Source organism: Rhodococcus sp. LB1 (assembly GCF_001583455.1).
Taxonomy (GTDB): domain Bacteria; phylum Actinomycetota; class Actinomycetes; order Mycobacteriales; family Mycobacteriaceae; genus Rhodococcus_F; species Rhodococcus_F opacus.
In genome coordinates, this window is sequence record NZ_LTCZ01000440.1 from 1 (window position 1) to 57671 (window position 57671).

At 64.6% G+C, this 57671-nt stretch carries 55 protein-coding genes and 1 pseudogene (1 of these 56 running past the window's edge); 33 read left to right on the top strand and 23 right to left on the bottom strand.

Features of this window, described 5'->3' with window-relative positions; genetic code table 11:
- The first annotated feature begins 120 nt into the window (after positions 1 to 120).
- The 5 genes from leuC to AZG88_RS52370 all read left to right on the top strand — a co-directional run bounded on the left by leuC (position 121) and on the right by AZG88_RS52370 (position 5052).
- Positions 121 to 1593: a 3-isopropylmalate dehydratase large subunit gene (gene leuC, locus AZG88_RS47180; protein ID WP_005250327.1), complete on the top strand. Its 1473-nt coding sequence runs from the start codon at positions 121 to 123 to the stop codon at positions 1591 to 1593.
- Positions 1594 to 1607: 14 nt separating this feature from the next.
- Positions 1608 to 2198, top strand: a complete 591-nt coding sequence (gene leuD, locus AZG88_RS47185; RefSeq protein WP_005250326.1) for a 3-isopropylmalate dehydratase small subunit — start codon at positions 1608 to 1610, stop codon at positions 2196 to 2198.
- Positions 2199 to 2314: 116 nt separating this feature from the next.
- On the top strand, positions 2315 to 3934 hold the full coding sequence (locus AZG88_RS47190; protein WP_061045003.1) for an AMP-binding protein: 1620 nt from the start codon (positions 2315 to 2317) through the stop codon (positions 3932 to 3934).
- Positions 3935 to 4350: 416 nt separating this feature from the next.
- Positions 4351 to 4845, top strand: coding sequence for a MarR family winged helix-turn-helix transcriptional regulator (locus AZG88_RS47195; RefSeq protein WP_226955590.1), 495 nt, complete (start codon positions 4351 to 4353; stop codon positions 4843 to 4845).
- 30 nt (positions 4846 to 4875) lie between these two features.
- Positions 4876 to 5052 (top strand): hypothetical protein, encoded by a 177-nt coding sequence (locus AZG88_RS52370; protein ID WP_156517781.1) that lies wholly within the window; start codon positions 4876 to 4878, stop codon positions 5050 to 5052.
- Here the strand turns inward: AZG88_RS52370 and AZG88_RS47200 are convergent.
- The 8 genes from AZG88_RS47200 to AZG88_RS47235 all read right to left on the bottom strand — a co-directional run bounded on the left by AZG88_RS47200 (position 5049) and on the right by AZG88_RS47235 (position 14146).
- Complete coding sequence (locus AZG88_RS47200) at positions 5049 to 6068, bottom strand: zinc-dependent alcohol dehydrogenase family protein (protein ID WP_061045002.1); 1020 nt, start codon at positions 6066 to 6068, stop codon at positions 5049 to 5051. The two genes, AZG88_RS52370 and AZG88_RS47200, sit on opposite strands and share 4 nt — an antisense overlap.
- A gap of 555 nt (positions 6069 to 6623) precedes the next feature.
- Entirely contained in the window at positions 6624 to 7553 is a 930-nt protein-coding gene (locus AZG88_RS47205) for an isocitrate lyase/PEP mutase family protein (protein ID WP_061045001.1), read from the bottom strand.
- Between the two features lie 236 nt (positions 7554 to 7789).
- Positions 7790 to 8440: an isochorismatase family protein gene (locus tag AZG88_RS47210; RefSeq protein ID WP_061045000.1), complete on the bottom strand. Its 651-nt coding sequence runs from the start codon at positions 8438 to 8440 to the stop codon at positions 7790 to 7792.
- Entirely contained in the window at positions 8437 to 10779 is a 2343-nt protein-coding gene (locus AZG88_RS47215; RefSeq protein WP_063819674.1) for a xanthine dehydrogenase family protein molybdopterin-binding subunit, read from the bottom strand. The genes AZG88_RS47210 and AZG88_RS47215 overlap by 4 nt, the downstream gene beginning before the upstream one ends.
- Positions 10776 to 11318: a (2Fe-2S)-binding protein gene (locus AZG88_RS47220; protein ID WP_061045009.1), complete on the bottom strand. Its 543-nt coding sequence runs from the start codon at positions 11316 to 11318 to the stop codon at positions 10776 to 10778. The genes AZG88_RS47215 and AZG88_RS47220 overlap by 4 nt, the downstream gene beginning before the upstream one ends.
- Entirely contained in the window at positions 11293 to 12135 is an 843-nt protein-coding gene (locus tag AZG88_RS55940) for an FAD binding domain-containing protein (protein WP_005250310.1), read from the bottom strand. The genes AZG88_RS47220 and AZG88_RS55940 overlap by 26 nt, the downstream gene beginning before the upstream one ends.
- Positions 12136 to 12188: 53 nt before the next feature.
- The gene (locus tag AZG88_RS47230; protein WP_143548678.1) at positions 12189 to 12830 is read right to left on the bottom strand and encodes a hypothetical protein; all 642 of its coding nucleotides are present in this window, start codon (positions 12828 to 12830) and stop codon (positions 12189 to 12191) included.
- Positions 12831 to 12850: 20 nt separating this feature from the next.
- A complete protein-coding gene (locus AZG88_RS47235) occupies positions 12851 to 14146 on the bottom strand; it encodes an FAD-dependent monooxygenase (RefSeq protein WP_025433441.1) in 1296 nt (431 codons plus the stop codon).
- Positions 14147 to 14515: 369 nt separating this feature from the next.
- On the opposite strand from AZG88_RS47235, the gene AZG88_RS47240 reads away from it, so the two are divergent.
- From AZG88_RS47240 to AZG88_RS47250, 3 genes are all read left to right on the top strand, one after another.
- The gene (locus AZG88_RS47240; RefSeq protein WP_231914462.1) at positions 14516 to 15508 is read left to right on the top strand and encodes a leucyl aminopeptidase; all 993 of its coding nucleotides are present in this window, start codon (positions 14516 to 14518) and stop codon (positions 15506 to 15508) included.
- A gap of 24 nt (positions 15509 to 15532) precedes the next feature.
- Positions 15533 to 16144, top strand: a complete 612-nt coding sequence (locus AZG88_RS47245; RefSeq protein ID WP_061044997.1) for an SRPBCC family protein — start codon at positions 15533 to 15535, stop codon at positions 16142 to 16144.
- A 257-nt stretch (positions 16145 to 16401) separates the two neighbouring features.
- Entirely contained in the window at positions 16402 to 16905 is a 504-nt protein-coding gene (locus AZG88_RS47250; protein ID WP_226955592.1) for a MarR family winged helix-turn-helix transcriptional regulator, read from the top strand.
- A 226-nt stretch (positions 16906 to 17131) separates the two neighbouring features.
- On the opposite strand, the gene AZG88_RS47255 is transcribed toward AZG88_RS47250, so the two are convergent.
- The 3 genes from AZG88_RS47255 to AZG88_RS47265 form a co-directional block, all read right to left on the bottom strand.
- Entirely contained in the window at positions 17132 to 18466 is a 1335-nt protein-coding gene (locus AZG88_RS47255; protein WP_005250298.1) for an MFS transporter, read from the bottom strand.
- 504 nt (positions 18467 to 18970) lie between these two features.
- On the bottom strand, positions 18971 to 19597 hold the full coding sequence (locus AZG88_RS47260) for a hypothetical protein (RefSeq protein ID WP_156517782.1): 627 nt from the start codon (positions 19595 to 19597) through the stop codon (positions 18971 to 18973).
- A 407-nt stretch (positions 19598 to 20004) separates the two neighbouring features.
- Positions 20005 to 21345, bottom strand: a complete 1341-nt coding sequence (locus tag AZG88_RS47265; protein WP_231914463.1) for an MFS transporter — start codon at positions 21343 to 21345, stop codon at positions 20005 to 20007.
- Between the two features lie 537 nt (positions 21346 to 21882).
- Between AZG88_RS47265 and AZG88_RS47270 the strand changes: the two genes are divergently transcribed.
- The 4 genes from AZG88_RS47270 to AZG88_RS47285 are packed head-to-tail and all read left to right on the top strand — an operon-like array spanning position 21883 to position 25569.
- Complete coding sequence (locus tag AZG88_RS47270; RefSeq protein ID WP_061045008.1) at positions 21883 to 22749, top strand: alpha/beta fold hydrolase; 867 nt, start codon at positions 21883 to 21885, stop codon at positions 22747 to 22749.
- Positions 22750 to 22772: 23 nt separating this feature from the next.
- Positions 22773 to 23558 carry an SDR family NAD(P)-dependent oxidoreductase gene (locus AZG88_RS47275; protein ID WP_061044994.1) on the top strand — a complete coding sequence of 262 codons (786 nt, stop codon included), beginning with the start codon at positions 22773 to 22775 and terminating at the stop codon, positions 23556 to 23558.
- Between the two features lie 23 nt (positions 23559 to 23581).
- Positions 23582 to 24691 carry a zinc-binding dehydrogenase gene (locus tag AZG88_RS47280; protein WP_061044993.1) on the top strand — a complete coding sequence of 370 codons (1110 nt, stop codon included), beginning with the start codon at positions 23582 to 23584 and terminating at the stop codon, positions 24689 to 24691.
- Entirely contained in the window at positions 24691 to 25569 is an 879-nt protein-coding gene (locus tag AZG88_RS47285; RefSeq protein WP_231914464.1) for an isocitrate lyase/PEP mutase family protein, read from the top strand. The genes AZG88_RS47280 and AZG88_RS47285 overlap by 1 nt, the downstream gene beginning before the upstream one ends.
- 271 nt (positions 25570 to 25840) lie before the next feature.
- Here AZG88_RS47285 and AZG88_RS47290 read toward each other — a convergent pair whose 3' ends face one another.
- On the bottom strand, positions 25841 to 26737 hold the full coding sequence (locus tag AZG88_RS47290; protein WP_061701450.1) for a helix-turn-helix domain-containing protein: 897 nt from the start codon (positions 26735 to 26737) through the stop codon (positions 25841 to 25843).
- A gap of 239 nt (positions 26738 to 26976) precedes the next feature.
- Here AZG88_RS47290 and AZG88_RS47295 point away from each other — a divergent pair, with 239 nt between their 5' ends.
- The 5 genes from AZG88_RS47295 to AZG88_RS47315 all read left to right on the top strand — a co-directional run bounded on the left by AZG88_RS47295 (position 26977) and on the right by AZG88_RS47315 (position 30964).
- On the top strand, positions 26977 to 27753 hold the full coding sequence (locus AZG88_RS47295; protein ID WP_061044990.1) for a carboxymuconolactone decarboxylase family protein: 777 nt from the start codon (positions 26977 to 26979) through the stop codon (positions 27751 to 27753).
- Positions 27750 to 28595, top strand: coding sequence for an SDR family oxidoreductase (locus tag AZG88_RS47300; protein ID WP_061044989.1), 846 nt, complete (start codon positions 27750 to 27752; stop codon positions 28593 to 28595). The genes AZG88_RS47295 and AZG88_RS47300 overlap by 4 nt, the downstream gene beginning before the upstream one ends.
- A 63-nt stretch (positions 28596 to 28658) precedes the next feature.
- Entirely contained in the window at positions 28659 to 29498 is an 840-nt protein-coding gene (locus AZG88_RS47305) for an SDR family oxidoreductase (RefSeq protein WP_061044988.1), read from the top strand.
- 21 nt (positions 29499 to 29519) lie between these two features.
- Positions 29520 to 29933 (top strand): (R)-mandelonitrile lyase, encoded by a 414-nt coding sequence (locus tag AZG88_RS47310; protein WP_061044987.1) that lies wholly within the window; start codon positions 29520 to 29522, stop codon positions 29931 to 29933.
- Positions 29934 to 29971: 38 nt separating this feature from the next.
- Positions 29972 to 30964 (top strand): quinone oxidoreductase family protein, encoded by a 993-nt coding sequence (locus AZG88_RS47315; RefSeq protein WP_061044986.1) that lies wholly within the window; start codon positions 29972 to 29974, stop codon positions 30962 to 30964.
- 185 nt (positions 30965 to 31149) lie between these two features.
- Here the strand turns inward: AZG88_RS47315 and AZG88_RS47320 are convergent, their stop codons facing one another.
- Together AZG88_RS47320 and AZG88_RS47325 are read right to left on the bottom strand one after the other, a co-directional pair.
- Entirely contained in the window at positions 31150 to 32655 is a 1506-nt protein-coding gene (locus AZG88_RS47320; protein WP_063819673.1) for a sensor histidine kinase, read from the bottom strand.
- 50 nt (positions 32656 to 32705) lie between these two features.
- Complete coding sequence (locus tag AZG88_RS47325) at positions 32706 to 33494, bottom strand: response regulator transcription factor (protein ID WP_061044984.1); 789 nt, start codon at positions 33492 to 33494, stop codon at positions 32706 to 32708.
- 218 nt (positions 33495 to 33712) lie between these two features.
- On the opposite strand from AZG88_RS47325, the gene AZG88_RS55215 reads away from it, so the two are divergent.
- Positions 33713 to 33847, top strand: a complete 135-nt coding sequence (locus AZG88_RS55215) for a hypothetical protein (RefSeq protein WP_255221426.1) — start codon at positions 33713 to 33715, stop codon at positions 33845 to 33847.
- 10 nt (positions 33848 to 33857) lie between these two features.
- Here the strand turns inward: AZG88_RS55215 and AZG88_RS53205 are convergent, their stop codons facing one another.
- On the bottom strand, positions 33858 to 34433 hold the full coding sequence (locus AZG88_RS53205; RefSeq protein ID WP_179443199.1) for a DUF998 domain-containing protein: 576 nt from the start codon (positions 34431 to 34433) through the stop codon (positions 33858 to 33860).
- 272 nt (positions 34434 to 34705) lie between these two features.
- On the opposite strand from AZG88_RS53205, the gene AZG88_RS53210 reads away from it, so the two are divergent.
- Positions 34706 to 35176, top strand: a complete 471-nt coding sequence (locus tag AZG88_RS53210) for an FMN-binding protein (protein ID WP_061044983.1) — start codon at positions 34706 to 34708, stop codon at positions 35174 to 35176.
- An 84-nt stretch (positions 35177 to 35260) separates the two neighbouring features.
- Here AZG88_RS53210 and AZG88_RS47340 read toward each other — a convergent pair whose 3' ends face one another.
- The 4 genes from AZG88_RS47340 to AZG88_RS47355 all read right to left on the bottom strand — a co-directional run bounded on the left by AZG88_RS47340 (position 35261) and on the right by AZG88_RS47355 (position 39013).
- Positions 35261 to 36058 carry an SDR family oxidoreductase gene (locus AZG88_RS47340; protein ID WP_061044982.1) on the bottom strand — a complete coding sequence of 266 codons (798 nt, stop codon included), beginning with the start codon at positions 36056 to 36058 and terminating at the stop codon, positions 35261 to 35263.
- A gap of 140 nt (positions 36059 to 36198) precedes the next feature.
- Positions 36199 to 37110 carry an FAD:protein FMN transferase gene (locus AZG88_RS47345; protein ID WP_061044981.1) on the bottom strand — a complete coding sequence of 304 codons (912 nt, stop codon included), beginning with the start codon at positions 37108 to 37110 and terminating at the stop codon, positions 36199 to 36201.
- 22 nt (positions 37111 to 37132) lie between these two features.
- A complete protein-coding gene (locus AZG88_RS47350; protein ID WP_005250268.1) occupies positions 37133 to 38014 on the bottom strand; it encodes an aldo/keto reductase in 882 nt (293 codons plus the stop codon).
- 117 nt (positions 38015 to 38131) lie between these two features.
- The gene (locus tag AZG88_RS47355; protein ID WP_061044980.1) at positions 38132 to 39013 is read right to left on the bottom strand and encodes a helix-turn-helix transcriptional regulator; all 882 of its coding nucleotides are present in this window, start codon (positions 39011 to 39013) and stop codon (positions 38132 to 38134) included.
- A 191-nt stretch (positions 39014 to 39204) separates the two neighbouring features.
- On the opposite strand from AZG88_RS47355, the gene AZG88_RS47360 reads away from it, so the two are divergent.
- The 12 genes and pseudogenes from AZG88_RS47360 to AZG88_RS47410 all read left to right on the top strand — a co-directional run bounded on the left by AZG88_RS47360 (position 39205) and on the right by AZG88_RS47410 (position 50210).
- The gene (locus AZG88_RS47360) at positions 39205 to 40050 is read left to right on the top strand and encodes an oxidoreductase (protein ID WP_061044979.1); all 846 of its coding nucleotides are present in this window, start codon (positions 39205 to 39207) and stop codon (positions 40048 to 40050) included.
- A complete protein-coding gene (locus AZG88_RS47365) occupies positions 40047 to 40868 on the top strand; it encodes an oxidoreductase (protein WP_061044978.1) in 822 nt (273 codons plus the stop codon). Before AZG88_RS47360 ends, AZG88_RS47365 begins: the two co-directional genes overlap by 4 nt.
- Before the next feature lie 31 nt (positions 40869 to 40899).
- Positions 40900 to 41589: a flavodoxin gene (locus AZG88_RS47370; RefSeq protein ID WP_061701453.1), complete on the top strand. Its 690-nt coding sequence runs from the start codon at positions 40900 to 40902 to the stop codon at positions 41587 to 41589.
- Positions 41590 to 41796: 207 nt separating this feature from the next.
- Entirely contained in the window at positions 41797 to 42531 is a 735-nt protein-coding gene (locus AZG88_RS47375; RefSeq protein ID WP_061044977.1) for an SDR family oxidoreductase, read from the top strand.
- 305 nt (positions 42532 to 42836) lie between these two features.
- Positions 42837 to 43946, top strand: a complete 1110-nt coding sequence (locus AZG88_RS47380; RefSeq protein ID WP_061044976.1) for an alpha/beta hydrolase — start codon at positions 42837 to 42839, stop codon at positions 43944 to 43946.
- 31 nt (positions 43947 to 43977) lie between these two features.
- On the top strand, positions 43978 to 44466 hold the full coding sequence (locus AZG88_RS47385) for a (R)-mandelonitrile lyase (RefSeq protein WP_082764841.1): 489 nt from the start codon (positions 43978 to 43980) through the stop codon (positions 44464 to 44466).
- 125 nt (positions 44467 to 44591) lie between these two features.
- On the top strand, positions 44592 to 45272 hold the full coding sequence (locus tag AZG88_RS47390; RefSeq protein ID WP_061045005.1) for a carboxymuconolactone decarboxylase family protein: 681 nt from the start codon (positions 44592 to 44594) through the stop codon (positions 45270 to 45272).
- Positions 45273 to 45300: 28 nt separating this feature from the next.
- Positions 45301 to 45915 (top strand): (2Fe-2S)-binding protein, encoded by a 615-nt coding sequence (locus AZG88_RS47395; RefSeq protein WP_061044975.1) that lies wholly within the window; start codon positions 45301 to 45303, stop codon positions 45913 to 45915.
- A 4-nt stretch (positions 45916 to 45919) separates the two neighbouring features.
- Positions 45920 to 46897: an FAD binding domain-containing protein gene (locus AZG88_RS47400; protein WP_061701451.1), complete on the top strand. Its 978-nt coding sequence runs from the start codon at positions 45920 to 45922 to the stop codon at positions 46895 to 46897.
- Positions 46894 to 47046, top strand: coding sequence for a hypothetical protein (locus AZG88_RS54875; RefSeq protein ID WP_231914465.1), 153 nt, complete (start codon positions 46894 to 46896; stop codon positions 47044 to 47046). The genes AZG88_RS47400 and AZG88_RS54875 overlap by 4 nt, the downstream gene beginning before the upstream one ends.
- A 29-nt stretch (positions 47047 to 47075) precedes the next feature.
- The gene (locus AZG88_RS47405) at positions 47076 to 49040 is read left to right on the top strand and encodes a xanthine dehydrogenase family protein molybdopterin-binding subunit (RefSeq protein ID WP_231914466.1); all 1965 of its coding nucleotides are present in this window, start codon (positions 47076 to 47078) and stop codon (positions 49038 to 49040) included.
- Positions 49041 to 49064: 24 nt separating this feature from the next.
- Positions 49065 to 50210 (top strand): annotated as a pseudogene (locus tag AZG88_RS47410) (XdhC family protein).
- A gap of 60 nt (positions 50211 to 50270) precedes the next feature.
- Here the strand turns inward: AZG88_RS47410 and AZG88_RS47415 are convergent.
- The 3 genes from AZG88_RS47415 to AZG88_RS47425 form a co-directional block, all read right to left on the bottom strand.
- Positions 50271 to 51470, bottom strand: coding sequence for an acetyl-CoA C-acyltransferase (locus AZG88_RS47415; RefSeq protein ID WP_061044973.1), 1200 nt, complete (start codon positions 51468 to 51470; stop codon positions 50271 to 50273).
- Between the two features lie 73 nt (positions 51471 to 51543).
- Positions 51544 to 52293, bottom strand: coding sequence for an N-acyl homoserine lactonase family protein (locus tag AZG88_RS47420; RefSeq protein ID WP_061044972.1), 750 nt, complete (start codon positions 52291 to 52293; stop codon positions 51544 to 51546).
- Positions 52294 to 52315: 22 nt separating this feature from the next.
- Positions 52316 to 53704 carry an MFS transporter gene (locus AZG88_RS47425; protein ID WP_061701452.1) on the bottom strand — a complete coding sequence of 463 codons (1389 nt, stop codon included), beginning with the start codon at positions 53702 to 53704 and terminating at the stop codon, positions 52316 to 52318.
- 426 nt (positions 53705 to 54130) lie between these two features.
- Between AZG88_RS47425 and AZG88_RS47430 the strand changes: the two genes are divergently transcribed.
- Positions 54131 to 55147, top strand: coding sequence for an MBL fold metallo-hydrolase (locus AZG88_RS47430; protein ID WP_005250248.1), 1017 nt, complete (start codon positions 54131 to 54133; stop codon positions 55145 to 55147).
- 72 nt (positions 55148 to 55219) lie between these two features.
- Here AZG88_RS47430 and AZG88_RS47435 read toward each other — a convergent pair whose 3' ends face one another.
- The gene (locus AZG88_RS47435; protein ID WP_061044970.1) at positions 55220 to 56563 is read right to left on the bottom strand and encodes an MFS transporter; all 1344 of its coding nucleotides are present in this window, start codon (positions 56561 to 56563) and stop codon (positions 55220 to 55222) included.
- A gap of 284 nt (positions 56564 to 56847) precedes the next feature.
- Here AZG88_RS47435 and AZG88_RS47440 point away from each other — a divergent pair, with 284 nt between their 5' ends.
- Positions 56848 to 57671, top strand: the 5' portion of a protein-coding gene (locus AZG88_RS47440; RefSeq protein ID WP_061044969.1) for a CaiB/BaiF CoA transferase family protein. The gene runs 364 nt beyond the window's last position; 824 of the gene's 1188 nt are visible here — the first part of the coding sequence; the start codon lies at positions 56848 to 56850; the stop codon falls past the right edge of the window.

The following is a 57671-nucleotide window of genomic DNA, read 5'->3' on the forward strand; positions in this document are numbered from 1 at the left end:
ACCTCAGCGACGCATGACACCCCGCGCTAACCCGGTAGCGCTCCCCCGCTCGCTTCCGATCGCTCTGTCGACGCGTTCCGGAGAAGGTATTCACTGGCGATCCCTGAAAGGTGACCGAGAATGAAACAGCCCACGTCGACGAGTGGTTCCGGTCGAACACTTGCAGAAAAGGTCTGGTCACGGCACGTGGTTCGCCCGGGGCCCGGTCAAGAACCAGACCTCCTGTACATCGATCTCCATCTCGTGCACGAGGTCACCAGCCCGCAAGCGTTCGAAGGCCTTCGCCTCGCCGGTCGCACGGTTCGACGACCCGACCTCACGATTGCCACTGAGGATCACAACGTTCCCACTGTCGACATCCTTGCTCCGATCGCCGACCCGATCTCCGCGACACAGATTGCCACGCTGCGCCGTAACTGTGAGGAGTTCGGCATCAAACTGTTCTCGATGGGACACGAGGGGCAGGGCATCGTGCACGTCATCGGTCCACAACTCGGACTCACTCATCCGGGAACTACCGTGGTCTGTGGCGACTCACACACCTCCACGCACGGTGCCTTCGGCGCACTCGCCTTCGGCATTGGGACGTCGGAGGTCGAACACGTCCTCGCTACCCAGACCCTGTCGATCCGGCCCTTCAAGACCATGGCCGTCGAGATCGAAGGAGAATTGCCTCCCGGCGTGACCAGCAAAGACGTCATCCTCGCCGTCATCGCTCGGATCGGTACCGGCGGCGGTGCCGGATACGTCCTCGAATACCGGGGTGAGGCGGTGAGGAAGATGTCGATGGAAGCGCGGATGACAATGTGCAACATGACTATCGAGGCGGGCGGTCGAGCGGGGATGGTTGCACCCGATGACACCACTTTCGCATACCTTCGCGGCCGCCGTTACGCGCCGAGCGGCCACGAATGGGATCGGGCAGTCGAGACGTGGCGGGAGCTACACACCGACGACGACGCCGAATTCGACCAAGTCGTCTACATCGACGCGTCCTCGTTGACGCCGTTCGTCACCTGGGGCACCAACCCCGCGCAGGGCCTTCCACTCGAATCTGCCGTACCCGATCCAGCGACCATCACGGACGAGCGTGAAGCAATCTCGGCCCGCAAGGCCCTCGACTACATGGGTCTATCGCCAGGGACCCCGTTGCGCGACATCGGTATCGACGTCGTCTTCATCGGATCCTGCACCAACGCCCGGATCGAGGATCTGCGTGCCGCCGCGTCGGTGCTCTCCGGCCGACGTATCGCCGACTCCGTCAGGATGCTCGTTGTTCCAGGATCAATGTCGGTCAAAGCCCAGGCCGAACGGGAAGGCCTCGATCGGGTGTTCACCGAGGCGGGCGCGGAATGGCGTGCGGCCGGCTGTTCGATGTGTCTCGGCATGAACCCTGACCAGCTTTCACCAGGACAGCGCAGCGCATCCACGTCCAACCGAAATTTCGAGGGGCGCCAGGGCAGGTCTGCCCGCACCCACCTGGTCTCACCGCTCGTGGCCGCCGCAACTGCGGTGCGCGGAACGCTTTCCTCGCCGACGGACCTCGTCCCCGTGAACCACGCCGAAACTCACCGACCGATCCGCGTCGGATAGGTCCAGGAGACAAGATGCACGCCTTCACCACCCACACCGGAGTCGGAACACCACTCCGCGCGTCCGATGTCGACACCGACCAAATTCTCCCCGGTGAATATCTGAAGAGAGTCACCCGAACCGGATTCGAGGACGCGTTATTCGCCACCTGGCGATCGGACCCCGGATTCATCCTCAACGTCGAGCCCTTCTCTCGCGGTAGCGTGCTTGTCGCCGGTCCCGACTTCGGAACCGGATCGTCCCGCGAACATGCGGTGTGGGCACTGATGGACTATGGGTTTCGAGTCGTGATCGCGTCCCGCTTCGGTGAAATCTTCAAGGGAAACGCATCAAAGGTGGGGCTCCTTGCCGCGACTGTCGAACAGGCTGACGTCGAACTGCTGTGGAGCAGGCTCGAGCACAGTCCGGGTATGGAACTGACGGTCGATCTTGGTGCGCGCCTGATCACTACGAATGATCTGACTGTGCCGTTCACCATCGACGACTACACCCGGTGGCGTTTGATCGAGGGCCTCGACGACATAGGATTGACTCTTCGACACGAGTTCGACATCGCCACGTTCGAGGCGAGCCGATCGACCTACACACCCGCAATCCGGCGGTGATCATTCTGCACGGCATCAGGTGCCGAACTCCCCGCAGTAGAGCTGATCCAGCTGCGGACACCGTTTTGATTTAACAGACGGATACTTGCCGGACCCCCCACTTCGAAGGATCAATCATGTCTGGGCTTGATACGCCTCTCACCCCACTTCGTTTCCTCGCTCGGGCCGCGGAGGTACACCCGAACAAGACCGCAGTGATCGACGGCGATCGCACATGGACGTACGCCGAATTCGCGGCCGATGTCACCCAACTCGCGCACGCCCTGCGCGCCTCGGGAATCCGTGTCGGCGACCGGGTGGCCTATCTTGCATCCAACAGCGCCGAAATGCTGTTCGCCCATTTCGCAGTTCCGCTGACCGGCGGCATCCTCGTCGCGATCAACACCCGGCTGTCCGCCGAGGAGATCACCTACATCTGCGATCACTCCGAGGCCAGGATCCTCATCGGTGACGCCGCACTTCTACGGGGGCTCGGCGAACACCCGAATCTCGCCACCGTCGCAGAGATCGTCGAAACCCCCAGCCAGGACGGCACCTACGAGCAGGTGCCCGGCACCACCAGCTATACGGGGCTGTTGACCCGCGGCCACGGCGAAGCCATCGCATGGGAAGTGGACGACGAGACCCGCACCATCGCGATCAACTACACCTCCGGCACCACCGGCCGCCCCAAGGGTGTCATGTATACCCACCGCGGCGCCTACCTCAATGCGCTCGGCGAGCTGCATCACCAGCGATTCGCGCTCGATACCAAGTACCTGTGGACCCTGCCGATGTTCCACTGCAACGGCTGGTGCTCGGCCTGGGCCGTCACGGCAGCGGCGGGCACCCACGTCTGCCTGCGTGCGGTCCGCGGCGACGCGATCTGGACCCTGATCGACACCGAGCACATCAATCACCTGGCAGGCGCACCCACCGTGCTCTCGCTGCTGGCGTCCGCACCACAAGCGCACCCACTCGCGAGCCCGTTGCTGATCGTCACCGCCGGCGCACCGCCGAGCCCCACGACAATCGATGAAATCCGTTCCCTCGGAGCCACGTTAGTGCACGTCTACGGTCTCACCGAGACGTACGGACCGTACTCGGTCTGTGAGGAAAAGCCCGAATGGGCCGACCTCGACCCCGGGAAGCAATCCCGTCTGCTGGCCCGGCAAGGAGTCGGCTTCCTCACGGCGGACCACCTGCGGGTGGTCCGCGAGAAGCTGGCCGATGACGGCAGCCTCACCGATGTGGACTCCGATGGCGTCGAGATGGGCGAAATCGTCATGCGCGGCAACAACGTCATGAAGGGTTACTACCGCGACCCCGCCGGCACCGCTACTGCCTTCAGCGGTGGATGGTTCCACTCCGGTGACCTCGGGGTCATGCACCCCGACGGATACGTGCAGCTACTCGACCGCGCCAAGGACGTCGTGATCTCGGGCGGAGAGAACATCTCCACCATCGAGGTCGAACAAGCGCTGATGAGTCATCCCGCCGTCGCCGACGTAGCTGTCATCGGGGTTCCCGACGAGAAATGGGGAGAACGGCCCAAAGCGTTCGTCGTCCTCAACCCTGGTACCGCCGGCAGCACCGAAGAACTCGTTGCCCACGTCAAAACCAGGATCGCCTCGTACAAGGCTCCCCGTTCGGTCGAATTCCTCGTCGAACTACCCAAAACCTCCACAGGCAAGACCCGTAAGAACGAACTTCGCGACTCCGAATGGAAGGATGCCGAAAGTCATATCCAAGGCTGAAACAAGCAAATCGCCACGATCGAATACCCAAGACAGAGGGCAACCGAGAAGTGCACCGTTGGCGTGATCGACAATGCTCCGCAACTCGTGCCGACGCCCAAGCTCGGGGCAAAGTTCGACACCGACCACTGTCCCGTGTCCAGCGTGGACCGACGACGAAGGGCACGCCCAGCAAGTGACCGAGTGACGACGCCGCCTCCCGTAATGGTCCAGCACACCAGCCAGCCGATCCTTCTATGCGGCCGCAGTTGTCATGTACCGAGAGCACACGCGCACACGACACTCCCGCCCTGCCCCCTTCGTCGAGGTCGCGTGCTGTCGCCGCTGAACCGCACGCCAATCTCACCGACACTCGAACGTGCCGAACCGTCAAGTCGAGCCAACCCGCCGTAGGTCACACATGGTTAGCTGAACCCGTGACAATCGATAGATTTGACAACACATTGAAGACGAACGATCGGAATGCGCTCGACGCTCCTCCGGACATGGTCTCCGCTCCCGGTTATCTCCTGCGGCGGCTTTACCAGGCCTACCAGTCGGCATGGCTGAAACATGTCGATCCGGTCGCTACCGGACCGCAGGCCGCCGTACTGATGGCCGTAAGGAGTAACCCTGGCGTCGAGCAGGGAGCTCTCGGAGCATCAGTCGCCGTCGACCGATCAACTATGGCAAGCATCGTCAAGCGCCTTGTGGAACGGGGCTGGCTCGAGAGGAAAAGGCCCGCCGAAGATGGGCGTAAACGACTGCTATTCCTCACCGACGCGGGCTATGAGTCAATCGACGCGATTGTCCGACGCGCCCAGGAGCTCGACATCCTTCTCATGGAGGGATATGGGCCCCTCGGCCAAGAACTGATTGTCGACCTACTGAGGTCTTTGGCAAGCCGATGGGAGACGATCGCCGAGGACTGACGTCGTCGAGACCCGTGGCGGCTATATCCCATGAATTTCATCGACCACCTCGCCGACGAGGGCATCCGGCCGTCGATCGGTTCGGTTGCCGATACGTATGGCAACGGCCTGATGGAGTGCGTGATCGGGCTCTACAAATCCGCACCTCGGTCTTCCACAGCGAGCTTTACTCGACCATCGGCGACGCTGGGTCGACTTGGTGTCTAGAAAGATATGACCACTTTGCCGAAATGCTGGCCCTTTTCCAGGTATTGCAGGGCTTCCCTCAATTGCGTGAACGGGAACCTTCTGTCGATGACCGGTTTCGCGTTGTGCAGATCAAGCGCCCTCATCAGGTCTTCCGTCATTTCGCGAGAGCCGACTGGAATGGTTGCGACACGAATTCCGCGCTCTGTTGCGACGGCCGATGAGAATTCCCCACTCAAGTTCCCGACACTCCCGACATAGCCCCCATCTTTCGTCGCACGCATCGACTGTCCGATCGTCGCCGCGCCCACCACGTCCAGTACGAGATCGACGCCGCGACCGTTGGTCAGCCTCAGAACCTCTTCTTCCCAATTGGGGTTCTTCTTGTAATTGATACCGTCGCCGGCGCCCATGTCGATCAGTCGCTGAAGCTTCGCGTCGTCGCTGGAGGTTGCGATCACACGCGCGCCGCTCATCAGTGCGATTTGTAAACCCAACACCGAAACGCCGCCACTGCCCATGATCAGGACGGTATCGCCAGTCTTGACTTGGCCGACATAAACTAATGCCTGCCAAGCCGTCGCGCCGGCACAAGGCAGGCATGCAGCTTCCTCATAGGAAAGCGATGCGGGGATCGGGAGTATGTCTTCCTGATCATAAACTGCATACTGGATGGCCGTACCGTCAACATCGGCAGACTTCGCTTTCCAGCCCCGTCTATCCTTCGTTGCGGGACCGCTGTACCAGCCTTCCATGTAAATCGGGAGAACTCTGTCACCGGCCTTGAATCGACTGACCTCGACTCCGGTTTCGATCACCTGTGCAGACCCATCGGACAGAGGCACGATGGGCAAATTAGGCTTCACAGCGTAGACGCCTTTGAGAATTTTGAGATCGCGGAAGTTAAGCGAAGCGGCTTTCATCTCGACCAAGATCTGCGTCGGTCCCACTGACGGCACCTCGCGCTCGATCTCGACAAGTCCGTCATAACCTATTTCATCGAGAACAAATGCTTTCGCAACGCGTTTGTCCGTCATCTGACTTTTCCAACTCCTGTGTGCTTCCGGTTGGGCGTAGCGTTGCTGAAATCGGCATCGGTATCGAGAATGATGCCCATCTCGTCCCAGCCGTTTGTGTTGGCTGGAGATGCGCGGGCCGGTGGCCGCATCCCCGCCGACTGCACCGTTGGCCCTGCAGATATCCGACAAGCCGTTCTCCGTACACAGCGACGCCTGGTGGAGTGCAGTCGATCGCACAGGGCTGTAACAGCAAGCGCAATAGTCGTATTGATGGAAACAATAATCCAGTCATCAACCGGGTGTCGACCGCGGGTGCAGTGCAGTACCCGCCGCGACGACTGCGGATCCGCCGTGGAACGGGCGGTTGGTCATCCGAACCGTGACCACCGCCCGCCGCCTGTGCCACAAACGCCGAGCAAGGTGCTGATGCGGGCCGATTCCCGCGTTCTATGGGAACAATCTCTGTTGGCCGGCCCGGATCTGTCGATGACCGTGCGGATGAGGCGACGGATTCCGAATCTCCAGATGTTTTGTGGGGGAAGTTCTTCGGGCCGAGCTCCACCATTGCCTTTGTTACACAGCGGGAACTGCTTCCTCGGACACGTAGCGGTTCTCGAGAGCCCGCACATCCTGCAAACCAACCACCGAAGTGAAATCCTCGAAGCTTGGAAGTCCAGCCAACGACGCCGCCGTAGGCGTGCCGTGTTCCTTCAGGTCCGCCAGGTAGGAACGTGCACGCGCGGTTGCTGCGAGCAGGGTTCCAATCGGATAAATGACCATTGCAAACTGCAGTTCTCGCATTCGCTCGAAGGTGAGAGGGGGCGTTTTCCCGCCCTCGACCCAATTGAAAACAAGAGGCATCTCGGCCGCGAGTTCTCCGGCCAGGCGCTCGATGTCTGCCTCGCTGGTCGGTGCCTCGACGAACAATGCGTCAGCGCCGGCCGCATGGTATGCCCTAGCTCGCGCAATTGCGGCTTCCACACCGTCGACTGCAATAGCGTCGGTACGTGCGATCAGTACCGTGTCCGGATTGCGCCGTGCGTCCACGGCCGAATGAATCTTGCCGATCATCTCGCCTGCCGACACGAGTGCCTTGCCACTCATGTGCCCGCACTTCTTCGGGTTCACCTGATCCTCGAGTTGAATCGCAGCAGCCCCGGCCTGTTCATAGACACTCACAGTTCGAGCTACGTTGACGACGTTTCCATATCCGGTGTCAGCATCAGCGATGACAGGGATATCGACGGCGGAAACCAAGCGACGTGTTTGATCAGCCATTTCGGTTCCCGTCAGCAGGCCGACATCCGGCATCCCCAGCAGCGACGCCGTCGCACCGAAACCGGTCAAGTAGACAGCGTCGAATCCCGCAAGTTCGATCAACCGCGCCGTGAGTGCGTCGTATGCGCCGGGGGCGATCACAGGTCCGGTTCGCGGTGCTTCCTCGAGCGCCTGTCGCAACCGACGAGGCGCCGGTACCGTCTCCCGACTCAACATGTTGGCCATGCTGTTCCCTTTCGCTAGATGTCTTGCACGCATTGGAATTTGACGTGAAATAGATGGGGCGAGCAACAGCGCCACGCCGTGGATCAGGGCATCGAGATGACACGACACGCTTTGCGGCGGACCGGTCTACCGATGTGTAAGAGCTGACCTCTCTGCCAGTCAACGAGATACGCGGCTGTCAGTCGCGTCGCGTGCCCGTGACACGTCCTCGTTCACGTCTGGCACTGGTTGCAGTACTAGCCTTCAAGGCCGGGCAGAGCGGCAACCCGGGCGATGGCCTCATCCAGATGGCATACGTCCGCATACTTCGCATCGAGGTCGCGGAGGTTCGACTCGTGCAGCTCCGGACTCCGGTCGGCACACGTCTCGCGAACCACCTGGGGCCTGAAACCGTGGTTGAGGGCATCGGTGGCCGTAGCCCGCACGCAACCGGATGTGGATACGCCGCCGACCAGGACGGTGTCCACGCCGGCAGTGTGCAGAGTCGATGCCAAGGAGGTTCCGAAGAAGGAACTCGCATAGTTCTTCGTTATGCGCACGTCTCCGGGTTCGGGCTGCAGCACAAGTTTGCCACCGCGCTCGGGAGCACCCTTTGCGAATGCGGCCAGTCCCGGCACTTTCTTGCCGAACAGGCCCGCGTCCGACATCGTCTCGTCGTACCTGACATCCGTCCAGACGATGGGAAAGCCCGCTCGACGCATGACACCGACGAGCGCTTCCGTCGCTTCGACCACTGCCTCCATCCCGGGCAGCGCAAACATTCCGTCCGCATCGGTGTACGCATGCACGAGATCCACGACGATGAACGCCGGACGGCGCCCCCATCCCACTCGCCCGGAGAAGGGCGCGGTGTGCGAAACAGTTGCGGCATTTTCGGCTCGGGTCACGACGCGGTCTCCACTCTTGACAGCCGGCTCAGCAGCAACTGAGCCTGTTTCTGCACTCCCTCGGGATGCATCGGGAGCTCGTTGAACTCCGATTCCAGGGCATTCGTGACCGCATTCGCCAGGCATGCGCCGGCCGCGATGGTTCCACCCTCGCCGACTCCCTTCGCACCGATGATGCCGTCCGGCGCCGCGACCGGAAGATGCCGGACGGTAACGTTCGTCAGCTCGCTCGCCGTCGGCATCAGGTAGTCCATGAAGGACCCGGCCAGAGGCTGTCCCTCACTGTCGTACTGGAACGACTCGTAGAGAGCCCCGGCGATACCCTGGGCGATGGCCCCCTTGGTCTGCCCGTCGACGACAAGAGGATTGATGACCCGGCCACAATCTTCGGCCACGACCCAGTCGAGAACCTTCACGAAGCCTGTCTCGGGATCCACCTCCACGCGGCAAGCGTGTGTGGCGTACGAGTACAGGACGGTCTCGGCCTCATACGTCCGGCCGAGCGTGTAGCGCCCCTCCGGTGCCTTGGCCGCCAAGCTCCGAACAGATTCGGACACCGTCGGGTCATCGACCACGGAGACCAGACCGGTGCGGATCTGCAGGCGATCAACCGGAACATCGAGCAGTGCCGCCGCGTCCTCCAGCAGGCGACCCTTGAGTTCCTCGCCGGCCGTGACGATCGCCCCGGCGGTAACCGACGCACTCCGCGAGGAGCCGGTACCTGTTCCGTCAACCTCGCCGGAACCCGTGTCACTCTGGATCACGTCGATGTCGTCGTAGTCGATCCCACTGGCGTCGGCCAGGACCTGCGAATAGGTCGTCGCACTGCCCTGTCCGATGGACGGGCTCGACGTCCAGATCTTGGTGCGCCCATCCTGCCCGAGGCTGAGCTGGCAGCTGTCCCATCCCTTCATCGCCGTCATGCCGCGCTGCTTGAAGAGCTTGGAGTTGTTCCCTGTCCACTCCACATAGGTGGCGATGCCCAGGCCCAGAATCTTCCCGTCGTCACGAGCCGCCGCCTGCTCTGCCGCGAAGTCGTCCACACGCAGCATTTCGGCAGCCGCCTCGAGAGCAGCCGGGTAGTTACCGCAGTCGTACTTCTGGTCCGTGACCGTCGTGTAAGGAAGTTCCTCCGGCGTGATCAGGTTTCGCCGGCGGATCTCGACGGCGCTGATCCCGACCTCCTTGGCGAGAATGTCCATGATCCGCTCGTGGATCAACGTGGAGACGGGTAGTCCGACGCCACGGTACGGTCCCGCCGGGCAGGTATTCGTGGTGACGGCCCGCCCGCGGGCACGATAGTTCGACAGACGGTACGGGCCCGGGGTCATGGAAAGGACCCCGGCCGTCTCGAGCACGTGGGTGATCGGGAAGACCGAGTACGCCCCACCATTGCCCAGGGAGTCCAACTCGATCGCGAGCAAGTTGCCGTCGGCGTCCGCCGCAGCACGAACCTTGACCTCGAAGTCGCGTGCGTGCGCCGAGGCGATGAGATTTTCCGCGCGGTCCTCGACCCACTTGACGGATCGATCGAGCTTGACGGCCAGCCAGGCCACCACGAGCTCCTCGGGGGAGACCACACTCTTGAGCCCGAACCCACCTCCGATGTCGGGGCACTTGACTCGCACCCGGAACCCGAAGAGGTCCCTGACGCATTCCATGAGCGCATGCGGGAACTGGGTCGAGGACCAGAGCACGACTTCACCGTCCTCGACGTACGCCGCTGCACCGCGCCCCTCCATCGGCGACGGAACAACCCGCGGGTGCCGGAAGACGCGCTCGACGACATGGGCGGCCTCGTCGAAGGCCCCGTCCGGGTCACCCACTTCGATCAGGCGGTCGAAGAGCACGTTCGAGGTGATCTCCTCGGACTCGTGCAGGATCGGCTTGGACGGATCCAGCGCATCGGCGATGTGGCTCACGACCGGTAAGGGTTCGATGTCGACGTCCACCTGACCGGCGGCATCTTCGGCGATGTAGCGGGAGGTCGCCACGACCGCGGCGATAGGTTCGCCCACGTAACGCACCCGCTCGTGCGGGAGAATGGGACGCGGAGGCTTGCTCGCGTTCGCGACAGGCGTCACCAGGTCGGGGACGTCGCCGAGGTCTTCGCGCGTGAAGACACCCACCACTCCTTCCATGGCTGCCGCATGCTCGCTCCGGATCTCCTTGATGACGCCGTGCGCGATGGTGCTCCGCACATACACGACATGGAGTACGTCGCCGGGCAACCGGACATCGTCCAGGAAGGTTGCGGTACCGGTGAGGAGTGGGCGGTCTTCGACGCGAAGTGTTGCCCGTCCCACCATCCCCGAGTGTTGTTCAGGACTGGCATTCATGACATCGACTCCCCCGAAACCTGTTCGGATGGAAGGTTATCCGTGGAACCGCTCGACTTTCGGGCGGCACGCAACGTGTCGAGAGCCTGTGTCACCGCTTTCACGATGCTCTCGTATCCGGTACACCGGCAGAGGTTGCCCGAGAGTGCCTCGCGAATTTCTTCCTCCGTGAATTCCTTGTTCTCGAGGAGCAGCGGCTGCAGGGCCATCAGGAAACCTGGCGTGCAAAAGCCACACTGAAGAGCATGATTCTCGTGGAAGGCCTGTTGGAGCACAGTCCAGTCGTCGTCTGTGCCTGCCACGGCCTCGACCGTTCTGACGTGGCAACCTTCGGCCTGGACTGCGAACATCAGACACGACCGAACGGGCGAGCCGTCGACCTCCACCGTGCACGCGCCACACACGCCGTGCTCGCACCCGACATGGGTGCCGGTGAGTCCGGCTTCGTGTCTGATGAAGTCCGACAGAAGCGTCCGCGGCTCGACTTCTGCAGTGAAGTCTTTCCCGTTCAAGCTAGTGGTCATGGCGCGGAGTTGCATCGCGGCCCTCCTTTGCTCTTTCGACTGCTTTGTTTATCGCCCGGCGCACGACCACCCCGATGAGTGATCGTCGGTACTCTGCGGAGCCATGAAGATCTCCCGTGGGTTCGCTGGCTTCGCACGCAAGTTGAACAGCCGCCTCGACAGCAGCATCGTCGATGACGCTTCCTGTCAGGCGTTCTTCGGCTCGGGGGACCCGCAACGGTGTCTGCGCCGCCCCGAGAAGCGAGATCCTGGCGTCCGAGCACCTGCCCTGCTCGACCGTGAGGACGACGGCTGAACCGGCAAGGCCGAAGTCTCCGTTCCGTCGTGAGATCTCCTCGAATGCGAACCCGTGACCGGCGGGGAGCGGAGGTACACGGACCTCGACGAGTAGTTCGTCCGGCTCCAAAGCTGTGGTCATCGTTCCCACGAAGAAGTCCTGCGCGGAGATGCACCGCTCGCCCCGGCTGCTGGAACGCGCCACGATGGTCGCATTCAGGGCGGTCAATGCGACCGGCAGCTCGGCAGCCGAATCGGCGTGTGAAACGCTGCCACCGATTGTTCCCCTGTTTCTGATCGCGGCATGCGCCACCCAGTGGACAGCCTCTTTCAACAGCGGCCATCGGCGCTCGATCAGCCGGGACTTCTCGAGGGTGGCATGCCTGGTCAGGGCACCTATTTGCAGGTATCCGTCAACGGATCTGAGGTACGCGAGATCGATCAATCGATTGATGTCGATCAGGCGCTCAGGCGATGCCATACGGAAGTTCAGCACCGGGATGAGGCTCTGGCCCCCGGCAAGTATCTTCGACTCATCCGGATCCTCGGCGAGCATACGGAGCGCTTCGTCAACGCTGTCCGGCCGCAGGTAATCGAATCTTGAAGGCTTCACGAGCCCGCACCCCGCAATCGTCCGTCGCCCCGAACCGCGCGGATCGCACGCCAGATCAAGTAGGTGAACAAGGCTGTCCCTCCGAAGGTACCGAGTGGGAGAATGACCCGCTTCAACCTGGGGTCGACGAGAGTTTTCGCGGCCCCGGGCTCCACCGCAAGCGGTGCCGGGTTCTGATGCGCTGCAGCGCCGGGAGCCCGCCAGGTTCTTCCGGTGTCCTCGCCGAGCAGCGCAACGGCCCTGGTGCCGAATTCCGAGAGCCTGGCGGAGACGGTCCGCTCGATCTCCGCGTGGGAGCGGCGGTTGCCGATTCCTGCCATGCTGAGACAGGAGTTCATCACGAGCGCACTCCCCTCGCCCTCGACGGTTACATCCACGTCCACGATCAGGGACGCAAGGCCCCGTCCATCGACCTGACGCGCCAGCGCCTCGTACCGCAGACTGCGTCCATCCGAGTCGAAGTCGATGAGGCGCAGCCCGAACTGATAAGTGGCCACCGCTGCTGGGTCGTCGCTGGTGAAAGTGCCCCGCAGCAGTTCATCGGCGACGCCGGTTTCCAGCTTCACGTCAGGAACGCACTCGGCCAGAAACTCTCGGTCGGCGAGAGCGTTGAGCGCCTGGTCGCTCGACACAGGCAATGTCGCATGAAACGGAGTGATCATTCGTCCTGCAATCTCGCAAGAGCCGGGCGGTCCCCCTTGCTGAAGACATACGCGGGAGACATCGGCTCGTGCCTTCCGTTCCAGAGCCACTCGTAGGAGACGTCCGACTCTCCCTCGAATCTTGCCAGCTTCTCATCCCGGAGCTCCTGCTCGGGTCCGTCGGGCAGCTGGTAGAGGTGGGCGTTCTGCGCCGAGGCCTCCTGCACCATCCCTGCACGCTTGGCGCGCTTTGCGCCGTAGCGCAGCAGCGCAGCGGAGATCTGGTCCTTGTCGACGACGGCGAGTTCCTCTGCGAGCACGGCCGCATCCTCGATCGCCTGCGAGGCACCCTGAGCCTGGAACGGCACCATCGCATGTGCGGCATCGCCGAGGAGCCCGACATGCCCCTGGACCCAGACCGGATTGCACCGGTGCGCGAAGAGGGCCCACTTGAGGATCGGCCCCTCGGCCTTCTCCAGGATCGAAGCGATCCGCGAGTCCCAGTCGCCGAATGCCCTGATGAATTCCTCGGCTGTCGTCTCCTCGGTCCAGCCCTTGTCCAGGTTCACATCACTGGAGAGGGCCGCAGCCACGTTCAGGTACTCCCCACCACGAATGAAGTAGTGGACCAGATGCCTACCAGGGCCGTACCACATCGTCGAATGGAAACTGTCCCACAGGAAGCGGGTAGCAGGGTCCGCCTTCAACTTCTCACCCGGCACCATCGCCCGGAACACCATCTGCCCGGAGAAGAGGAGGTCCTCCTCCTCGCTCATACCCATGGCGGCACGCACCCGTGAATGCACTCCGTCAGCTCCGATGAGGACATCACCCTCGTATCGGCGGCCGTCCTCGGTGATTGCCACCGGAAGCGCCGGGTTCGACTGGTCGGCGGTAGCCACCTTCGAGTTCGTGTGCAGGTCGACAACAGGTCCGGGCAACGTGGGATCCGAGCACACATCGACGAGCATCTGGTGAAGGTCCGCGCGGTGGAAGTGCCAGTACGGCGCCCCGAACTCTTGCCACAGGGTGTCGCCGAGCGGCCGACTGGCCAGGATCTTGCCGTCGCTCCACCGTCGACGCACCTGGCTGGTCGGTTGCGTCTTGATCGCTTCCAGCTGGGGCCGCAGGCCGGCGTTGATCAGGATCCGGCTCGCGTTGGGCGCAGTCTGGATGCCGGCACCGACCTCCCCGAGTTCGTTGGCCTGCTCCAGCACGGTGACCTTCATGCCGACACTGCGCAGCAGGTAGGCCGCGGTGAGACCACCGAGGCCTCCGCCCGCGATGACGACTCTGTGAATATGGTTGCTCAATGGAACCTCCTGAAACAAGGTGGGTGCCGTGCCGAGGTTCTGATGACTACCTCCCAGGACGACTATCTCACCTAGATAGTACGCACACTGACGAGTTTCGCAATAGATGTCTCGACACTCGCCATCCTCGAACGAAAAACCCCACCCCCCGACCCTCCCCGCCTCGCGTAATTGACAGCTCTGAAACACGCCTCACAGTGCGGAGACTTCGAGCAGGCCGCCATACCGCTTGACAAAACATTGACGGCAAACAAACATCGGATCCAATGCGATAGTCCGTGTACGAATTACTACCTCACGAGAGGGGTCTTCACGATGAATCCGACTGCCTTCAACGAGCTTTGCCTGGAGGAACTGAAGCTTTGCGGAGTGAACGAGTCAGAGACGATCGCCGTTCTGACACGCGGTGACGAGAGGACCGCCTACGCAGACTCCTTCATGTGGGCGGCGCAGCGTCTGGGCGCCCAGACATACCACTTGCGCTTGCCGGCCCCCAGCGACCCGGCTGGTGCCTGGCAGGTCGGCGACGTGGGGCTCGGTTCCAACCCGCTCGCCGTCGATGCATTGAAGAATGCCGACATGGTCGTCGACTGTGCGCTGATGCTCTTCAGCCCCGAGCAATTCGAGATCCAGGGTGCCGGCACACGCGTCCTTTCCGCGATCGAACCTGTGCCGGTCCTGGCACGTCTCTTCCCGACGCAGGAACTGCGAGACCGCGTCGAGCTCTCCCAGAAGTACCTGGCCGAGGCGAAGTCCCTTCGTATTACCAATGACCTCGGCACCGACGTCACCTACCGCCTCGGAAAGTACCCGGCGATGGCCGAGTACGGCTACACGGACACACCCGGCCGCTGGGATCACTGGGGCTGCGGGTTCGCCTTCACCGGCGCCTACGACGACGGTGTGGACGGCACAATCGTCCTCAGCCCGGGTGACATCATCCATCCCTTCGACACCTACGTGCAGTCGCCGGTCAAGTTCACGATCGAGAAAGGCTTCATCGTGGACATCCGAGGGGTCGACGGGCATTCCGGCCTCGATTCCGACTTCGTCAAGGCACACATCGACGGTTTCGCCGATCCGCGCGGCTTCGGCATGAGCCATGTGGGTTGGGGCCTCGACGAGCGCGCGCGCTGGCATGGGATGGTGCAGGATCCCAACGTGATCGGGGTCGAGACCCGTTCGTACTATGGCAACGTAATGATCTCCACCGGGCCCAACAACGAGCTCGGCGGCCCCAACGACACGCCGTGCCACATGGACATTCCGATGCGCAACTGCTCGCTGTACCTCGACGACGAACTGATCGTCGACAGAGGCGACCTCGCGGTCCCCGAGCTCCGGCCCGCGTCGCGCCGCTGACACGACAAGACCCAGGAGAGCATCATGGAACTGACCAACACGTTCACCATCGAGGCGCCGATCGACGATGTGTGGAGGGCGTTCAACGATCCGGAGTTCGTCGCACCCTGCTTCCCGGGTGCAGACCTGACCGAGTACACAGGTGACTCGTTCACGGGCGGTGTGCGAGTCAAGCTCGGCCCCGTCTCGTTGAAGTACAAAGGCGCCGGGGTCTACATCAAGCGTGACGAGTCGAGCCGACGCCTGGTGATCGAGGCCGAGGGGCGAGACACCAGCGGCAATGGATCCGCGCGCGCGGTCGTCACGGGCTTTATGGAGTCCGCCGGTGCCGCGCGGACCAATGTCACCATGGTGACCGATCTCAACATCACCGGACGGCCGGCACAGTTCGGCCGCGGCATCATGTCGGACGTCGCCGACAAGATCATCGGCCAGTTCGCCGCACGGCTGGCCGACAAGCTCAACGGGGCCACGGGCGAGCCGGGTGCCTCAGCCAATGCGTCGGAGGAAGAGGATTCGCTCAACATCCTCGGCGCTGCGGCGGGCCCGGCACTCCGTGTGGCTGCGCTGGCGACGGTGGCGACAGTGGTGATTGTTCTCGGGTACCGACTCGTCCGTGGACGGGTCCGGTCGTGAGACGTGGTTCGCGAGGTCTGACCCTCGAAACGTCGAGTCGGGGGTACAGGCGTTCCTCGGCCCTCTGGCCGCGTTGCGACGCCGGTTCTCGAAGTTGAGGTACCGGGTGGGGCTGCTGAATCCGACTCCGTATCACGGACTTTACTGGTCGTCGAGGCGGCAAGTCGAGTCCGGGCCGGGCGATCGATATGACGATCGATGCACTCAAATGCCGGGGGAGCCATCCAGCAACCGACAGGCAGGCGTACCCTCCGCCCATGGCCAAGCAGCGAGAGACTCCGGCTATGAACCATCACGATCAGAAGCGTGAGTACCCAACCCCACCCGACATGATGTCGGCACCGGGGCACCTTCTTCGTCGTCTCAACCAGGCATACCAAGCGGCTTGGCTCGCCCATGTCGACACGACGACAACCGGACCACAGGTGGCAGTCCTCATGGCCATCCGCACCTACCCGGGAGTCGAACAGGGGATGGTCGGAGCTTCCATCTCGTTGGATCGATCGACCATGGCCAGCATCGTCACCCGTTTGGAAGAGCGCGGACTGATCTCTCGGATCCGCCCTGCCGACGACGGGCGCAAGCGGCTCCTGTACCTCACCGACGAGGGCAAGGCGGCCGTGAAGGATCTGGTCGGACGTGCGCAGAAGTTGGACGGCCTGCTCATGGAGGGCTTCGGTCCCCTGGGGATGGACATTGTCGTTTCGATGATGGATTCCCTCGCGCAGCGCTGGGAGGACGTCGCTGACCGACAGGGCTGATCCGGTGTCAGCCCTGGTGTCGCAGGTCAGAACTTCGATTCTGGCCCCGACACCTGACCGGTGGCGTCACGGTGTCCGGCCAAGTCGTCCAGGGACTTCTCGCCATGGCTCTCCAGAAGTGCCCTGAGGACGAACACGTCGTCGATGTCATCCGCCGTTCAACCCCAAGTGCCCCGAGCCAATGGGCTCGGGGCACTTGGGGCGTCGCCGGCGTGTCGACCTCTAGCTAGTCCGCGAGTTCATGCTTGCGGGTGTCGCCGAGGCTGTAGCAGGCGATCGCGCTGATCAGGCAGAAGACCCCGACCATGATTCCGACCGACACCACGTGCATGCCGCCTCCGACCATTGCCGCTGCGACGAGCGGCCCCAGGCCACCGCCGATCAGGCCGGCGAACTGGTATGCCACAGACGCACCGGTGTACCGGTGCCGGGTAGGGAACACCTCGGAGAGAATCGACCCGACCACGCCGAGCGTTGCGGCGTTCAAGAAGCTCATCCCCACGATGAAGAGCAGGAAAATGACCCACGTTTGGCCCGTTCCCACCATCGGGAATGTGAAGAACGAGAAGACACCGAAGGCCAGGCAGGCCGGAACGTAGATCGCCCTACGTCCGATCCTGTCGGAGAGTGCACCGAGCACGGGGACCATCGCCATCATGCCCAGCAACGAGATCATCATGGCATTGAGGAAGACCTGCCTCGGCAACCCCAACTCCGTTGTTGCATAGGTAATCACGTAGGTCGTCAGGATCGCCTGCGCCATGAACGGCCCCGTGTAGGTCAGGATGCTGACGACGGTGCGGCCTGGCTGTTCCTTGATCAGGGAAAAAATCGGCAACCGCCGCTCGGACTCTGCCGGCGCCTCCTTCTTTGCTTCCAGGAAAACCGGAGACTCCTCGACCTTCAGTCGGATGTACATGCCGACGATCACCAGCGCGATCGACGCCACGAACGGGATACGCCACCCGAACGATTCGAACTGCTCCTCGGAAAGGAAGCCGAGAGCAGCGAACGACGCATAGGCCAGGAATACACCGCATGCCGAGCCCATGGCAACGGCGGTGGCGGAGAAACCTCGCTTCTTCTTGCCGGCGTGCTCGACCGCCATCAGCACAGCACCGCCCCACTCACCACCAACCGCGACACCCTGCACCACGCGCAGCACGATGAGGAGGATCGGTGCCAGGATGCCGATCTTTGTCGACGGTGGCAACAACCCGGTGAGGAACGTGCTCACACCCATGACCGCCATCGTGGCGACCAACACGGATTTGCGGCCGTACCGATCGCCGTAGTGACCACCGATGATGCCCCCCAGCGGTCGGGCAGCGTAACCGATCGCAAGTGTCGCGAACGAGAACACGATGCCCATGGCGGAGGGAACCCCGGCAAAGAAGACCTGGGGAAACACCAACGCCGCCGCCGTACCGTAGACGATGAAGTCGAAGAACTCGATGGTGGTCCCGACGAAACTCGCGGCATAGATCCGGGCGGCCTGCCCACGGGGGAACGCGACCCCCTCCGCTTCGGACTCGATGGTCCGCGCATCATTGACTTCCACCCTGTGCCTCCTTCAGTTGCTACCGCGCCCCCTGGCCACTCCTGACCCGGGGGCGCGATATGTCCCGATTCGTCCTGTCCAGGTCGCTACCGAGACATGCTGACCAGCAATTGATTCAGAGGTAATCCGATCACACACTATCTCCGGCCGCAAGCGGAACCGACGTGCGCCCGATCACCGCATTCCCCGGCGCTGTGCCCGCTCAGAACCTCAGCGATCCTGCCACAATCGCAGTCACCAGCCGCTGCCATCAGTGCCCTGACTACTTGAACCGAGGCCGGCCCGGGCGATACGACATCCACTGCTGTACCGCCAGGCGCCGGCACATCACCTCGCCGATGCTCAGCAGTAAGGATTTTCGACGATCTTGTGTTCACGGCACATAATACGTTCCTGCGCAACAGGTTCCGGTACGAGTGCGCCCGTCGCCAAACAGGGTCGTATGGTGTCAGCGCGCGGTGGGCCCGTGCGATGCTCGTCGGATGGTGAAGCGCCGCATATGCATCACAGACTGTCGAGAAGGGAGCCCCAGCCACCGGAGGTCTCGCGAACGCCGAGGAGACTGAGGATCTTCCAGAAGAATGCGGCGTCGCTGGAGATCACGGGCTTCCCAAGATCTGCCTCGAGCGGCGCAATGATGTCCATCGTGTGAACCGCGGCGCCGGACATGATGATGCAGTCTGCCTCGGGCGCCTCGGCCGCGACCTCACGCGCACTCTTGTACGCGTAGCTGGCCGGGTACCAGAGGTTCCTACCGTCCACCGACTCCTCGTCGGGGAAGCGCTTCTGGTCGACCCAGTTCTTGATGGTCAGCACACGAATGCCGCCGGCCTCCAGGAATTGCGTGTACCGCTCACTCAGCTCTCGGCTGTAGTAAGTCGATGAGATGGCAACGGTTTTGTACCCCCGCTCCTGCAGTGCCTCGACGATGGACAGGCCCATCAATGCGACGGGTTTCCCGGAGGCCTTTTCCAGTTTTGTGGAAATGTCTTCGGCCCACTCGAGACCCGTACCGCCGGCGAACGAGAACGGCGTGCCGACCTGGCCGACGATATCGACGCCGGCCGAGCCGAGTGCAGCGGCGGAGGTCTCGAGCTGCTCGACTGCCCGCTTGATATTCGTGGCATCCACGCGGAAGTTCGGTACGTACGGGAAGGTCTGGTATACACCCACTCCCTCCGGAGCGACACGCGCGAGCTCGACGTGAGCGTTCTCGATAACCGGTGTAGAGATCAACCCGACCTTGCCACGCCAACCATAATCAGCAGACCAATGCGTCATTTTCCTCGAGCTCCCTTTGTCTTTTCGATAAATTCATACTGCCCCTACGGCCGGGCATGTCGTGATGTAGCGCGACGAAGGAAACAGCAGTTGCGCCATTCCCACATCGTGGATTCCCGTGATCGGGTTTTGCAGCCTCTCGAGGGCTGGATTCGGTTTGTTCCCGCGGCGCCCGACTCCGTCGCGCGAGTCAGGAATATTCTGCACACGGACTAACCTGGGGAGTCAACTCTCGAGCGCATCACGATCCGGCGCTCTCACACTCGGGTGAGGTTGGCCTTTCGAGTGTCTCCCAGCATCATCGTGGAGCCGGCACTGATCGCGCAGAACACTGCAATCATCAGCGATACCGCAATGACGCCCAGATCAAGGGTCGTTGCCAACGCCGCGGCGACCAGGGGGCCGAATCCACCACCGATCATACTGGACAACTGGTACGCCAAGGACGTACCGGTGTAACGAGATTCGGTCGGAAACACCTCGCTGAGGATCGCGCCGACGGGACCGAGGCACGCGGATTCGATCACCCCCATGGAGATGAAGAAGGCCAGGAACACGAGTGCTGCAGAGCCCGAGCCGATCATGGGAAAGATCAAGAACGAGAAGATTCCGAACAGGATCGCTGCCGGCACGTAGACAACGCGTCGCCCGACCTTGTCCGAAAGCGCGGCGAAGAGCGGCACACCGACGACCATCACGGCTAGCGACACGGTCAGGGCGTTCAGCATGAGTCCTCGCGAAGCGTCGGTGTGGGTCGTTCCCCACGAGACGACGAAGATCTTGACGATGGACTGAGCCATGACAGGGCCGACGTACACGCACAGCGCCAGCACGAGCCGTCCCGGGTGGTTGCGAATCAAGTGTACGAAGGGTGCCTGCTTGCGGGTCTTCGTCTCATTCTCTCGTTCGTCGACCGAAGCCTCGAAGACCGGGCTCTCCTGGACGTTCATTCGAATGTAGGCACCGATTGCAATCAGGACCACCGATGCCAGGAACGGGATGCGCCATCCCCAGGTCATGAATTGATCCTCGTTCAGAAGTCCCAAGACGGCGAACGACGCGGTAGCCAGAAGTGCCCCGAGCGCCGCTCCGACGCCGGTCGCGCTTCCGAAGAGTCCGCGAGATTTCTGCGGGCCGGTTTCAACCGACATCAGCACCGCACCGCCCCACTCGCCACCGACGGCAAGCCCCTGGATCAGGCGAAGGGTCACGAGCAGCACTGGCGCGAGGCTGCCGATCTGCGCAGTAGTCGGCAGGAGTCCGATGAGCATCGTGGAGACACCCATGAGGACCAGGGTGATCATCAGCACGGACTTTCGTCCCGTTCGGTCGCCGAAGTGACCGAACACGACCCCACCCAGCGGACGCGCCAGGTATCCGGCCGCGAATGTCGCCAGCGAGGCGATCACTCCAGCAGCCGGGGCCATGCCGGAGAAGAAGATCGAACCGAAGACCAGGCTTGCGGCGGTCCCGTAAATGGCGAAGTCGTAGAACTCGACGACACTGCCGATGAGACTCGCCAGGTACGCGCGGCGCTGGTTGCGGGCACTGGGACCGGACTCGAGGGCAGGCCTCGCCGCTGCTGATTCCGTCGCCATGGCGCTCCTTGGAAGATCGGTTTGTGACATTGGATGTAGCCAGCCTTTCCTTCGCCCGCCCGAGTTATGTGACGTTCGTCTCGCGGCTCGAGGAGATAATTGGAACACGGACTATCTCCATCCGCAAGAGATGCGGGGTGGATTTGGACAATCAAATCTCCGCAGGCTCACCGCCGGTCCGGCGAACCGAGCCTGCGCGGCACGGGACCTGCCTGGCCGCATATCTATGCAGGTCCAGGAAGCCTTAGTGGCGGATTGCAAGCCGGAGGTCTCCGACCGGAGCGGTTTCCGAACCGAGTCGATCCGACGGCGAGTCTCGAGCACTGATGATCCGAATCCAGGATTTGCTCTGCGTACTGATCATTGCGTGGATGGGTCCCACTTTCCCGGCGCAACGCGGGCTGCCACTTCCGCGCCGCGCGACCCTGAACAATCCCTCCAGCGCTGGGCATGTGGGTTGACAACGACTGCACCACGCAAGATGATCAGTGGACAAACTATCTTCGGGTTCGCCCGACCTCCGACGAGGAGCAGCCGTTGTCCGCAGATAATGTCCGCCGCCCGAGGGCCGTCCTCCAAACGGCCCTCGCCGACCTCGCATCGTTGCGGGCGACCAGCCGCTGGGTCGACACAGGAACACTGAGACTCCACGTGCTCGACTACGGCGGGAACAAACCGCCGATGGTGATGTTGCCCGGAATCACCAGTCCTGCAATCACACTGGACTTCGTAGCGAGCGAGCTGCTCGACCTCGTCCGCCCCGTTGTCATCGACATGCGAGGACGAGGACTCTCGGACAGCGCCGAGTCGTACTCCTTGAAGGACTATGTCGATGACACGCGAGCGGTGATCGATTCCCTGCATCTTGAATCACCGGTCCTGTTCGGGCACTCGATGGGTGCTCGAGTAGCAGGACTCGCAGCATCCCTCGATGCGGAGAAACTGGCCGGCACCATCCTCGTCGACCCACCGATGACGAGCGGCCCAGGCCGCGGGCCGTACCCCGTCACGCTGCACGACTTCGAGGATCAACTCGTCGCGGCGAGGCGCGGCTTGGATCCGGCGGACATGGCGCGAACCTGGCCGACCTGGCCGCCACGCGAACTGGGACTTCGTGCTCGCTGGCTGTCGAGTTGCGCGGACGAAGCCATCGCTCGAACACACGAGGGCTTCGAGAGCGACGACTTCTTCGACTTCTGGCCGGGAGTCCCGGAGCCGACCGTGCTGATCTACGGGGCCGACAGCCCCATGGCTTCCGGGCAATCCATCGAAGAAGCAAAGCTGTCCAACCCGAAGGCGCGATTCGTGAAAGTGCCGGGGGCCGGCCACATGGTCTTATGGGACGCACCGGAGCGGGCGCTCTCTGCGCTGCGTTCGGTACTCACCGACTGGGACACCAAGTAACGATGATACGGAGGACACACTGAATGACTGAATCTGAATCGGCACGTTCGCGCGGGGCGATCCTCACCGGTGCCGGTGGTGGCATCGGGACCGCCACCGCTGTCCAACTTGCCCACGACGGCTACGCTCTGGCGCTCGTGGACCGCGACCAGCAGCAGTTGGACCGCGTGGCGGATCTGGTCCGCGCAGAGGTTCCGACTGCCGAGCTCCGGACGTACGTCGCCGATGTGACGGATGGCGCGGCAGTGGCGCACTACATGCAGAGCGCGGGGGCCGAACTCGGCCCGATCCGGCTTCTGGTCAACAACGCAGGTATCGAGGGCCGCGTCTGCGCGATCCATGAGTACTCCGAAGAAGAGTTCGATCGGGTGTGGGCCGTCAACGCACGCGGAACCTGGCTCAACATCAAGCACGTGGTGCCGCTGTTGCTCGCGGACGGCGGCTCCATCGTCAACGTCGCCTCGGTTGCCGCACTCCGCTCGTCGGTGCTGTTGGCGCCCTACGTGGCGAGCAAGCACGCTGTCCTGGGTCTCACCCGATCGGCAGCCAGTGATTTGGCGCCCCACGGCATTCGGGTGAACGCGGTCTGCCCGGGGCCGGTCGATACGCGCATGATGAATTCGTTGAGCGAGCAACGCGTGCAGGCTACGGGCGGAGCCGATGGAGCGGCGGGCCTCGTGTCGCGGGTGCTTCTCGGGCGCATGGCCGAGCCGAGCGAGATCGCCTCGGTTGTCGGTTTCCTGGCATCCCCTGCCGCTTCCTACATCACCGGCAGCGCAATAGTGGCTGACGGTGGCCTGTCGATCTGAAACCTCACGTGAAGAAGGCGGTAATGCAGCAGATGCGTACTGGCAGAAGGGCCGTCCTGGTCGAGCCCAACAAACCCTTGGAGATCTGGGAGTCCCCGGTGGACCCGCCCACCGGGGCCGACGTGCTGGTGGCGGTGGAAATGGCCGGAGTGTGCGGCACTGACTACCACTTCTACCTCGGTGAAGTGCCCATGCCCGGGCCGATGGTCCTCGGTCACGAAGGCATCGGCCGAGTGGTCGAGTGCGGGCCCGAAGCAACAACCGACAGCGCCGGTAATCCCCTCGCGAAGGGCGACCGCGTCTACTGGGTTCCCCTGAAACCATGTCACCGGTGTCACGCATGCACGGTCTTGGAAGACACGTCCCTGTGCCCTAACCAGTCCCCCGGCCGGTTCCGGGATCCACGGCTCACGCCGTTTGCGACGTACACCGACTTCGCGCTTCTTCCGAACGGAATGACCTTCTTCAAGGTCCCGGAGGACACCCCGTCCGAGGCGGTCATCGCCTTCGGTTGCGCGATGCCGACAGTGCTGCACGCCATGGAGCGCCTGGGCCAGATCCGCTTCGGGGACAGAGTGCTTGTCCAGGGCGCTGGGCCCGTCGGCCTGGCAGCGACTTTGGTCGCCAGCCTGTCCGGGGCCGGCGAGGTGGTCGTGATCGGAGCCCCGGCGTCGAGACTCGACATGGCAAAGCGACTGGGGGCTACATCGACCATCGACCTCGACGTGCACGCCACCTCCGCGGAGCGCATTGCAGCCGCGAGGGAGGTCATGGACGGGGGCGCCGACATCGTGATCGAGGCCGCGGGAAAGCTCGCGGCGTTCGGGGAGGGAACCCAACTGGTGGCACGTGGTGGCCGCTACCTCATCGTCGGCCTATGGTCGGCCCCCGGGACCACGATGCTGGAACCTCGAAAGATCAACAACGACAACGTCCGAATCATCGGATCCGCGCTCTCGCGACCCAGGCACATCTTCAAGACGATCCAACTGGCGCAGCGCTACCACGCGCAGTTGCCACTGACCGAGGTCGTCTCGCATCGATTCGGGCTGGAGGACGCGCAGAGCGCAATCGAGGCTGTCGGACGCCATGAGCCGATCAAGGCGGTCATCCAGCCCGGAATGGAGGCATGATGGCTCGTCGGGCACTGCGCCAACTCCTCACGGGACCCGGCCCGTTGATTGTTCCGGGCGCCTACGATGCGCTGTCGGCCCTCCTGGTCCAGCAGGCCGGGTTCAAGGCTGCATTCATGTCCGGCTACGCGGTCTCGGCGGCACTGCTGGGTAAGCCCGACATCGGCTTGCTGACTGGCAGCGAAATGGTCGACAACGCACGACGTATGGCTGCCGCAGTCCAGATTCCTCTCATCGTCGACGGCGACACCGGCTACGGCAACGCCATCAATGTGATGCGGACCGTAGAGACCTACGAGCAGGCCGGAGTCTCCGCGATCCAGCTCGAAGACCAGGTGACCCCCAAGCGTTGCGGTCACATGTCGGGAAAGCAGGTGATCGACCGCGCGGAAATGCTCGGCAAGATTCGGGCGGCCGTCGACGCCCGCGAAGATTCCGACCTCATGATCATCGGCAGGACGGATGCGGCATCCATCGAAGGAACCGACGCGGCGATCGCGCGTTCCCAGGCCTATGCCGATGCCGGGGCCGACATCCTCTTCGTCGAAGCGCCGGATGACGTCCGAGAGATCGAGAAGATCGCATCGAGCCTCGCACCGCTGGCGCCACTGGTCTTCAAGGTCCCGGAAGGGCGGCAATCGCCGCCGCTGTCGTTCGACGACCTCGCCGATCTGGGCTTCTCGATTCTCCTCCTGCCCATCGGGACGCTTCTCGCAGCCACAGCAGCGATGCAGCGCTCACTTCGAGAGCTCTCCACCGACGGTTCCCCGGTCGAGGCCGAGACTTCGCCACCCACGTTCGAAGGATTCAATGACCTGGTGGGCCTGCCTGCCATGCGGGAACTCGAGAACCGGTACGCCGATTCGCACGAAGCGTAGACGCGCATAGACCAGTGTGATCCCGTCGGTAGACGACAGGATCAGGCCGTCGCAGCCCCCGAATTCCGCCGCGGCCGTCACGTCGGTGAGCGATGTGGTCTGCGGGACGAAGTGCGGGAACGTAATTGAGTCGTGCCTCTTTACCGGGAAGCCAGGACGACGTCGGCGGTCGCGGTGGTCGTCCTCCACGCGGGAGACGCGCGTGGTGCCGGGGAGTCGGGGAGGTCGGCCCCCTGAACAAGGATCCACGCAAGTACGACCTGCGTTGGCGTCAGCCAGACTGTTCCGCGCCGCGGTGGGTGGCGAGCTCGCCGGCTTCTTCGAGGGTCGCGGCCCAGGTGGCGAGGAGTTTGAGGCCGTCGGCGGCTGGACTGTCCTTCGGTGCGGTGTACACCAGGAGGATGAGGCCGGGATGGGCAGGGAACTCCATCGCCTCGAAGTTCAGCCCGAGCTTTCCGACGGCGGGATGGCGGATCTTCTTGTACCCGGTTCGGTGAAACCGGACGTTGTGCGCCGCCCACCGGGTCCGAAATACCTCACTGCAGGTGGATAGTTCGCCGATCAGCTCGATGAGTTGTTTGTCGTGGGGGTTACGGCCGGCTTCGGAACGAAGCATGGCGGCGATGTCGTCGGCGGCGCGGTCCCAGTCGACGTAGAAGTCGCGCGCAGCCGGGTCGAGGTACACGAACCGGGCGTTGTTCGCCGGTCGGCGCGCGTCGGCGAGCACCGGCGCGTAGAGGGCGCGGGCCAACCGGTTGGCGGCGAGCATGTCGTGGCGGGCGTTGCGCACCCAGGCGGGTGCGTCGGTGATCGCGTCGAGGACCAGTTGCACATCGGCCGTGACCCCCGCGGTCTTCGAGCGGCGCTGCCGGACGGGTCCGGGTTCGGCGGCCCGGGCGAGGTCGAACAGGTGTGTGCGCTCGGCCTCGTCCAATTGCAGGGCGCGGGCGAGGCCTTCCAGGACGCCGGCGGAGGCGCCGGCGAGGTTGCCGCGTTCCATCCGCACGTAATAGTCGATGCTGACGCCGGCGAGCAGGGCCACTTCCTCTCGGCGCAACCCAGGAACCCGCCGGGTACCGCCGAAGGCGGGCAGTCCGGCCTGTTCGGGGTTGATCCGCGCCCTCCGGGAGGTGAGGAACTCCCGGACCTGTGCTCGCTGGTCGTCCATGCGTTCCACGGTATGCGGACCGGCACGGCCGAGGGAGGTACTGCCGGTACCTGGAAGAGCAGTGACTCCCGCGAGTGCCCGATCGCGCGTTTGCTCGAATGGTGACCACCTCGCATGACCGACCGCCGGTCGCGGCGCCGCCGCGGCGATCCTCGCGACAGCCCTGATCGGCCACCCCTGACGAACGCCGCGCTCCGGTGCGGCATCGAGTACGACGAACCCCCGGAAGAGAGTTGGACATGGCGATCACCGAAGCAGCCCGGAACAATCACGACGAGTTGTTTCCGGGGCACGTCTCGACGTTGAAAGATACGGATCCGGAGCTCATCGAGGTGTTCGACAACTTCGCGTTCGACGAGGTGCTGCAGTACGGCGACCTGAATACCCGTACGCGTCTGATGGTGCAACTCGCCTCGATGATCGCGAGCCAGGCACTGGCCGAGTACCGGGTCGTGCTGGGCGCAGCTCTCACCGTAGGAGTGAGCCCCGCGGAGGCCAAGGAGGTTGTGTATCAGGCGGTCCCGTACGTCGGCATGGCGAATGTCTTCGACTTTCTCCACGCGACGAACGACGTGCTCACCGAGCGTGGCATCAGCCTCCCCCTGGAAGGCCGGGCGACGACGACGGCCGGGGACCGGTTGGCGAAGGGTTTGGCCAAGCAGAAGGAGATCGTCGGCGCAGACGCCGTCGACGGGATGTACGACGCGGCAGCACCGGACGAGCTCCACATCCAGCGCTACCTGTCGGCGAACTGCTTCGGTGACTACCTCACGCGCAGTGGTCTGGACTTGCCGACCCGTGAGTTGCTCACGTTCGCGATGCTGGTCTCCCTCGGTGGTTGCGAACCCCAGGTCAAGGGACACACGATGGCGAATCTCCGCGTCGGGAACACCCGGGCCGATCTGCTCGCCGTCCTCACGCACCTGCTGCCGTTCATCGGCTACCCGCGCACGCTCAACGCCCTGCGGGTGCTGAACGAGTCCGCCCCCTCCGCCGACCGTTCATCGCAGTCATGACCGAACGTACCTGGCTCATCACCGGCGTCAGCAGCGGCTTCGGCCGCCACCTCACCGAGCAACTGCTCGAGCGCGGCGACCGCGTGGTCGGCACCGTCCGCCGACCGGAGTCCGTCGACGAACTGACCAGCCGGCATCCGGACCTGTTCCGGGCCGAGGTGCTCGACGTCCGTGGCACCTCGGCCTTGCGCGCAGCCGTGACCCGAATTGTCGCGGACTTCGGCCGGATCGACGTGGCGGTGAGCAACGCCGGATACGGCCTGTTCGGTGCCGCTGAAGAGCTCACCGACGAACAGATCGACGACATGATCGCCACCAACCTCACCGGGTCCATCCAGTTCATCCGTGCCGTGCTCCCGCACATGCGGGCTGCCGGCGGAGGCCGGATCGTCCAGCTCTCGACGTACGGCGGACAGGTCGCGTTCCCCGGCAACTCGATGTACCACGCCACCAAGTGGGGAATCGAAGGCTTCGTAGAATCGGTGGCGCAGGAGGTGGCGCCGTTCGGCATCGGCATGACGCTCGTCGAACCCGGTGGCGCGCGCACCGACTTCCGCTACCGCGGCGCCCAGATCGCCGAACCGATTCCGGACTACGACGCGACACCCGCGCACAACTTCCGGAAGATGCTCGACCCCGCCGCCGGCCTGGCGCCCGGAGACCCGGCACGAATGGCCGCGCGCATCATCGAAAGCGTGGATGTGGAACCGGCACCGCTGCGCCTCATGCTCGGCTCGCAGGCACTCGAGTCCACCCTCGCGGTACTCCGCACACGCGTCGCCGACTTCGAGTCCCAGACCGAACTCGCCGCCTCCACCGACTTCCCTCCGGAAACCGACTGAGTGGCCGGAAGTCGAATTCATCCATACAAAATGCACGACCGAAGACTCGAGAGACACATACTGATGAGCAAGGTCATTCTGGTCACCGGCGCAGGCAGAGGGCTCGGCACCGACATCGCCCGCACGGCCCTCGCAGGTGGCCATCAGGTCATCGCCACCGGCCGCCGCCCCGAAAAAGTGCAGGAACTACTGGGTGAGAGCGACAACCTGCTGGCCGCCGCCCTGGACATCACCGACCCCGGCGACGCCGAGGCCGTGGTCGCCGCCGCGGTGGAGCGGTTCGGCCGGATCGACGTACTGATCAACAACGCTGCCACCTTCCAAGCCGGATACTTCGAGGAAATCTCCGACTCCGCGATGCGTGCGCAGGTGGAGACGAACCTGTTCGGCCCCATGAACGTCACCCGCGCCGTCCTGCCCCACATGCGCAAGCAGCGGTCGGGGCACATCATGACCGTCTCGTCGCTGGCCGGGATCATCGGCCAGGAATTCTGCGTCGCCTACGCCACCACGAAGTTCGGTGTCGAGGGCTGGATGGAGTCGCTGAGCTACGACCTCGAACCGTTCGGGATCAGGACGACGATCGTCGAGCCCGGGTTCTTCCGCACCGAACTCCTCGAAGAGGCGTCCACCACCTGGGCCGACCAGTCGATCGACGACTACGCCGAGCGCACCACCCAGACCAAGGCGGCCTGGCAGTCGATGAACGGGCAGCAGACCGGCGACCCGCTCAAGCTCGCCCAGGCACTGGTCAAGGTGGCAGAGCTGGACAAGCCGCCGCTGCGGTTCGTCGCCGGATCCGACGCGATCCCCGCCGTCATCGACAGGGGACGTCAGATCAGCGCGCAGGCCGAGGCCTCCCGCGAACTCGGCTTCGACCTCGACCTCGACCTCGACAACTGACACATCACCAGGAGACAACTCATGGAATTCATCGATCCCGTCCCGACCGGCAAGGGTCCGGCCGAGTGGTTCACCGGCGATGTCTGGTTCGACGTCATCTACGCCGGGAAGGAACCCTCGCGGGCGCGCACGAACATGGTCCGTTTCTCGCCCGGCGCCCGCACGTTCTGGCATCACCACGTCCTCGGGCAGACCCTGCACGTCGTGAGCGGGACCGCGCTCGTCGGCACCCGCGACGGTGTCGTCTTCGCAGCCCAGCCCGGGGAGACCGTCACCTGCCCTGCCGGTGAAGAGCACTGGCACGGCGCCACCGACGACCGGTTCATGGAACACCTGGCCATCTGGGAAGGCGACGGGTCCAGCACGCCGGAGACGACCTGGCTCGAGGAAGTCACCGACGAGCAGTACCACGCGCCGCGCACCCGCCGCTCCTGACAACCGTGCCCGACTCGTTCCCGGAGGAGAGACCACACATGACTGACACGATGCGCGCCCTCGTCGGCGGGATCGGCCCGGAATGGGTCATCGATGAGGTCCCCGTCCCGCAGCCCGGGCCGGGTGAGGTGCTGATCCGGAACCGGGCCGCGGCGACCAACAACGCCGATATCCCGATGCTCGCCGAGGCCGATCCCACCCACGGTGGTCACGGCAAGAGGTTCATCGCAGGCTTCGAGTACGCCGGCGAGGTTGCCGCACTCGGCGAGGGCGTGGATACCTGGCAGGTCGGTGACGCGGTGATGGGGTCGATCCCGTCGGCATTCGCCGAGTATGTGGTCGCCGACCACCGGTTCGTCCTGCCCCGCCCGGAGGGACTCGACCCGCAGATCGCCTGTGCGCTGCCGACCGGCCTGCTGACCGAGCACGGTGCGCTCACCACCGCCGGATTCACGGCCGGGCGGAGCGTGCTCATCACCGGTGCGTCGACCGCGATCGGTCTCATCGGCGCCCAGATGGTCAGGGCATTGGGTGCCTCGCACGTGATCGGCACAACCCGCAGCAGCGCCAAGCGGGCCCTGCTCACCGATGCGGGGGTCGACACCGTCATCGTCACCGGCGAGCAGGACCTCACTGCGGCGACCCTGGCGGCGACCGATGGCGAGGGTGTCGATGTCGTGCTCGACCACATCGCCGGGCAGACGTTCGCAGACTGCCTGCCCGCGACGAAGGAGGACGGCCACGTGGTCAACATCGGCCGCCTCGACGGCGCCGAGTCGACGATCAACCTCGACCACCTGTCCTACCGCCACCTCACCGTCCACGGCGTGTCCTTCGGCTTCACCCGCGACTGGGAGATGGCCGGCATCATCGCCGGGCTCCTACCTGAGGTCATCCCGGCCGTCGCACGTGGTGAGATCCGTCCCGTGATCGACCAAACCGTGGAGCTCACGCAGGTCCAGAGAGTTGCCGATCGGCTGCGTTCCGGTGAAGCGGTCGGCAAGATCGTCCTCACCCTCGCCTCGGCGTGAGGATGCCCGGCCGGTTCCCTGTCGCGGCGGTGACGCTCGTCCGAGGACGATCCGCCGGCACCGGAAACAACATGAAACTTTCTTCCGCAAGACGGTTTTCGCGTCGCTCTGCACGAAACGGTCAGGTCTGGCCCGAATGGATCTCCCCGCACCCGCGCACGGACCCTTTGTAGGGCTCCAACCCATTAGTTGCGCGTGACCGCGGACGTCCGGAGGCGCTGATGGGTGACGGTGGCAGTGCTGGAGGGTTCGATCGCAGGAATCCGAACGCGGAACGTCGTCCCGGCCTGAGTCGACTCGACACTCGCCTGACCGTGATGCGCGTCGACGATCGACGAGACGATTGCCAGCCCGAGGCCGGTGCTGTCGGTCTCGCGGGACCGGGCCTTGTCGCCCCGAACGAAACGCTGAAACAGAGTCTTCAGCAGATCCGGCGCGATTCCAGGCCCGTTGTCGGTGATCGTCAATTCGGCCGTCACCACATCCCGGTCGTCGGTCATTGTTGTCAACGTTGCGACCACTGCGGTACCCGGCGGGGTGTGTACCCGCGCATTCGACAGAAGGTTCGCGACGAGCTGATGCAGGCGCTCGTTGTCACCATTCACCATGACCGCGGACTCGGGCACGACCACCGACCAGCGGTGCAGAGGCGCCGAGACCCGAGCATCGTTCACCGCATTGACCAGCAGGTCGGCGAGATCGACGCAGGTCGTGTGCAGGTCTTGGCCCTCGTCCAGACGGGCGAGTAACAAGAGATCGGCGACAAGCGCGCCCATCCGCTTGGCTTCCGATTCGATCCGGGCAAGGGCGTACTCGGTCATCTCGGGGAGCTGGTCGCTGTCCTGTCGAGTCAACTCGGCGTAGCCCTGGATAGCGGCCAGCGGCGTCCGCAATTCGTGGCTCGCATCCGTGACGAACTGCTTCATCCTCCGATCCGCCGCCACGCGGACCGCGAGTGCGTCGTCGACGTGACTGAGCAGATGGTTCAGTGCTTCCCCGACCTTGCCGACTTCGGTCCGAGGATCCGTGTCGGGGTCCGCGACCCGCACCGTGAGCGCCGCCTCACCGGTACCGAGCGGAAGATCGGTGACCTTCTTCGCCGTGGCAACCACGCGACTCAACGGTCTGAAGGCGACCTGAACTACGAGCACCGTGCAGATCACCGTCGCGACGAGTGCCGCAAGGGCGAGAATCGACAGCACCACGGTTTCGCGGACCACAGCCTCGTTTGCCGCTGTCAACGATATTCCGGCGACGAGAGTCAAATCTTCATCGTGTGCAAGGCTTTCCATCCGCATATCGCCGAGACCCGCCACGTCGAGGTCCTGCCGACGATTGTCTGCCCACTCCTTGTTCTCGATCTGCGCGATTGCCTCGGAACTGAGCGGGACCGGTTCCGAGTCCGAGAACACCGCGGAGTCGGTGACCACTCCGTCGTCAAGGAGCACGATCACGGTGCCCGGAGCCTGCCCGCCGAACTCGGTCAACGGCTTCACGTAGTTCGGGTCGACGCCGGGAGTGGCGACCGGGCTTCCGTCACGATACTTGTCGACCGAGTGACTGAATACGGACATCGATCCGGTCAATTGCTTGTCGACGACAGTGGTGACCGACGCACGCAGCGTCACCACACCGACCACTCCGACGACGAGCAGAACAACTGCGATCACCGTGGTCAGTGCTGCAACCAATTTCCGTTGCAAACTCCACGGTCCCCGAGCGAGGAAACGGCCCGGCAATGTCATTCTGCGGGCCTGAGAATGTATCCGACGCCGCGAACGGTGTGAATCATCGGCTCCCGACCCGCGTCGATCTTTCGCCGCAGGTACGACACGTACAGGTCGACAATGCTCGCCTTGCCGGCGAAGTCGTAATTCCATACGCGGTCGAGAATCTGCGCCCGGCTGAGCGCAAGTCTGGGATTGTGCATGAAGTAGCGGAGCAGTTCGAACTCGGTGGCGGTCAACGCAATACTGTCACCGCCCCGTTTCACCTCGTAGCTGCCCTCGTCCAGCGAAAGATCGCCCACGGTCAGTACCGCATCGTTCTCCGAGATCGAATCGGCCGCCCGCCGTAGCAGACCTCTCAGTCGTGCAACGAGTTCTTCCAGGCTGAAGGGCTTGGTCATGTAGTCGTCGCCGCCGGCTGTCAGCCCGATCACCCGGTCGTCGACCGAATCCCGCGCAGTGAGGAAGAGGACCGGCACTCCCCCGCCCGAGCCCCGTATGTGCTGGAGCACACTCAGCCCGTCGATGTCGGGCAGCATGATGTCCAGAACCACCACGTCGAATTGCTGCTCACGAAATTTCTGCAAAGCGGTCGAACCGTCGTGTGCCACCTCGACGGCCCAACCCTCGTACCCGAGGGCGAGACCCACCAGGTCGGTCAGAGTCGGCTCGTCGTCGACGAGTAGCACGCGAATCGTCGACCCGTCCGCTCGATACATCCGGGGCAGTTGCGCCAGAACGGCGCGGCGACGTCCCGAATCGGCAGCATGAATATCCGGACGAGTTGATGACACTGCGCCCATTATTCCTGATCGACTCTCGTGATCAAAGGATGCACGGGCACTTCATAGAAACCTCACATCTTTTCACACAGAACACACCGACAGGTTCTTTATCGTCATGCGTCATGCGTGGTGTGACAAACCTCGTCGGACACGGGACAAGGTGTGGACGGACGGGTACTACCAGAAAACTCGGGCTGCCGGGACGGCCTGCCTATCGAACGGACAGTGATCGGTGCATGAACTCGCGCAACGACATAGACGACGAAACTCACGAGTTCGAACCGCTGATCACCCGGAAGGGGGCGATCATCTTCGCGATTGTCTTCCTGATCCTGGTTGTCACAACCTATCTGGACGCAGCACCCACGTAACTTCTGTACTTCACTTCCTCGTCAGGACCCAGGTGCCGATCACTGCCAATGTCGCCACTTCGCTCACTGCCAGTAGGCGCTCGGAATGACCGAAGGTCACGACCTCCCACCACGCAACGCCGGTCACCGCAGCAACGACAAACGCGTAGAGGAGTGGCGAAAAACTTGCGATCGCCAGCCAGGCGAAGAGCCGAGTCCGTCGGGCGTGCACACCATGGGTTCGATGCCGAAGCCACGGCTTGGCGAGGAGAACGGCCGCGATGGGAAGACTGACAAAAGCAATCCCGCTCGCGGTGAGGTGAATACTGCCACTGATACTCGGGGGTTGAGACCAGTCCTGTTTGGGAAAGATTGCGATGGCGAGGAGTCCGAGAACCCACAGTGTCAGAGCGACGGTAGCGCCGGATCTCCACCTCGTGAGCTGTTGGTCTACAACTGCTACGAGTAGCGCAGCGGATCCCGCAGCAAGGAAGAGGATGGCTAGGGTAAAGATCCAACGGCCGCTGCCGACACCATATGCGCTGATGGCTGATTCGAGTCGGCTTCGCATCGCTACTACGGCATACAGGTCGAGCAGGAGAAACACCGCAGCGGAGGCTGCAATCGCGCAGAGCGCGCCCACGGCGATCCGAGCTGTCGGTTCCGCAAGGGTGGGCCGTAGGGCAGTTGGTCTTGTCACAGGTCGATCCGTCCGGTTGGGAGTCTGGAGCCGGTTTTGCTTGGCGCTGCAAGCCGCATGGCACGTGAGGATAATGCCCAATTCGATGTGTCCCCTTTGAAAAGATAAGTGTTTCCTATGTGCCAGGGGTGTACCGCCAGTTCCTCCCGAAAGAGCCTGGTGCCTTCTACGTTTGAAGGATGAGAACCGACACCTTGACACTGGCCGCGCTGGCGACCGTTGCCTCCGCCGTTGCTCTCGTGCCGCTGGCAGGATGCTCCGATCTCGGCGGCGGGCCATCCCCTTCGGAATCTGTTCCTGCCACTGAGTCGACCCGGCCGCCGGAGAGCAGCACAGGGTCGGCGACCGGGTATGAGGACGGGACCTACAACGCGATCGGTGTGTACGGCGGCGGACCCTCCTACCTGGACGTCACCGTCACCATCAGCGACGAGGTCATCGCCGATGTCACGGTCGGGGCAATGGCGGAGAACGAGACGTCCCTCGGATATCAGGAAAGGTTCGCGGCCGCCGTCCCCGATGAGGTGATCGGGAAAAGCCTCGACGAGGCCGAGGTCGGGAAGCTGGCGGGCGCGAGCACCTGCCCAGATGGCTTCAACGACGCCATCGAGCAGATCCGCGAGCAAGCGCGCTCGACCGACGGCAACTGACTTGGGCTGCACGCGTTCGCCGGCTCTCCGGGGTTCGTCGTGTGCAAGTCGGCTCACCCGGGGTGAACGCGTCGCTCTCCGCTTTCAGAACCGTCCCCGTACCGCGTCGAGGTCGCTCACCACACGGGCCGGTTCGCCGGCGATCGGCAGATTGTCTCGATCCAGGACGGCGTCGAACGACTGCACGGGATCGGTCTTCAACGCGGCGAACAGCGGCGTCAGATCGGATTGAGCCCCGCCCTTCTCGGCCACCAGTTCCAGGGTCTTGTGCTCGGCCGCGTCCGAGCTCAGGCTGCCGATGAGGACTTCCGCGATCTGCCGGCGTGCGATCACACCGTCCGACGGATCGCTCGCCCACCTGGTGTCGCCCTGCATCGTCACGAGGTGGTGCTGATCCGGCTCGTTGTAGTCGAACCAGCCGGGACGGACAATCGTGTAGGGCAGCCCGCTGGCTCTGACAAGGCGTTCACCGCGCCGCTTCCAGTCGTGGCCGGGCGTGGGCTTGGTGACGCCGATCGTCGTCATCAACGCGATCCGGGCGGGCTTCTTCAGCGCGTTCAGCACGTTGCGGACGGCGCCGTAGTTGACCCGTTCCGCTTCGTCGGCACCGCCATAGGTGCCGTGGGTGAATACCACCCCGGTCACCCCTTCGAGTGCCTCGGTGAGTGAGTCCGGCTGAGTGAAGTCGCCGACGACGACGCGGGTGCCCTCAGGGAACAAGGAAGACTGATTGCGGTCGCGAACGAGTGCCCTGGTCTCGAACCCCTCGCGCAAGGCTTCGTCGACCGCCAGTCGGCCGATACTTCCCGATGCGCCGACGATGAGCACCGGGTTCGCGGACGGACGCGTGTCGCCCGGTCTTTTGTGAGGTTGCTTCTTCATATATTCAACGTTACGGTCGGCTCGAGCAGGGAGGGAGGAACTGCTGATACACCCCTCCGCGGTTCCTCCTTCGGAACCGAACATCCTTCGGAATTCGAAGGTTTCGGCGAGGAGACCACTTCGTGCGATCGGAGCGCCGGTCAGATGAAGAGATCCCCGTCGAAGTTATCGGACCACTGAACCCTTTCATCAGCCAGAATGCGCACCCAGCTGAACTCGAACGACCTGAGGCTCGCTGGTTCGCTTACGAACAAGGCGGTCGCCAGCCCGTCCGCGGTGGCGGCGTCGGCGGCGAGCACCCAGGTCGCAACGACGTCCGCAACCGGGCGCCGGGTTCGGCCGTCGAGCACGTGGTGCAGTCCAGCACCCCACGTTCGTCGGGTCGTCGCCGAAGCGCACAGCGAACCGTCTCGGAGGTTCACCGTGCCGATCACTCGGCCGGGAGCCCTGGGGTGTTCCAGTCCCACCCTGACGGCCTCGGCTCCACGATGCCGCATGTCGCCGCTGGCGTCGACGAAGAACCGGTCGATTCCCTCCTCGGTCAGCGTGTGGCTGACGAGGTCGACCAGGTACCCCTTACCGGCTGCGCCGACGTCGATCACGGTCGGACGATCCGAGGCGATTGTGGTTCCGTCACGGTGGATGTCGGAGAGCCAGCGGTCGCGACGGCGGTACACCAGCGCGGCAGTGTCGGGGACGAGGGAATACCGGGCGTCGTAGCCGAGCAATTCGAGGTCCCTGCCGACGAGCGGGTCGACCGCCCCGTCGGTTGCGGCGACGAGGCGGTCGTAGAGTTCGAACAGGGCGAGGTCCCGGGCGGGGAACTCGAACCGTCCCCCGCCCTCGGCGCACGCGATCCGCGTGACCAGTGAATCCGCACGGAACCGGGACCAGACGTGATTGAAGTCCTCGGTGACGGAGCGGATTCTGTGCCGTACCTGCTCGGGGATTGGCTGTTCGGTGTCGATCTCCCAATTGGTACCGATCGCCTGGAACCGGAATGTGGCCTCGAGGTTCACCGGTTGGCCATCCGTTCGCACATGGGCGCTCATCCGGTCACCTCTGACCTGCGGTTCACGCTTCCGGGATATCGCGGGCGAACAGCTCGGGGGTGACGGTCACGGGATCGGGTCCGCCGCGGACACCGGTATCGAGTGCGTCGATCGCGCCCAGTTGGTCTGTGGTGAGCTCGAAGTCGAACACGTCGAAGTTGGCGGCGATGCGCTCGGGGTTGACGGACTTCGGGATCGCCGAGCGTCCCTCCTGCAGGTGCCAGCGCAGCATGACCTGGGCGGGCGTCTTGCCGTGGGCGGCGGCAATCTCGCCGATCACCGGATCGTCGAAGGTCGACCGAGCGCCGTCGCCACGGTAGCTGGTGATGCCGCCCATCGGCGACCACGCCTGAGTCAGAACCCCGTGCTCCGTGTCCGCGGCCTGCACGTCCGCCTGGGTGAAGTACGGATGCACCTCGACCTGATTCACCGCGGGCACGACATCGGTCTGCTCCAGCAGTTTCGCGAGGACGTCGGGCATGAAGTTGCTGACACCGATCGCGCGGACCTTGCCGTCGTCTAACAGCGTCTCCAGCGCCTTGTAGGCCTCGACGGTCTTGTCGAACTGCGTGGGCACGGGCTGATGAAGCAGGAGCAGGTCGATCTGGTCGACGCCCAGCTTGCCCGCGCTCTTGTCGAAGGCGTGCAGGGTCTTGTCGTAGCCGTAGTCGCTGATCCAGATCTTCGTCTCCACGAACACCTCGGAACGGTCGAGCCCGGACCGGCGGATGCCCTCGCCGACTTCGCGCTCGTTGAAATAGGAGGCGGCCGTGTCGATCAGCCGGTAGCCCACCCGGAGGGCCTCGGCGACGGAAGCGGAAGTGGTTTCGGGCGGGGTCTGGAAGACGCCGAAGCCCAACGCGGGCATCTCGACGCCATTGTTCAAAGTCACGTTCATACTCATATTCCTTGACGTTAGACACTCGGTGTCAGATGAGGGAGTAACTGGGAGTACACCCTTCGCGGTCGGGCTGCCGGACTCGGCGGTGTGGATCCCCGCCCCACAGATGGGCGGGGCCGATCAGAATGAGCGCTGCGCGCGGGCGTCGCTGGTTGTCTGGCCGGTGGCGGCGAGGCTGCCGAGGAGCTTCAGGCGTTCCTCGGTGGGGCTGCCGGGCTCGGCGGTATAGGCGAACATGAACCATTCCGGATTTGCCGGCAGATCCATTGCTTCGTAAGAGAATTCGAGGTCGCCGACGGCGGGGTGGTGGATGCGTTTGATCCCACCGCGATGATGACGGACGTTGTGTGCTGCCCACCGGTGCCGGAAGGTGTCGCTACGGGTGACGAGCTCCCCGATCAAATCGGTGAGCGGCTTGTCGAGCGGATTCTGACCGGCGTAGGTGCGCAGGGTCGCGACGATGTTATCGGCGTTCTGTTCCCAGTCCGGGAAGAAGATCTGCGCGGCGGGATTGAGGAACGTGAACCGGGCCGTATTCCCTCGGTTCGCCGGATCTTCCAGCATGGGCGCGTAGAGCGCCCGCCCCAGTGGGTTGGCGGCGATGAAGTCCATACGCCGATCCCGCACCCACATCGGCGCGCCGGTCACGGCGTCCAGGAACCGCTGCAACGTGGGCTTGACGGTCTGCTCGGCGGGTCGTTTGCGTCGCCGCGGCGGCGGTGGACCGGCGGCTCGGGCGAGATCCGCCAGGTGGTCGCACTCGGCGTCGTCGAACTGGAGAGCTCTGGCGATGCTGTCGAGTATTTCGGGGGAGACGCCGGTGAGGTCGCCGCGTTCCATCCGCGCGTAGTACTCGACACTGACCCCGGCGAGCATGGCGACCTCTTCGCGGCGCAGCCCGGGCACGCGGCGGCGTCCCCCGCCGATGATGCCCGCCTGGTCCGGGGTGATCCGGTCCCTGCGGGTCCGCAGGAACTCGGCCACTTCTGCTCGATGATCCATATCTTCAACGCTAACGTCAGCGACGGTGCTGTGGGAGGAACTGCCAGTACACGGATAAGACGTGACTCCCACGCGCGCGCACGGTGCGATGGAATGGGCATACGGCTTCTGCTTCCGCGCCCCGGACAGCGTCCTTGCCCGGCGGCCCGGCGCGAGCGCCGGACGCACTACGCACGACAAAGGAGACGAACATGACCACCTGGTTCATCACGGGGGCTTCGAGCGGCCTGGGAGCCGCACTGGCACGGGCCGTCCTCGAGCACGGCGACAACGCGGTGATCACCGCCCGCAACGCCGACCACGTACAGGACCTCGTCGCCGCGCACCCGAACAATGCGCTGGCGGTGCCGCTGGACGTCACCGACCACGACCAGGTAGTCGCCACGGTCAGCGCCGGGACCGACCGGTTCGGGGGCGTCGATGTGCTGGTGAACAACGCCGGGCACGGGTACCGGGCCGCGGTCGAGGAAGCAGCTGTGGACGAGGTGGACGAGCTGTTCGCCACGAATTTCTTCGGCCCCGTCGATCTGATCAAGCAGGTGCTGCCGCAGATGCGTTCCCGCCGGTCGGGCACCATCGTGAACGTCTCCTCGATCGGCGCGCCCCGATCGAACCCCGCCTCCGGCTACTACACCGCGACGAAAGCAGCGTTGGAGGGCATGTCCGACGCGTTGAACCGCGAGGTCGCACCGCTCGGGATCCGGGTGATGGTGCTCGAACCGGGCGCGTTCCGGACCGACTTCTCCGGTCGCTCCCTGAACCAGTCCAGCACCGTGATCGACGACTACGCCGACACCGCCGGGAAGCGCCGCAAGGAGAACGACCACACCCACGGCACCCAGCAGGGTGACCCCGATCGCGCGGCGCAGGTCATCATCGCCACGGTCGAAGGCACGGACGCCCCGTTCCGCCTGCTGCTCGGGACCGACGCCATTCAGATCGTCCGCGAGGAGCTCCAGGGACGCATCGACGAAATCGACGAGTGGGCGCACGTCAGTGCCACCACCGACTTCGCCATCGAGAAGGACGACGAATGACGACGTGGTTGATCACCGGAGCATCGAGCGGACTCGGCCGCGCGCTCGCCGAGCGTGTCCTCGCTGCCGGGCATCAGGTCGTCGCAACCGCGAGGAACACGGACGCCCTCGACGACCTCCGGGCGGCTTATCCGGAAACCGCGTTGATCACGTCTCTGGACGTCACCGACTCGTCCTCCATCGATGCCGCCGTAGCGAGGGTCGAGGAGCGCTGGACCGGTATCGACGTGCTGGTGAACAACGCCGGTTACGGGTACACCGCCGCGGTCGAGGAAGGCGAGGACGAGGCTGTGGCTCGCCTGTTCGCGACGAACTTCTTCGGTCCCGTTGCGCTGATCAAGGCGGCCCTGCCCGGTATGCGCCGCCGCGGGAACGGCCTGATCGTCAACATTTCATCGGTGGGCGCGCGCATCACCATTCCAGGCGGTGGCTACTACTCCGCCGCGAAGGCAGCCCTCGAGGGACTGTCCGGGTCGCTCCGCAAGGAGGTCGAGCCGTTGGGGCTCCGCGTGATGGTCGTCGAACCCGGATCGTTCCGCACCGACTTCCGCGGACGCTCCGCCGACCGGTCCAGCGTCCAGATCGAGGCGTACGACCAGATACTCGGACGGACAGGCGACTCGGCGCTCAGCCCGCAGCGTGGCGCACCGGAGAAAGCGGCGGCCGCGATCCTGCAGGCCGCCGAGGACGCCGAACCACCGAAGTTGCTCGTTCTCGGTAGCGACGCGCTCGGCGGTTTTCGTGCGGCCGCCGACGACGCTGCCCGCGACGTCGATCGGTTCGAGCAACTCAGCCGCAGCACCGATGCAGCATCGTGAGCGCCGCCGCCGACCCGCACCTGACGGCATCATGAACGAATCCCTCAGCCGCAGAACACTCCTGACCGCGGGGCTCACCGGGATCACGGCCGTTGCCGCGGTCCTCACCGGCTGCACTGCCGAGCAGCGCCCGCAAGAGAGCCCGGCCACCGGCGAGCGAACCCCGAGGACACCCGATCCCGAGAGAACCACCGTCTCCGGCAGCCGAGTGCTACTCGTCTACTTCTCCCGCGCCGGCGAGAACTACTACTACAGGGGCCGTCGGGACCTGGAGGTCGGCAACACCGAAGTCCTCGCTGGGATGATCTCCGACCGGATCGACTGTGTCACCTACGAAATCGAAGCCGCCGACCCCTATCCGGATGCGTACGACCCGACGGTCGAGCGCAACCGCCGCGAGCAACGAGACGACGCCCGACCCGCGATCGCGAACCCGCTTCCCGATGTCAGCGGCTACGACATCGTGCTCCTGGGCAGCCCCGTGTGGAACATGCGCACCCCGATGATCATGTCCACCTTCATCGAAGGCCTCGACCTCGCAGGGAAGACGATCCTGCCGTTCGTCACCTACGCCGTCAGCGGCATGAGCGGCATCGACGACGACTACCGCGATGCCCTTCCCGACAGCGAGGTCCGTGACGGGCTGGCCATTCAGGGCGAGACCGTCGCAGAAGCGGCCCCGGACCTCGACACGTGGCTCAGCGCCAACAACCTCGTCTGAGAAAGCGGCACGGACAACGCGCCCGCTCGCGTACGTGACATCCGCCCGGCGGCGGTAAGGAGTAATACCAGTACACGGATAGCCGGTTACTCCCCCATTCGGCGTCACCATGGTGTGCTGGAAAGGCAGCAGGGCGAGCATCGCTCCATATGTCGGGTCGCTGCCACTGCGAGATCCCCCCGACCAATCAGAAGGAAACCCAATCACATGACTGACTCCCAGAATCTTCCCCGTGTTGCGGTCATCACCGGCGCATCGTCCGGGATCGGCGCGGCCACCGCACGCGCCCTCCATGCCGACGGGTACCGCGTCGCGCTGTTGGCACGCCGCCTCGGCCGCATCGAGGCTCTCGCCGCCGAGCTCGGTGACGGTGCGATCGCGATCCAGGCCGACGTGACCGACCGCGACGCACTCGTGGCCGCAGCCCAGCGGGTGCAGGACGAGCTCGGCGGGGCCGACGTGCTGGTCAACAACGCCGGAACCATGCTCCTGGGCCCGTTCTCCTCCGAACAGCGCGCCGACTACCGCAACATGATCGAGGTCAACCTGCTCGGCGCGATCACCGCCACCGAGGTATTCCTCGACCAGCTCGAGGATGGCGGCGGTGACCTCATCAACATCTCCTCCGTCGCCGGACGCACGGCCAGGGCAACCAACGGCGTCTACGCCGCCACCAAGTGGGGCGTCAACGGATGGTCCGAATCCCTCCGCCAGGAACTGCTGCCCGACGTCCGCGTCACGCTGATCGAACCGGGTGTCGTCGACACCGAGCTGCCCACCCACATCACCCACGAGGCCACCAGGCAGGCCGTGCAGCAGGGCTACGACGCGGCCACGGTCAAGCCCGAAGAGATCGCCGAGGTCATCGCCTTCACCCTCGCCCGCCCCCGTCACCTGGCCATCAACGAGATTCTGCTCCGCCCCGCCGGCCAACTCGGCTGACGGCGATCCAGAGGCACCCGCACCACACCGGGTGGACTGGTTCTCGCGCACTTCATAGGAAGCTCACATCTTTTCACATAGAACGCATCGACAGTTTCTCTATCGTCATGCGGCATGCGTGGTGTGACACCTCCCCGGGGTGCGGGACAGGGATTCGGGATGTCTTCCGCGAGATCCGATCTCGCCCAGCGGCCCCCGTCGACCGCAGGCCCCGGGGCATCGGATATCTCGCCGGCACGCACCACCGGGAGACGTCGACCCGCCAATATTTCGCAGAACACGCTCTAGTCGGGAGAACAGACGATATGCACACCACAACGATCGGCACGCGGACACGGATGGCCGCCCTCGCGGTGGCCGTCGCCGCTGCGCTCACCGCCTGCAGTTCCGGCGACAGCGGAAGTGACTCACCTGCTACCGGACTCACCATCGCCGAGCAGGGCAGCTTCACCGTCGGCGGCACCATGACAACCGCGCCCGGCCAGTTCGATCCTCGCCGTCCCGCCGATCCACAGGGACAGACCTACCGCGGCGACCACGCCTACACCCACTACCAGGTGCCCGAAGACGCCCGGAACCTGCCGATCGTGATGCTGCACGGCGCCGGCCAGTTCTCCAAGACCTGGGAGACCACCGCCGACGGCCGGGAAGGTTTCCAAAACCTGTTCCTGCGCAAACAGTTCTCCACCTACCTCGTCGACCAGCCGCGGCGCGGTGACGCGGGCCGCGGCATGGTCGGCACCACCATCACCCCGACCCCGGACGAGCAACTGTGGTTCAACCAGTTCCGCCTCGGGACCTGGCCGGACATGTTCCCCGGGGTGCAGTTCTCGAGCGACCCCGCGGCCCTGGACCAGTTCTACCGTTCGATGACACCCAACACCGGTCCCTTCGACGCCGGGGTCATCTCCGACAGCTTGTCAGCCCTGTTCGACCGGATCGGCGAAGGGATCCTCTTCACCCACTCCCAAGGTGGCGGGCCCGGCTGGCAGACCGCGATGAAGAATCCCGGCGTGAAGGGTATCGTCGCGTTCGAGCCCGGGAGCGGGTTCGTCTTCCCCGAAGGGGAAGCACCACAACCGATCCCGAACGGTTTCGACACCCTCAGCCCGGAAACCGTTCCGATGGACCAGTTCACCGCGCTGACGAAGATTCCGATCGTCATCTACTACGGCGACAACATCCCCAGCGAGCCCACCGATCAGCCGAATCAGGACAGCTGGCGGGCCCGGCTCGAGATGGCACGGCTGTGGGCCGATGCAGTCAACCGCCACGGCGGCGACGCCACCGTCGTCCACCTGCCCGAGATCGGCATCACCGGCAACACCCACTTCCCGTTCTCCGACCTCAACAACACCCAAATCGCCGACGAAGTCTCGAAATTCCTCGCCGACAAGCAACTCGACGGCAAGTAGCCGAACTCCCCTTTGCGAAAGGCGATACATCGTGCGTTTGTCCTCCAAGGCCGCCCTGCTGTCGACGTCAGCTGTGCTGGGCGCCGTGATCATCGCGGCGCCCGCCCACGCCGGAAGCCCTCGGATCGGGGTCTCCCCCGAGATTTCCCGGCCTGCGGCTCCCGGTTCGCCGGAGAATTTCACCGGTCAGGTGCAGAGCAGGTCGCTGTTCGGCGCCACCGATCACCTCGAAGCCTCGGGCGGTGAGGTCAGTTTCGAGCCGCACGCCCGGACCGCCTGGCACACCCATCCCGCAGGTCAAACGTTGATCGTGACCGAGGGTACCGGGTGGGTGCAGGAATGGGGCGGCCCCAAGCAGGTGATGACGGTTGGCGACGTGGTGACGATTCCGCCGGACGTCAAGCACTGGCACGGGGCGACCGCCGTGGACGCGATGACGCATATCGCCGTGGCCGAGGCAGTCGACGGCAGCCGTGTCACCTGGATGGAGCAAGTCGGCCCCGAACAGTACTACCTCTGAGAGAAGCAACTTCTGATGAAACTGACCAGATGGTTCGCTGTCCCGGCAACGATCGTGTCGCTGTCGGTGCTGGCACCGCATGCTCGGAGAACAACCCCGAGTCCTCGCCTTCACCCGCGGCGAAGGTGGAGTCTGTCGATTCGGTCTCCCCGGCGCTGCAACGCTACGGCGACGAAGTCCTCGAAGACCAGCTGTGGCAGCGGACCGAGCTGTCCGCCCGCGACCGCAGCATCGTGACCCTCGCTGCCCTGATCGCCCGCAACCAGAGCGTGGAACTTCCCTTCTACCTCGATCGAGCGCTCGACAACGGCGTCACCCCGACCGAGGTATCGGAGATCATCACCCACCTGGCCTTCTACTCGGGCTGGCCCAACGCGATGAGTGCCGTCGAAGCCGCCGAACCCGTCTTCGAGGCCCGCGGTATCGACGCCGCGCAGTTGTCGGACGTCTCACCCGAACTCCTGCCGGTCGACCAGGAGTGGGAGACCGCACGCCGCGACCGGGTCGACGGCGATTTCGGCCGGGTGGCACCCGGGGTGCTCGGGTTCACCACGGACGTGCTGTTCCAGGATGTGTGGCTGCGCCCCGGTCTGGCGCCCCGCGACCGCAGCCTGATCACGGTCAGCGCGCTCGTCGCGACCGGTCTCACCGGGCAGATCCGCTCGCACCTGACCCGCGCGATGGACAGCGGCCTGACCCAGGACCAGGCCTCCGAGGTGCTCACCCAGGTCGCGTTCTACGCGGGCTGGCCGTATGTGTTCACCGCGATGCCGGTCTTCAAAGAGATTTTCGAAGCCCGCCGGTGAGTTGTCCCGAATCGAGGAGGTAACGCCTATGAGCGCGCTGGACGGTAGCAACGCCCCCTGGCGGAAGGAAATCAATCGCAGGACCTTCGTCGGATCCTCGCTGGCGGTCGGTGGTGCGGTAGTGGCGGCACCGCTGCTCGCCGCCTGCGGTGACTCCGAGAACGCGGCGAGCGAGGCACAGACATCGGTGGTGCGGATGCGGATCAACGGCGAAGAACGTGAACTGGCCGTCGACAACCGCACCTCGCTGCTGGACATGCTGCGTGAGCGCGCCGAGCTGACCGGTACGAAGAAGGGCTGCGATCAGGGTGCGTGCGGTGCCTGCACCATCCTCGTGGGTGGGCAGCGCGTCAACTCCTGTCTGACGTTGGCGGTGATGCACGACGGCGCCGAGATCACCACCATCGAGGGAGTCGCGGACGGCGACCGGCTGCATCCGTTGCAGCAGGCGTTCATCGACGAAGACGCCTTCCAGTGCGGCGCCTGCACCCCGGGCCAGATCATGTCCGGCCTCGGCTGCATCCGCGAGGGCCACACCGGCTCGCCGGCCGAGATCCGGGAATGGATGAGCGGCAACATCTGCCGCTGCGGGGCCTACACCAACATCGCGGCCGCAATCGGCACCGCCGCCGAGGAGAGCTGACCGCATGTTCCCCTTCCGATTCAGCAAGGCTTCCGACGAGCAAGCCGCGCTCAGCGCCGCCGCGTCGGGCGCACGCTACGTCGCCGGCGGCACCACCCTGGTCGACCTCATGCGCGAAACCGTGGAGCGACCCGAGGCGGTCGTCGACATCAATGCGCTGCCCTACCGCGACATCGATGTGCAACCCGGCCGGTTGCGTGTGGGTTCGCTGGTACGGATGGCGGAGATCGCCGCACATCCCGGGGTGCGCGAACAGTTCCCGATGATCGTGCAGGCTCTGGAACTGAGTGCGTCAGCTCAGCTGCGAAACAGTGCGTCCATCGGCGGCAATCTCCTGCAACGGACCCGGTGCCTGTATTTCCGCGACGTCACCGCGGCCTGTAACCGCCGCACACCGGGCGCGGGGTGCGCGGCGATCGGGGGCCGCAACCGCACCCATGCGATCCTGGGCACCAGCGACAGCTGTGCCGCCACCCACGCCTCGGATGTCGCAGTGGCTCTGACCGCCCTCGACGCGACCGTCATCGCGCGAGACAGCGACGGGGAACGTCGAATTCCGCTCAGCGAGTTCTATCTTCGGCCGGGTACGACGCCGGACCGCGAGAACACGCTGCGCCCGGGCGAACTGATCACCGCCGTCGAGGTCACCGTCGGTCCGGAAGCACGCCGGTCCGGCTACCTCAAGGTCCGCGACCGTGAGTCCTACGAATTCGCACTGACCTCGGCGGCGGTTGCCCTCGACATCACCGGCGGCAGGATCCGCACCGCGCGGGTTGCCGTCGGTGGGGTCGGTACCGTGCCGTGGCGGCTGCCGTCGGTGGAGCGCGCTCTCGTCGGGCAGGCGCCGAGCGCCGAACTGTGGCGCACCGCGGCCGCCACCGCAGCCGACGGTGCGCAACCATTGTCGGAGAATGGTTTCAAAGTCGAATTGATCAAGCGGACCGTCGAACGTCAGCTCTCGACCATCGGAGCACTGCCGTGACCCTCGCGAGCGGCCGGCCCATCTCCCGCGTCGACGGACCACTCAAGGTCACCGGCAAGGCCACCTACACCGCCGACAATATCGAACCCGGCCTGGTCTACGCCGTACTCGTGGACAGCACGGTCGCGCGCGGCAGGTCGACTCCATAGATACCATTGCTGCACAACAGCATTCCGGCGTGCTGGAGGTGATCACCGACTTCACCGGCGTCACGCTGCCGTTCGACCCGAAGCAGGTGCGCTCCTACGGACAGCCGATCGCAGTGGTCCTCGCCTCCACATCGGAAGCCGCGATCCACGGCGCAAGGTTGGTCACCGCGCGCTACACCGAGGCACCGCAGATCACCGACATGCACGACCCCACGGCGCCGGCCGAACCCAACACCCGCACCCCCGACTACAGCCGAGGCGACCCTGAAGGCGCCCTCGCGTCGGCGGCAGTGGTCAGCGATCTGCATTACGACATCGCGCGCAACAATCACAACCCCATCGAATTGCCCGCGACCGTCGCCCGGTGGGACGGCGATCGGCTCACCGTGCGCGACAAGGTGCAGGGTGTGCCGCAGTCGCAGGCGAGCTTGGCCAAGGCCTTCGGCATCCCGGCCGAGAATGTGCGGGTGATCTGCCCGTTCGTCGGTGGCGCGTTCGGCAACGCGCTCAAGGTGTGGCCGCACGAACTCATCACGTGCTTCGCCGCACGCACACTCGCGCGCCCGGTCAAGCTGGTGCTGACCCGCAAACAGCTCTACAGCGTGGTCGGATTCCGCCCGGCCAGCAGCCAGCGCCTGGCCGTCGGCGCCGACCGGGCGGGGACGATCAGCTCGATCATCCACGAGGTGTCCATCGAGACCTCGCGCTACGACCAATATCTGGAAGGCAACACGCCGTACGCGCGGTTCATGTACAACTCTCCCAACATGCGCTCCACCGCGCGCCTGGTGCCGCTCGACATCAACCCGGCCGCGCCCATGCGGGGACCGGGGACCGTCACCGGCGCGTACTCCATGGAGTGCGCGATGGACGACCTGGCGCACCGGCTCGGCATGGATCCCATCGACTTGCGGTTGCGCAACGAACCGGTGGTCGACCAGTCCGAAGGACTGCCCTTCTCCACCCGGCGGGTCACCGAGTGCTTTCGCCGCGGCGCCGACGTCTTCGGCTGGTCGCGTCGCAATCAGGTGCCCGGAGTCACGCGCGAGGGCAACCTCCTGATCGGATACGGCACCGCGGCTGCGGCCTATCACACACTGACCGCCGACTCCTCCGCGGTGGCTCAGGCCAACGCCGACGGCACCTTCGAGGTCCGCAGCGCCACGATCGACATGGGGCCGGGTACGTACACGTCCATGACCCAGGTGGCCGCCGACGCACTGGGCGTGCCGATGTCACGGGTGCGATTCGTACTCGGCGACAGCACCTTCCCTCCCGCGCCCCTGCACGGTGGCTCGATGACGATGGCCAGCGTCGGGTCGGCCGTGCACATCGCGGGAAACATGCTGCGTGACAGGTTTATTCGGACCTCCGTCGTCGATCCGGGTTCCCCGCTGAACGGTCTGCGCCCGGACCAGGTCGGTGTCGCCGACGGCCGCATGTTCCAGACCGATGACCAGGCCCGCGGCGAGACGTACCAGGACCTGCTGCGGCGCCGCGGCTGGAACACCCTGGATTCCCAGCAGGACTGGGATGCCGGCGACGCCGCCGAACGGTATTCGATGTGGGCCTACGGTGCGGTGTTCGCCGAGGTCGCCGTCGACGAACTGCTCGGCACGGTCCGGGTCCGGCGTATGCACGCCTGCTACGACTCCGGGCGGATCATCAACCCGAAACTCGCCCATAGCCAAGCCATCGGCGGCATGGTCGGCGGGATCGGGATGGCGTTGCTGGAAGGCACGCACCTCGACTACCGCGACGGTAAGATCGTCAACGCCAACCTGGCCGACTACCTGGTCCCCGTCAACGCCGACATCACCGCCCTCGACGCGGAATTCCTGCCCGCCGAGGACATGATCGCCGACCCGCTCGGAGTGAAGGGGCTCGCCGAGGTGGTGATAGTCGGCGTGCCCGCAGCAGTTGCGAACGCAGTGTTCAACGCGACCGGAAAACGGGTTACCAGCCTTCCCATCACCCTGGACACACTGTTGTGACGGCTCGTCGGCGGGGAGGTCCGCATGCGTGAAGTGCTGGCGGATGTGATGGCGGTCTGGCGGGCAGGCGGCACGGCGGGTGTCGCCACCGTGGTGCGAACTCTGAGGTCGGCGCCACGGCTGCCGGGCGCCACGATGACCGTGGCCCCGGACGGCGTGGTCGCAGGATCCGTGTCGGGAGGCTGCGTCGAGGCGGCGGTGTACGAACTCGCGCGCGAAGTCGCCGACACTCAGTGACCGACACTGCGGCGCTACGGCGTCAGCAGCGATGACTCGTTCGACGTCGGCCTCACCTGCGGCGGGGAGCTCGACATCTTCGTCGAGGCGGTGTCGCAGCGCACCTTTCCTCAGTTTCAGACCGTGGCCGACAACCTTGCCGCTCACCGACCGACCGCGGTGGCAACCATCATCGCCCACCCCGACGACAACCGGGTCGGGGCCAGGCTGGTGATCGAGAACGACACGGCCTCCGGCACGCTCGGATCGGCGCGCACCGACGCTGCGGTGCGCGACGACGCGCGTGGTTTGCTCGCTGTCGGCCGCAGCACCGTGCTCTCGTACGGGCCGGAGGGAGAGCGGCAAGGCGACGGGATGGAGGTCTTCGTCGCCAGCCATGCGCCGCCGCCGCGGATGCTGATCTTCGGTGCGGTCGACTTCGCCGCCGCCCTGGCACAGCAAGGATCGCTGCTGGGTTATCGGGTCACCGTGTGCGATGCCCGCCCGGTCTTCGCGACTCCCGCCCGGTTCCCCGCCGCCGACGAAGTCGTCGTGGAGTGGCCCCACCGCTACCTCGCGGCCCAAGCCGACGACGGTGCGATCGATGCCACCACGGTGATCTGTGTGCTCACCCACGACCCGAGGTTCGATGTTCCGGTCCTCGACATCGCGTTGCGGCTGCCCCGGGTCGGTTATGTCGGTGCGATGGGATCGCGAAGCACTCATACCGATCGGCTGCGGCGGCTGCGGCAAGCGGGCCTGACCGACACCGTACTGTCGCGGCTGCGCAGTCCGATCGGTTTGGATCTGGGCGCACGCACACCCGAGGAAACGGCGGTATCGATCGTGGCCGAGGTCGTCGCGTCACGGTGGGGCGGTGCCGGTCGTCCGTTGGCCGAGACCGGCGTGCGGATACATCGCGACGTTTCCGATGCCGTCACCATCACCCGTTGAAGTCGGCCCTCCGAGCACCCCGAGATGATCGGCGCACGCTTCACATGGTGTTCATGTGGTTCAGATTTCGAATAGCCCAGCGGCGCCCATGCCGCCGCCGATGCACATGGTGACCACGACGTATCGGGCTCCGCGGCGACGCCCTTCGAGTAGTGCGTGTCCGACGAGGCGGGCGCCGCTCATGCCGTAGGGGTGGCCGATGGAGATGGCGCCGCCGTTGACGTTGTAGCGATCGGGGTCGATGCCGAGGTGGTCGCGGCAGTACACCGCCTGGGAGGCGAAGGCCTCGTTGAGTTCCCACAGGTCGATGTCGTCGACCTTCAGGTCGTGTTGGCGGAGCAGTTTCGGGATGGCGTGGACGGGGCCGATGCCCATCTCGTCCGGGTGGCTGCCGGCGACGGCCATCCCTCGGTAGGTGCCGAGGACATCGAGGCCGCGGCGGGCCGCCTCCCGGCCTTCCATGAGCACGGCGGCCGAGGCGCCGTCGGAGAGCTGGGAGGCGTTGCCTGCGGTGACGGTGGCCTTCTCGGTGACGTGCCCGTTCTCGAGGACGGTGCGCAGCCCGGCGAGTCCGGCGAGATCAGTCTGTGGGCGGTTGCCTTCGTCCTGGGTCACGGTGACCGTCTCGACGCCGGCCTCCCCGGTGGAGCGGTCGGTGACCGCCTTGGTGGTGGTGAGGGGAACGATCTCGGCATCGAACAGCCCCGCCTGCTGAGCGGCGGCGGTGCGGTGCTGGGACAGAAGTGCGAAGGCGTCCTGGCGATCGCGGGAGACGCCGTAGCGTTCGGCGACGATCTCGGCCGTCTCGAGCATCGGCATGTACGTCTGCGGCAGGTTCTCCACCAGCCACGGGTCACGGGCCCGGTAGCGGTTCGCGTGATCATTCTGCACCAGCGAAATCGATTCGACGCCGCCGCCGACCGTGACGGTCATGCCGTCGGCAATGATCTGTTTCGCGGCGGTGGCGATTGCCATCAGCCCGGATGCGCACTGGCGGTCGATGGTCATACCCGGCACGGTGACCGGCAGCGAGGCGCGCAGCGACGCCTGGCGGGCGATGTTGAGTCCGGAGGCGCCTTCCTGCATGGCGCAGCCGAGGACGACGTCGTCGATCTCGGCAGGGTCGATCGAGGCCCGCTCCACCGCGGCGGTGATCGCGTGGGCGGCGAGGTGCTGCGGCTGGGTGTTGTTGAAGGCGCCGCGGTAGGCCTTGCCGATCGGGGTTCGTGCCGTGGAGACGACGACGGCTTCTCGTGTCACTGGGTTCCTTCCGGAGTGAGGCGATGATGTTCAGCAGGGAGCCGGGGTTCGGCGCCCTCGAGAATCGGCGGGATCACTTGAAAATCGACCGTTCGAGGACACGGAAGTCATGGCTCGGGATGACCTCGCAGTCAAGGGCTTCGATCTTCAGCAGACTCTCCTGATAGGCGACGAGATCGGTGAAGAGTCCGACGGGAATGTGGTCGGCTTCGGCGTCGCCCTCCCAGTTGTCGTACAGGTAGACGCAGTCGCCGGCGATGAGGTAGCGGGTGGTGTCTGCCTCGACGAGAACTCCCTGCGACCCCGGCGTGTGCCCTGGCAACGCGACCAGTGTGATTCCCGGAGCCAACTCGGTGTCACCGTCGACGGGAACGATCTTGTCCTCGGCTCGCTGCCAGGCGGGGTCCATATCTGGCAGTGCTTCGAATTGCCGACAGTGCCAGGGCACGGGCTGTCGGGCGAAGTCGAGTTCACGTTGCTGGACGACGACGCGTGCGTTGGGGAACAGATGGTTGTTCGAGCTGTGATCCCAATGCAGGTGTGTGTTGACGACGAGGCGCACGTCGTCCGGATCGATCCCGGCGGACCGCAGCGCCACCTCCGGTCGTTCCTCGACAGTTTGTTCCATCTTGATGCGGTGGGTGTCCCAGGCTCGGCTGAGGTCGGCCCCGGTGTCGACGACCACGGGCGCGTCCCCGCCTTCGATCACGAACATGATGAGCGGGAGGTCCATGGTGTCGCCCCATCCCCGCAGATAGGTGAACGAGGGCTTCGGGAGGCCGAATACTCGGCCGACAGAGAATGCTCTGATCGTCAGGCTCATGAGACCACTCCGATGTAGTTGTCTAGTTGTTGTCGGCTCGTGCGAATCCGATGTCGGGAGGGAGTTCGTCCAGTGCCCTGCTGCGGGTTTCTCGAAGGACGACGGTGCACGCAAGGCCCACCAGACAGTAGCCCGCCAGGAAGATCCCGAAGACGAAGCCGCCGTGGCTGCCGATGATGCTTGCTGCGACCAGCGGCGGGACGCCACCACCGAGGATGGCAGCGAGACTGTAGGCGAGACCGGCGGCGGTGAAGCGGTAGCGCGTGTGAAACAGCTCGGAGAGGAACGACCCGCAGACTCCCCAGCCGTGGCCGGCGATGAGGAAGCTCACGGTGATGCCGATCCAGAACGCGACCGGTGACTCGGTGTCGAGCAGGGGGAAGAGGACCAGCGCCCAGGGTATGCCAATCATGTTGACGATCAGCAGAACAGGTCGACGGCCGATTCTGTCGGATAGGATCGCACCCGAGATCATGGCCAGACCGTTTACCACGTTACCGACGATCCCGGCCGCGAGCACGCCATGCTGACTCAGGTGCAGCGTCGCGGTCCCGTAATTGATCAGATACGCGATCCCGATGTAGCCGAAGGCGAACGATGACACGAGCGCGCCGGCACCGAGGAGGATCTCCCTCCATTGGTTGGCCAAGGCATCCTTGAACGGGAGACTGCTTCGCCCGCGCCGCTTGACCTCGTTCGCGAAGATCGGGCTCTCCTCCAGCTTGAACCGGGCGTAGAGGCCGACTGTGACGAGAACGATGCTGAGGAGGAACGGAACACGCCAGCCCCAGGCGATGAATGCCTCGTTGCTCATGAAGAGGCCGGTCACGAAAAAGGTCGACAGCGCGAGGATGTTGGCCACCGCTCCGCCGAGGTTGGTGAACATCGACCAGAAGCCGCGGCGGTCGCTGGGAGCGTTCTCGGACGTGAACAGTGCAGCGCCTGCCCATTCACCGCCCGCGGCCAACCCTTGGGCTACGCGGAGCACGATGAGCAGGATCGGTGCGACGACCCCTGCGGTCGCTGCGGTGGGCAGCAGACCGATGATGACCGTGGCGGTACCCATCAGGCACATCGTGGAGATGAGTGTGCGCTTGCGGCCGAGACGGTCCCCGAAGTGTCCGAACAGGATGCTGCCGAACGGGCGGGCTACGAACGCTACGCCGAGAGTCGCGAATGCCACGACAGTTCCTGCGTAGGTTCCCAGGGCCGGAAAGAAGGCATGGGCGAACACCAAAGCAGCTGCTGTACCGAAGATGCCGAAGTCGTAGAACTCGATGACGGTTCCCATGAAGCTGGCGAACGCCACCTTCGGCATCTTGTTCGTCTTTGCCGCGGAAGGATCGGCGGGCTCCGTCGGGCGCTCGGCAACTGGAGAGTCTTGCGCCGGAGGGGGGAAGTAGTCGGTCAAAGCGGGTGCTCCTCAATGCCTTCGAAGTAGTGAGCGCAGCGGGCGGTTGCGGCCCCGCGGCGGCACCTAGTGCAGCCGGAACACATTCGTTCGTATATACGAACTATCGGCTCCATTTGTGAACTAAAATGTATCCCGCCTCACAACCCCCGTCAATAGCGACTCGGCTCATCGGTCCACGAACACACTGCCCGAACGCCCCGTTGACCCCGCACGCCTACCGTGGACGTCGTGACAGCCATGGCGTAGCGTCTGCACCACTCACCCAGTGTCGTTGCCCTGGGGCGGTTTCCAGTCGCCATCTTGTTGCGCGCAACATCACTGGTTCATCACCATCGGAGAGGTCATCGTCACTATGGTCCGGCGAACACAGTCGAATAGTCTTCTACCAGTCGCAAGTTCACTCACCGAGCGGAATACCGTCCGATGAGCGATTCCGACGCCTCAGGATGTTCGTTGATCGCTCCCGGCCTGTGGCAGATCGCCATGCCGTTTCCGAGTCCGTTGCGGCATTCCTTCGCCTATCTGCTGCAGTCCGATCGCGGTTATGTTGCAGTCGATCTGGGGTGGGACAGCGACGAGGGCTGGACGGCGTTCACCGATGGACTCGAGCGCGCGGGTGGAACGCTGGACGACCTGACGGGTGTGGTGGTGACTCACGGCCATCCCGACCACTACGGCCTGGCAGCACGAGTCCACCGGTCCACCGGGGCGTGGATTGCGCTTCACCCCGCCGAATACCCCCAGATAGCGCGCACCACCGCGGACCGTCGCCGGCGCCTCGCCGAAATCACGTCGTGGCTCGATCGTGTCGGAGTGCCTCCCAACAGGTCCGCCGATCTCCTCGCCGACCGTGACCAGCTCATGCTCGACATGTCGTCGCAGTGGCCGGACCGCGAACTTGTCGACGGAGCCACGGTCCCCGACACCGACGGCCAACTTCTTGCGGTGCACACACCCGGACACACACCAGGTCACATGGTGTTTCACGATCGCGGCCGGAACATTCTCTTCACCGGCGACCACCTGCTGCCCCGCGTGTCGGCCAACATCTCACAGCGCCCGACATCAGGAGAGGACCCCCTCGGCGACTACCGTGCCTCACTCACGAGGTTAGGACCATTCGGCGACGCCATGGCCGCACCCGGGCACGAGTGGACCTTCACCGGCGTCGATCGACGAGTACGCGACGTGGAAGTGCACCACCTCGCGCGGTTGGACGAAATCTGGAATGCGGTCGCAGACGGTCACCGCACGGCCTGGGACGTCGCGAATGCGGTGAAGTGGGCGCGCCCATTCGATTCGCTGAATCCGCGCGGCGCCCGCGCCGCCCTGGGCGAAACCATGTCCCACCTCGTGCGACTGGAACGCGAAGCACGGATGGAAAGGCAGGAAGGCAGTCCGCTGATCTGGTTGCCGATCGCCGATCAGACCTCTTCCTGAATTGGGGCCAGCACTGTGCCGGTACCCGTACGGGTACCGGCACAGTCTCGTACCAGGTCGAGCACCGACGGATCAGGCGGCTCGTGGGGCGTCCGGAATGTCGTCCAACTCGAAGTCCCGCGTTTCCCTCAACCTCAGCGTGCACGCGATGGAGACCAGGCCGATGCCGGCCAGCAGGACACCGAAAGCGAGACCTCCCCATGTCGAGATGACACTCGCGGCGATCAGCGGGGGAAGCGCACCACCGAAGATTCCGGCGAGGCTGTAGGACAGACCCGCGGCGGTGTAGCGGTACCTGGTGTGGAACAGCTCCGACAGGAAGGACCCCGCGACACCGAAGGCATGACCGGCAACGAGGAAGCTCACCGCAAGACCGATCCAGAACGCGGCCAGCGATTTCGTGTCGAGCAGCGGGAACAGCACCAGCGCCCAGGGGATCGCAACAATGTTCGTGACCAGCAGAATCCTTCTCCGGCCTACGCGGTCGGAACGGGTTCCGCCTGAGATGATGCCGATTCCGAGCATCACACCACCGAACACGCCGGCTCCGAGGACCTGTGAGCGATCCAGATCGAGCGTTGCGGTGCCGTAGTTGGTCAGGTAGGACGCGCCCATGTAGTTGAGAGCGAAGGCCATCAGCAGTGTGCCGGCGCCGAGCAGGATCTGCCTGCCCTGGTTGCGGAACGCGTCCGCGAACGGAAGTGAGCTGGCTCCCTCGCCCTTGATCTGCTTGGTGAACACCGGCGTGTCATCGAGCTTGAGGCGGACATAGAGGCCGAAGACCACCAGGAGCGCGCTCAGCAGGAAGGGGATCCGCCAGCCGTAGGACACGAACGTCTCGTCGGTCATGAACACACTGGTCAGCAGGAAGGTCGTTGCGGCCAGCATATTGGCGGCAGCGCCGCCCAGGTTGGTGAACATCGCCCAGAAACCACGCTTGTCCTTCGGCGCATTCTCCGTGGTGAAGAGCGCGGCACCGGCCCATTCACCGCCCGCTGCCAGCCCCTGCGCAACGCGCAAGAGAATAAGGAAGACCGGTGCGAGGACACCGATCGTTTCAGCAGTGGGAAGTACACCGATGAGAACGGTTGCAACACCCATGGTCAGCATGGTGGCGATCAGCGTGCGCTTTCGCCCGAGCCGGTCTCCGAAGTGTCCGAAGAAGATCGCCCCGAACGGTCGCGCCACGAACGCCACACCCAGCGTGGCGAACGAGACGACGGTGCCGGCCTGATTCCCCAGGGCTGGGAAGAACACGTCGGAGAACACCAACGCCGCGGCGGTGCCGTAGATGATGAAGTCGTAGAACTCGATGACAGTGCCCATGAAACTCGCGAGGGCCACCTTGCGCATCTTCTTCGTGCTGGGGGGCGAAGCAGGGGAATCCACCCCTACCGGCTGCTCGTGCAGCGACATCCGGCCTTCTCCTTGATGGTGGGTCGATTCGACGTGAAGCCGAATCGCCGCGGCCCCGCACCTCGATACAGAGTTCGTATATAAGTACGAGTGTTCCTAATAAGAATCCATTTGACGATAACTGTGGCGCCCGTCACGAGTCAAGAGCCCACCCCGACCGCCGGCGCGAGGGCGCGACACTGCCGCCTCGGCCCCATTTTCGTTCATTGACACCTCCCTGGGGCACGCCTATCGTTTCGCAGTAACAAACTTTTGTCCGTAATTACGATCACGAAGGGGTGGGTATGCCCGCACTCAACGGTGTGAAGGTCATCTGCGTCGGGCAGTTCTATTTCGCGCCCTACTGCTCCATGTTGCTCGCGCGGCTCGGCGCGGACGTCATCAAGATCGAGGCGCCCGCGGGCGACCCGTATCGCAGGTTGGCCACCGCCGCCGAGGACGGCTCGTCAGTCCAGTTCAGCATGTTGAACTCCGGTAAGCGGGCCATGCGGTTGGACCTGAAGAACCCCGACGGACAGGCCGTGCTTCGGCGACTGGCCGAAACCGCCGACGTTCTCATCCAGAATCTCGCGCCGGGCGCGATGGATCGCTATGGCCTGGGCTACGAAGAGTTGGCGAAGATCAATCCTCGGCTGATCGTTGCTTCCGGCAGCGGATTCGGCTCGTTCGGGCCGTACGCGGGACAACCCGCGATGGACCTGACCATCCAGGCCCGCACGGCTGTCATGAGCACAACAGGATTCATGGAAGGGCCCCCGACCCGCACCGGCCCCTCCGTGGTTGACTTCATGGGAGGAGCCCACCTCGTCGGCGGCGTCCTCGCGGCGCTCTATCAGCGCGAGCACACCGGTCGAGGGCAACACGTGGAGGTGGCGCTCCAGGACGCGATCCTGCCGTCGCTCACCTCGAACATCGCGGGCATGGCCCACAGCGAGAACTCGATGCCGGAACGGACCGGGAACCGTCACGGCGGCATGGCGGTCGTGCCGTACAACGCGTACCGGGCACGCGACGGCTGGGTGACCGTGCTGTGCCCCACTCAGGTGCACTGGGATCGGCTGTGCGACATCATGGGTGACCCCGACGCGAAGGATCCCCGCTTCGATTC

Excerpts from the sequence above, each read along its gene's own strand:
- leuC (WP_005250327.1), top strand. The coding sequence starts at position 121 with ATGAAACAGCCCACGTCGACGAGTGGTTCCGGTCGAACACTTGCAGAA.
- leuD (WP_005250326.1), top strand. The coding sequence starts at position 1,608 with ATGCACGCCTTCACCACCCACACCGGAGTCGGAACACCACTCCGCGCG.
- AZG88_RS47190 (WP_061045003.1), top strand. The coding sequence starts at position 2,315 with ATGTCTGGGCTTGATACGCCTCTCACCCCACTTCGTTTCCTCGCTCGG.
- AZG88_RS52370 (WP_156517781.1), top strand. The coding sequence starts at position 4,876 with ATGAATTTCATCGACCACCTCGCCGACGAGGGCATCCGGCCGTCGATC.
- AZG88_RS47200 (WP_061045002.1), bottom strand. The coding sequence starts at position 6,068 with ATGACGGACAAACGCGTTGCGAAAGCATTTGTTCTCGATGAAATAGGT.
- AZG88_RS47205 (WP_061045001.1), bottom strand. The coding sequence starts at position 7,553 with ATGGCCAACATGTTGAGTCGGGAGACGGTACCGGCGCCTCGTCGGTTG.
- AZG88_RS47215 (WP_063819674.1), bottom strand. The coding sequence starts at position 10,779 with ATGAATGCCAGTCCTGAACAACACTCGGGGATGGTGGGACGGGCAACA.
- AZG88_RS47220 (WP_061045009.1), bottom strand. The coding sequence starts at position 11,318 with ATGCAACTCCGCGCCATGACCACTAGCTTGAACGGGAAAGACTTCACT.
- AZG88_RS55940 (WP_005250310.1), bottom strand. The coding sequence starts at position 12,135 with ATGCTCGCCGAGGATCCGGATGAGTCGAAGATACTTGCCGGGGGCCAG.
- AZG88_RS47245 (WP_061044997.1), top strand. The coding sequence starts at position 15,533 with ATGGAACTGACCAACACGTTCACCATCGAGGCGCCGATCGACGATGTG.
- AZG88_RS47250 (WP_226955592.1), top strand. The coding sequence starts at position 16,402 with ATGGCCAAGCAGCGAGAGACTCCGGCTATGAACCATCACGATCAGAAG.
- AZG88_RS47265 (WP_231914463.1), bottom strand. The coding sequence starts at position 21,345 with ATGGCGACGGAATCAGCAGCGGCGAGGCCTGCCCTCGAGTCCGGTCCC.
- AZG88_RS47275 (WP_061044994.1), top strand. The coding sequence starts at position 22,773 with ATGACTGAATCTGAATCGGCACGTTCGCGCGGGGCGATCCTCACCGGT.
- AZG88_RS47280 (WP_061044993.1), top strand. The coding sequence starts at position 23,582 with ATGCAGCAGATGCGTACTGGCAGAAGGGCCGTCCTGGTCGAGCCCAAC.
- AZG88_RS47285 (WP_231914464.1), top strand. The coding sequence starts at position 24,691 with ATGGCTCGTCGGGCACTGCGCCAACTCCTCACGGGACCCGGCCCGTTG.
- AZG88_RS47290 (WP_061701450.1), bottom strand. The coding sequence starts at position 26,737 with ATGGACGACCAGCGAGCACAGGTCCGGGAGTTCCTCACCTCCCGGAGG.
- AZG88_RS47295 (WP_061044990.1), top strand. The coding sequence starts at position 26,977 with ATGGCGATCACCGAAGCAGCCCGGAACAATCACGACGAGTTGTTTCCG.
- AZG88_RS47300 (WP_061044989.1), top strand. The coding sequence starts at position 27,750 with ATGACCGAACGTACCTGGCTCATCACCGGCGTCAGCAGCGGCTTCGGC.
- AZG88_RS47305 (WP_061044988.1), top strand. The coding sequence starts at position 28,659 with ATGAGCAAGGTCATTCTGGTCACCGGCGCAGGCAGAGGGCTCGGCACC.
- AZG88_RS47310 (WP_061044987.1), top strand. The coding sequence starts at position 29,520 with ATGGAATTCATCGATCCCGTCCCGACCGGCAAGGGTCCGGCCGAGTGG.
- AZG88_RS47315 (WP_061044986.1), top strand. The coding sequence starts at position 29,972 with ATGACTGACACGATGCGCGCCCTCGTCGGCGGGATCGGCCCGGAATGG.
- AZG88_RS47325 (WP_061044984.1), bottom strand. The coding sequence starts at position 33,494 with ATGGGCGCAGTGTCATCAACTCGTCCGGATATTCATGCTGCCGATTCG.
- AZG88_RS55215 (WP_255221426.1), top strand. The coding sequence starts at position 33,713 with ATGAACTCGCGCAACGACATAGACGACGAAACTCACGAGTTCGAACCG.
- AZG88_RS53210 (WP_061044983.1), top strand. The coding sequence starts at position 34,706 with ATGAGAACCGACACCTTGACACTGGCCGCGCTGGCGACCGTTGCCTCC.
- AZG88_RS47340 (WP_061044982.1), bottom strand. The coding sequence starts at position 36,058 with ATGAAGAAGCAACCTCACAAAAGACCGGGCGACACGCGTCCGTCCGCG.
- AZG88_RS47345 (WP_061044981.1), bottom strand. The coding sequence starts at position 37,110 with ATGAGCGCCCATGTGCGAACGGATGGCCAACCGGTGAACCTCGAGGCC.
- AZG88_RS47350 (WP_005250268.1), bottom strand. The coding sequence starts at position 38,014 with ATGAGTATGAACGTGACTTTGAACAATGGCGTCGAGATGCCCGCGTTG.
- AZG88_RS47355 (WP_061044980.1), bottom strand. The coding sequence starts at position 39,013 with ATGGATCATCGAGCAGAAGTGGCCGAGTTCCTGCGGACCCGCAGGGAC.
- AZG88_RS47360 (WP_061044979.1), top strand. The coding sequence starts at position 39,205 with ATGACCACCTGGTTCATCACGGGGGCTTCGAGCGGCCTGGGAGCCGCA.
- AZG88_RS47365 (WP_061044978.1), top strand. The coding sequence starts at position 40,047 with ATGACGACGTGGTTGATCACCGGAGCATCGAGCGGACTCGGCCGCGCG.
- AZG88_RS47370 (WP_061701453.1), top strand. The coding sequence starts at position 40,900 with ATGAACGAATCCCTCAGCCGCAGAACACTCCTGACCGCGGGGCTCACC.
- AZG88_RS47375 (WP_061044977.1), top strand. The coding sequence starts at position 41,797 with ATGACTGACTCCCAGAATCTTCCCCGTGTTGCGGTCATCACCGGCGCA.
- AZG88_RS47380 (WP_061044976.1), top strand. The coding sequence starts at position 42,837 with ATGCACACCACAACGATCGGCACGCGGACACGGATGGCCGCCCTCGCG.
- AZG88_RS47395 (WP_061044975.1), top strand. The coding sequence starts at position 45,301 with ATGAGCGCGCTGGACGGTAGCAACGCCCCCTGGCGGAAGGAAATCAAT.
- AZG88_RS47400 (WP_061701451.1), top strand. The coding sequence starts at position 45,920 with ATGTTCCCCTTCCGATTCAGCAAGGCTTCCGACGAGCAAGCCGCGCTC.
- AZG88_RS47420 (WP_061044972.1), bottom strand. The coding sequence starts at position 52,293 with ATGAGCCTGACGATCAGAGCATTCTCTGTCGGCCGAGTATTCGGCCTC.
- AZG88_RS47430 (WP_005250248.1), top strand. The coding sequence starts at position 54,131 with ATGAGCGATTCCGACGCCTCAGGATGTTCGTTGATCGCTCCCGGCCTG.
- AZG88_RS47435 (WP_061044970.1), bottom strand. The coding sequence starts at position 56,563 with ATGTCGCTGCACGAGCAGCCGGTAGGGGTGGATTCCCCTGCTTCGCCC.